Source organism: Georgenia satyanarayanai (assembly GCF_009193135.1).
GTDB lineage: Bacteria > Actinomycetota > Actinomycetes > Actinomycetales > Actinomycetaceae > Oceanitalea > Oceanitalea satyanarayanai.
Genome location: NZ_VUKC01000001.1, coordinates 54,320 through 109,936, shown reverse-complemented (window position 1 = coordinate 109,936; position 55,617 = coordinate 54,320). Strand labels below are relative to the sequence as shown.

At 74.0% G+C, this 55,617-nt stretch carries 53 protein-coding genes and 4 tRNA genes (2 of these 57 only partly in view); 15 read left to right on the top strand and 42 right to left on the bottom strand.

Going from position 1 to position 55,617, the window contains the following annotated elements:
- Positions 1 to 1,166, top strand: partial view of a sensor histidine kinase gene (locus GD632_RS00570; RefSeq protein ID WP_226924378.1) — the 3' portion only. 337 nt of this gene lie to the left of the window's left edge; 1,166 of the gene's 1,503 nt are visible here — the last part of the coding sequence; its start codon lies off the left edge, out of view; its stop codon occupies positions 1,164 to 1,166.
- Positions 1,167 to 1,841, top strand: a complete 675-nt coding sequence (locus tag GD632_RS00565; RefSeq protein ID WP_152187580.1) for a response regulator transcription factor — start codon at positions 1,167 to 1,169, stop codon at positions 1,839 to 1,841.
- Between the two features lie 95 nt (positions 1,842 to 1,936).
- Here GD632_RS00565 and GD632_RS00560 read toward each other — a convergent pair whose 3' ends face one another.
- From GD632_RS00560 to GD632_RS00550, 3 genes are all read right to left on the bottom strand, one after another.
- Entirely contained in the window at positions 1,937 to 2,383 is a 447-nt protein-coding gene (locus GD632_RS00560; RefSeq protein WP_152187577.1) for a hypothetical protein, read from the bottom strand.
- Between the two features lie 98 nt (positions 2,384 to 2,481).
- A complete protein-coding gene (locus tag GD632_RS00555) occupies positions 2,482 to 2,925 on the bottom strand; it encodes a hypothetical protein (protein WP_152187575.1) in 444 nt (147 codons plus the stop codon).
- A 93-nt stretch (positions 2,926 to 3,018) separates the two neighbouring features.
- A complete protein-coding gene (locus tag GD632_RS00550; protein WP_152187573.1) occupies positions 3,019 to 4,233 on the bottom strand; it encodes an aminoglycoside phosphotransferase family protein in 1,215 nt (404 codons plus the stop codon).
- Positions 4,234 to 4,307: 74 nt separating this feature from the next.
- On the opposite strand from GD632_RS00550, the gene GD632_RS00545 reads away from it, so the two are divergent.
- The gene (locus GD632_RS00545; RefSeq protein ID WP_152187571.1) at positions 4,308 to 5,324 is read left to right on the top strand and encodes an adenosine deaminase; all 1,017 of its coding nucleotides are present in this window, start codon (positions 4,308 to 4,310) and stop codon (positions 5,322 to 5,324) included.
- Here GD632_RS00545 and GD632_RS00540 read toward each other — a convergent pair.
- From GD632_RS00540 to GD632_RS00505, 8 genes are all read right to left on the bottom strand, one after another.
- Positions 5,321 to 6,463, bottom strand: a complete 1,143-nt coding sequence (locus GD632_RS00540; protein ID WP_226924377.1) for a UDP-N-acetylmuramate dehydrogenase — start codon at positions 6,461 to 6,463, stop codon at positions 5,321 to 5,323. The two genes, GD632_RS00545 and GD632_RS00540, sit on opposite strands and share 4 nt — an antisense overlap.
- Before the next feature lie 9 nt (positions 6,464 to 6,472).
- Positions 6,473 to 7,693 (bottom strand): MFS transporter, encoded by a 1,221-nt coding sequence (locus tag GD632_RS00535; RefSeq protein WP_152187566.1) that lies wholly within the window; start codon positions 7,691 to 7,693, stop codon positions 6,473 to 6,475.
- A complete protein-coding gene (locus GD632_RS00530) occupies positions 7,690 to 8,106 on the bottom strand; it encodes a MaoC/PaaZ C-terminal domain-containing protein (protein ID WP_152187564.1) in 417 nt (138 codons plus the stop codon). Before GD632_RS00530 ends, GD632_RS00535 begins: the two co-directional genes overlap by 4 nt.
- On the bottom strand, positions 8,106 to 8,579 hold the full coding sequence (locus GD632_RS00525; protein WP_193311270.1) for an FAS1-like dehydratase domain-containing protein: 474 nt from the start codon (positions 8,577 to 8,579) through the stop codon (positions 8,106 to 8,108). The genes GD632_RS00530 and GD632_RS00525 overlap by 1 nt, the downstream gene beginning before the upstream one ends.
- Before the next feature lie 4 nt (positions 8,580 to 8,583).
- On the bottom strand, positions 8,584 to 8,772 hold the full coding sequence (gene rpmG, locus GD632_RS00520) for a 50S ribosomal protein L33 (protein ID WP_110852505.1): 189 nt from the start codon (positions 8,770 to 8,772) through the stop codon (positions 8,584 to 8,586).
- Positions 8,773 to 8,806: 34 nt separating this feature from the next.
- Positions 8,807 to 8,880, bottom strand: a tRNA-Met gene (locus tag GD632_RS00515).
- A 61-nt stretch (positions 8,881 to 8,941) separates the two neighbouring features.
- Positions 8,942 to 9,014, bottom strand: a tRNA-Thr gene (locus tag GD632_RS00510).
- A 126-nt stretch (positions 9,015 to 9,140) separates the two neighbouring features.
- A tRNA-Tyr gene (locus GD632_RS00505) sits at positions 9,141 to 9,222 on the bottom strand.
- Between the two features lie 98 nt (positions 9,223 to 9,320).
- Between GD632_RS00505 and GD632_RS00500 the strand changes: the two genes are divergently transcribed.
- A complete protein-coding gene (locus GD632_RS00500; RefSeq protein WP_152187561.1) occupies positions 9,321 to 9,824 on the top strand; it encodes a YajQ family cyclic di-GMP-binding protein in 504 nt (167 codons plus the stop codon).
- A gap of 63 nt (positions 9,825 to 9,887) precedes the next feature.
- On the opposite strand, the gene htpX is transcribed toward GD632_RS00500, so the two are convergent.
- The 18 genes from htpX to GD632_RS00410 all read right to left on the bottom strand — a co-directional run bounded on the left by htpX (position 9,888) and on the right by GD632_RS00410 (position 30,982).
- Positions 9,888 to 10,760 (bottom strand): zinc metalloprotease HtpX, encoded by an 873-nt coding sequence (gene htpX / locus GD632_RS00495; RefSeq protein WP_152187559.1) that lies wholly within the window; start codon positions 10,758 to 10,760, stop codon positions 9,888 to 9,890.
- Between the two features lie 2 nt (positions 10,761 to 10,762).
- Positions 10,763 to 12,130, bottom strand: a complete 1,368-nt coding sequence (locus tag GD632_RS00490; protein WP_226924376.1) for an FAD-dependent oxidoreductase — start codon at positions 12,128 to 12,130, stop codon at positions 10,763 to 10,765.
- A gap of 150 nt (positions 12,131 to 12,280) precedes the next feature.
- Positions 12,281 to 13,285: a polyprenyl synthetase family protein gene (locus GD632_RS00485; RefSeq protein WP_405002510.1), complete on the bottom strand. Its 1,005-nt coding sequence runs from the start codon at positions 13,283 to 13,285 to the stop codon at positions 12,281 to 12,283.
- Positions 13,282 to 14,844 (bottom strand): NADH-quinone oxidoreductase subunit NuoN, encoded by a 1,563-nt coding sequence (nuoN, locus tag GD632_RS00480; RefSeq protein ID WP_152187557.1) that lies wholly within the window; start codon positions 14,842 to 14,844, stop codon positions 13,282 to 13,284. Before nuoN ends, GD632_RS00485 begins: the two co-directional genes overlap by 4 nt.
- Positions 14,841 to 16,430 (bottom strand): NADH-quinone oxidoreductase subunit M, encoded by a 1,590-nt coding sequence (locus tag GD632_RS00475; protein ID WP_152187554.1) that lies wholly within the window; start codon positions 16,428 to 16,430, stop codon positions 14,841 to 14,843. Before GD632_RS00475 ends, nuoN begins: the two co-directional genes overlap by 4 nt.
- A 17-nt stretch (positions 16,431 to 16,447) precedes the next feature.
- Positions 16,448 to 18,406 (bottom strand): NADH-quinone oxidoreductase subunit L, encoded by a 1,959-nt coding sequence (gene nuoL / locus GD632_RS00470; RefSeq protein WP_152188327.1) that lies wholly within the window; start codon positions 18,404 to 18,406, stop codon positions 16,448 to 16,450.
- 17 nt (positions 18,407 to 18,423) lie between these two features.
- Positions 18,424 to 18,723, bottom strand: a complete 300-nt coding sequence (gene nuoK / locus GD632_RS00465) for an NADH-quinone oxidoreductase subunit NuoK (RefSeq protein WP_152187552.1) — start codon at positions 18,721 to 18,723, stop codon at positions 18,424 to 18,426.
- Positions 18,720 to 19,685: an NADH-quinone oxidoreductase subunit J gene (locus GD632_RS00460; RefSeq protein WP_226924375.1), complete on the bottom strand. Its 966-nt coding sequence runs from the start codon at positions 19,683 to 19,685 to the stop codon at positions 18,720 to 18,722. Before GD632_RS00460 ends, nuoK begins: the two co-directional genes overlap by 4 nt.
- A gap of 8 nt (positions 19,686 to 19,693) precedes the next feature.
- Positions 19,694 to 20,320, bottom strand: a complete 627-nt coding sequence (gene nuoI / locus GD632_RS00455; protein WP_226924434.1) for an NADH-quinone oxidoreductase subunit NuoI — start codon at positions 20,318 to 20,320, stop codon at positions 19,694 to 19,696.
- Between the two features lie 91 nt (positions 20,321 to 20,411).
- A complete protein-coding gene (gene nuoH, locus GD632_RS00450) occupies positions 20,412 to 21,782 on the bottom strand; it encodes an NADH-quinone oxidoreductase subunit NuoH (RefSeq protein ID WP_452176635.1) in 1,371 nt (456 codons plus the stop codon).
- The gene (locus tag GD632_RS00445; RefSeq protein WP_152187545.1) at positions 21,782 to 24,418 is read right to left on the bottom strand and encodes an NADH-quinone oxidoreductase subunit G; all 2,637 of its coding nucleotides are present in this window, start codon (positions 24,416 to 24,418) and stop codon (positions 21,782 to 21,784) included. The genes nuoH and GD632_RS00445 overlap by 1 nt, the downstream gene beginning before the upstream one ends.
- On the bottom strand, positions 24,415 to 25,731 hold the full coding sequence (gene nuoF, locus GD632_RS00440) for an NADH-quinone oxidoreductase subunit NuoF (protein ID WP_152187542.1): 1,317 nt from the start codon (positions 25,729 to 25,731) through the stop codon (positions 24,415 to 24,417). The genes GD632_RS00445 and nuoF overlap by 4 nt, the downstream gene beginning before the upstream one ends.
- Positions 25,728 to 26,549, bottom strand: coding sequence for an NADH-quinone oxidoreductase subunit NuoE (nuoE, locus tag GD632_RS00435; protein WP_152187540.1), 822 nt, complete (start codon positions 26,547 to 26,549; stop codon positions 25,728 to 25,730). Before nuoE ends, nuoF begins: the two co-directional genes overlap by 4 nt.
- A complete protein-coding gene (locus GD632_RS00430) occupies positions 26,549 to 27,892 on the bottom strand; it encodes an NADH-quinone oxidoreductase subunit D (protein ID WP_152187538.1) in 1,344 nt (447 codons plus the stop codon). Before GD632_RS00430 ends, nuoE begins: the two co-directional genes overlap by 1 nt.
- Positions 27,892 to 28,698, bottom strand: coding sequence for an NADH-quinone oxidoreductase subunit C (locus GD632_RS00425; protein WP_152187536.1), 807 nt, complete (start codon positions 28,696 to 28,698; stop codon positions 27,892 to 27,894). Before GD632_RS00425 ends, GD632_RS00430 begins: the two co-directional genes overlap by 1 nt.
- Positions 28,695 to 29,249: a NuoB/complex I 20 kDa subunit family protein gene (locus tag GD632_RS00420; RefSeq protein ID WP_110852491.1), complete on the bottom strand. Its 555-nt coding sequence runs from the start codon at positions 29,247 to 29,249 to the stop codon at positions 28,695 to 28,697. Before GD632_RS00420 ends, GD632_RS00425 begins: the two co-directional genes overlap by 4 nt.
- 10 nt (positions 29,250 to 29,259) lie before the next feature.
- Positions 29,260 to 29,619 (bottom strand): NADH-quinone oxidoreductase subunit A, encoded by a 360-nt coding sequence (locus GD632_RS00415; RefSeq protein ID WP_152187534.1) that lies wholly within the window; start codon positions 29,617 to 29,619, stop codon positions 29,260 to 29,262.
- Between the two features lie 70 nt (positions 29,620 to 29,689).
- The gene (locus tag GD632_RS00410; protein ID WP_152187532.1) at positions 29,690 to 30,982 is read right to left on the bottom strand and encodes a geranylgeranyl reductase family protein; all 1,293 of its coding nucleotides are present in this window, start codon (positions 30,980 to 30,982) and stop codon (positions 29,690 to 29,692) included.
- Positions 30,983 to 31,125: 143 nt separating this feature from the next.
- On the opposite strand from GD632_RS00410, the gene GD632_RS00405 reads away from it, so the two are divergent.
- Both GD632_RS00405 and GD632_RS00400 read left to right on the top strand, forming a co-directional pair.
- Positions 31,126 to 31,815 carry a demethylmenaquinone methyltransferase gene (locus tag GD632_RS00405; RefSeq protein ID WP_152187530.1) on the top strand — a complete coding sequence of 230 codons (690 nt, stop codon included), beginning with the start codon at positions 31,126 to 31,128 and terminating at the stop codon, positions 31,813 to 31,815.
- Between the two features lie 11 nt (positions 31,816 to 31,826).
- A complete protein-coding gene (locus tag GD632_RS00400; protein ID WP_152187528.1) occupies positions 31,827 to 33,113 on the top strand; it encodes an isochorismate synthase in 1,287 nt (428 codons plus the stop codon).
- Positions 33,114 to 33,263: 150 nt separating this feature from the next.
- On the opposite strand, the gene GD632_RS00395 is transcribed toward GD632_RS00400, so the two are convergent.
- Positions 33,264 to 34,544, bottom strand: coding sequence for a S1C family serine protease (locus tag GD632_RS00395; RefSeq protein WP_152187526.1), 1,281 nt, complete (start codon positions 34,542 to 34,544; stop codon positions 33,264 to 33,266).
- Positions 34,545 to 34,688: 144 nt separating this feature from the next.
- On the opposite strand from GD632_RS00395, the gene fdhD reads away from it, so the two are divergent.
- Positions 34,689 to 35,522: a formate dehydrogenase accessory sulfurtransferase FdhD gene (gene fdhD, locus GD632_RS00390; protein ID WP_226924374.1), complete on the top strand. Its 834-nt coding sequence runs from the start codon at positions 34,689 to 34,691 to the stop codon at positions 35,520 to 35,522.
- Here fdhD and GD632_RS00385 read toward each other — a convergent pair.
- From GD632_RS00385 to selD, 5 genes are all read right to left on the bottom strand, one after another.
- Positions 35,519 to 36,364, bottom strand: coding sequence for a formate/nitrite transporter family protein (locus GD632_RS00385; RefSeq protein WP_152187522.1), 846 nt, complete (start codon positions 36,362 to 36,364; stop codon positions 35,519 to 35,521). The genes fdhD and GD632_RS00385 overlap by 4 nt on opposite strands.
- Complete coding sequence (gene nrfD, locus GD632_RS00380) at positions 36,361 to 37,380, bottom strand: NrfD/PsrC family molybdoenzyme membrane anchor subunit (protein ID WP_152187519.1); 1,020 nt, start codon at positions 37,378 to 37,380, stop codon at positions 36,361 to 36,363. The genes GD632_RS00385 and nrfD overlap by 4 nt, the downstream gene beginning before the upstream one ends.
- Positions 37,377 to 38,363: a 4Fe-4S dicluster domain-containing protein gene (locus GD632_RS00375; RefSeq protein ID WP_152187517.1), complete on the bottom strand. Its 987-nt coding sequence runs from the start codon at positions 38,361 to 38,363 to the stop codon at positions 37,377 to 37,379. The genes nrfD and GD632_RS00375 overlap by 4 nt, the downstream gene beginning before the upstream one ends.
- The gene (gene fdh, locus GD632_RS00370) at positions 38,363 to 41,662 is read right to left on the bottom strand and encodes a formate dehydrogenase (protein ID WP_226924373.1); all 3,300 of its coding nucleotides are present in this window, start codon (positions 41,660 to 41,662) and stop codon (positions 38,363 to 38,365) included. Before fdh ends, GD632_RS00375 begins: the two co-directional genes overlap by 1 nt.
- A gap of 64 nt (positions 41,663 to 41,726) precedes the next feature.
- Positions 41,727 to 42,722, bottom strand: coding sequence for a selenide, water dikinase SelD (gene selD, locus GD632_RS00360; RefSeq protein ID WP_152187509.1), 996 nt, complete (start codon positions 42,720 to 42,722; stop codon positions 41,727 to 41,729).
- A 71-nt stretch (positions 42,723 to 42,793) separates the two neighbouring features.
- On the opposite strand from selD, the gene GD632_RS00355 reads away from it, so the two are divergent.
- From GD632_RS00355 to GD632_RS00340, 4 genes are all read left to right on the top strand, one after another.
- Positions 42,794 to 42,888 (top strand) — tRNA-Sec (locus GD632_RS00355).
- A 22-nt stretch (positions 42,889 to 42,910) separates the two neighbouring features.
- Positions 42,911 to 44,212, top strand: a complete 1,302-nt coding sequence (gene selA / locus GD632_RS00350; protein WP_152187507.1) for an L-seryl-tRNA(Sec) selenium transferase — start codon at positions 42,911 to 42,913, stop codon at positions 44,210 to 44,212.
- Positions 44,212 to 45,966 (top strand): SelB domain-containing protein, encoded by a 1,755-nt coding sequence (locus tag GD632_RS00345; protein WP_152188325.1) that lies wholly within the window; start codon positions 44,212 to 44,214, stop codon positions 45,964 to 45,966. Before selA ends, GD632_RS00345 begins: the two co-directional genes overlap by 1 nt.
- A gap of 75 nt (positions 45,967 to 46,041) precedes the next feature.
- Positions 46,042 to 46,503, top strand: a complete 462-nt coding sequence (locus GD632_RS00340; protein ID WP_152187504.1) for an ATP-binding protein — start codon at positions 46,042 to 46,044, stop codon at positions 46,501 to 46,503.
- Here the strand turns inward: GD632_RS00340 and menD are convergent.
- The 4 genes from menD to GD632_RS00320 are packed head-to-tail and all read right to left on the bottom strand — an operon-like array spanning position 46,487 to position 50,106.
- Positions 46,487 to 48,190, bottom strand: coding sequence for a 2-succinyl-5-enolpyruvyl-6-hydroxy-3-cyclohexene-1-carboxylic-acid synthase (gene menD / locus GD632_RS00335; RefSeq protein ID WP_226924371.1), 1,704 nt, complete (start codon positions 48,188 to 48,190; stop codon positions 46,487 to 46,489). The two genes, GD632_RS00340 and menD, sit on opposite strands and share 17 nt — an antisense overlap.
- A complete protein-coding gene (locus GD632_RS00330; RefSeq protein WP_226924370.1) occupies positions 48,187 to 49,173 on the bottom strand; it encodes an o-succinylbenzoate synthase in 987 nt (328 codons plus the stop codon). The genes menD and GD632_RS00330 overlap by 4 nt, the downstream gene beginning before the upstream one ends.
- 38 nt (positions 49,174 to 49,211) lie before the next feature.
- Complete coding sequence (locus GD632_RS00325) at positions 49,212 to 49,763, bottom strand: TetR/AcrR family transcriptional regulator (RefSeq protein ID WP_152187500.1); 552 nt, start codon at positions 49,761 to 49,763, stop codon at positions 49,212 to 49,214.
- Positions 49,756 to 50,106, bottom strand: a complete 351-nt coding sequence (locus GD632_RS00320) for a DMT family transporter (protein WP_152187497.1) — start codon at positions 50,104 to 50,106, stop codon at positions 49,756 to 49,758. The genes GD632_RS00325 and GD632_RS00320 overlap by 8 nt, the downstream gene beginning before the upstream one ends.
- Positions 50,107 to 50,192: 86 nt before the next feature.
- On the opposite strand from GD632_RS00320, the gene GD632_RS00315 reads away from it, so the two are divergent.
- Positions 50,193 to 51,146 carry a 1,4-dihydroxy-2-naphthoyl-CoA synthase gene (locus GD632_RS00315; protein WP_152187495.1) on the top strand — a complete coding sequence of 318 codons (954 nt, stop codon included), beginning with the start codon at positions 50,193 to 50,195 and terminating at the stop codon, positions 51,144 to 51,146.
- Positions 51,147 to 51,444: 298 nt separating this feature from the next.
- Here the strand turns inward: GD632_RS00315 and GD632_RS00310 are convergent, their stop codons facing one another.
- Positions 51,445 to 52,473: a DUF3048 domain-containing protein gene (locus GD632_RS00310; protein WP_152187492.1), complete on the bottom strand. Its 1,029-nt coding sequence runs from the start codon at positions 52,471 to 52,473 to the stop codon at positions 51,445 to 51,447.
- Between the two features lie 61 nt (positions 52,474 to 52,534).
- Between GD632_RS00310 and GD632_RS00305 the strand changes: the two genes are divergently transcribed.
- Together GD632_RS00305 and GD632_RS00300 are read left to right on the top strand one after the other, a co-directional pair.
- A complete protein-coding gene (locus GD632_RS00305) occupies positions 52,535 to 53,725 on the top strand; it encodes an AMP-binding protein (protein WP_152187490.1) in 1,191 nt (396 codons plus the stop codon).
- A gap of 40 nt (positions 53,726 to 53,765) precedes the next feature.
- On the top strand, positions 53,766 to 54,635 hold the full coding sequence (locus GD632_RS00300) for a 1,4-dihydroxy-2-naphthoate polyprenyltransferase (RefSeq protein ID WP_152187488.1): 870 nt from the start codon (positions 53,766 to 53,768) through the stop codon (positions 54,633 to 54,635).
- On the opposite strand, the gene GD632_RS00295 is transcribed toward GD632_RS00300, so the two are convergent.
- Positions 54,632 to 54,910 carry a DUF4229 domain-containing protein gene (locus GD632_RS00295; protein ID WP_152187486.1) on the bottom strand — a complete coding sequence of 93 codons (279 nt, stop codon included), beginning with the start codon at positions 54,908 to 54,910 and terminating at the stop codon, positions 54,632 to 54,634. The genes GD632_RS00300 and GD632_RS00295 overlap by 4 nt on opposite strands.
- A 68-nt stretch (positions 54,911 to 54,978) precedes the next feature.
- On the opposite strand from GD632_RS00295, the gene GD632_RS00290 reads away from it, so the two are divergent.
- Positions 54,979 to 55,377, top strand: a complete 399-nt coding sequence (locus GD632_RS00290; protein ID WP_152187483.1) for a PLD nuclease N-terminal domain-containing protein — start codon at positions 54,979 to 54,981, stop codon at positions 55,375 to 55,377.
- A 142-nt stretch (positions 55,378 to 55,519) separates the two neighbouring features.
- Here the strand turns inward: GD632_RS00290 and ccsB are convergent, their stop codons facing one another.
- A protein-coding gene (gene ccsB, locus GD632_RS00285; protein ID WP_226924369.1) for a c-type cytochrome biogenesis protein CcsB crosses the window boundary here: on the bottom strand, positions 55,520 to 55,617 show its 3' portion. 859 nt of this gene lie beyond the right edge of the window; only the last 98 of its 957 coding nucleotides appear in the window; its start codon lies beyond the right edge, outside the window; the stop codon is at positions 55,520 to 55,522.

Below are 55,617 nucleotides of genomic sequence, written 5' to 3'. Positions count from 1 at the left end.
TCGCGCTGGACCCCGAGCTCGTCCACGCCCTCTCGGACGCCTGGCAGCTCGACCGCGTCGTCATCGACACGCTGCGGACCTCGCAGCGGGAGTACCGCTACGCCGCCGTGCCGGTCCAGGTCGGGGACTCGACACCGGGCGCGATGATCCTCGCCTTCGACCGTGACGCGGAGCAGGCGGAGGTCGGTGCGACCTTCCGGACCTACGGCATCGTCGCCGCCGGCTCGCTCCTCGTGCTCGCCGTCGTCGGGTGGGTCCTCTCCGGGCGCCTGCTGCGGCCGCTGCGGACGCTGCGGGAGACGGCGGAGCAGATCAGCGTCACCGACCTGTCCCGCCGCATCCCGGTCGACGGCACCGACGACCTGTCCGAGGTCGCCCGAACCTTCAACGACATGCTCGGACGGCTGGAGACGGCCTTCCGCTCCCAGCGCCGGCTCCTCGACGACGCCGGGCACGAGCTGCGCACGCCGATCACCATCGTCCGGGGCCACCTCGAGCTCATGGACCCGTCCGACGAGCAGGACGCGACCGAGACGCGGGCGCTCGCGCTGCGCGAGCTGGACCGCATGCACCGGCTGGCCGACGACCTCGTCCTGCTCGCCCGGTCCGAGGCCCCGGACTTCGTGCGGACCGAGCCGACGGACGTCGGCACGCTCCTCGACAACGTCCTCGACCAGGCCCGCCAGCTGGGCGACCGGCGGTGGCGGGTGACGAACCGCGCCGAGGCGGTCGTCGACGTCGACCCCGAGCGCGTGACGCAGGCGCTCCTCCAGCTCGCCGCCAACGCGGTGAAGTTCTCCGACGACGGCAGCACCGTCCGTCTCGGCTCCCGCCTCGAGGGCGACGAGCTGGCCCTGTGGGTCGAGGACGAGGGCATCGGCATCCCGCCCGAGCAGCAGGACCGGATCTTCGAGCGCTTCGCCCAGGTGACCGGCCCGCGGGGGCGCCCGGCGGCGGGGTCCGGTCTGGGGCTGTCGATCGTCGCGGCGATCGCGGCCGCCCACCACGGGCGGGTCGCGGTGACCTCCGCCCCTGGCCGGGGGGCGCGCTTCACGCTGCTCCTGCCCGCGCCCGGTGTCGAGCCGGTCCCCATCCCCGACGACGAGATCGTCGTCGACCCCGACGAGGTGGCCGCCGGGGGCGGCGGCCAGGACGGAGCCAGGTAGATGTCCCAGATCCTGATCGCCGAGGACGAGCCCGGCATCTCCTCCTTCATCACCAAGGGCCTGCGAGCCGCCGGGTACGCCTCGACGGCCGTGACGACGGGGCAGGAGGCGCTCGTCCTCGCGCTCGCCGGGGACGTCCAGCTGCTCGTCCTCGACATCGGACTGCCGGACATGGACGGCTTCGCCGTGCTGCGCCGGCTGCGCGAGGCCGGCTCGGCCCTGCCCGTCATCATCCTCACGGCCCGGACCTCGGTGGACGACACCGTCGCCGGCCTCGAGGGCGGGGCCGACGACTACATGCCCAAGCCATTCCGCTTCGAGGAGCTGCTCGCACGGATCCGGCTGCGCCTGCGCGCGCCGGACCAGGGCACCCAGGCGACGAGCGTCCTCTCCGTCGGTGACCTCTCCCTGGACCTGCGCACCCGGCACGCGACGGTCGCCGGGCGGGAGGTCGAGCTGTCCGCCCGGGAGTTCTCGTTGGCCGAGACCTTCCTGTCCCACCCGGGTCAGGTGCTCAGCCGCGAGCAGCTGCTCGACCGCGTGTGGGGCTACGACTTCGACCCGGGCTCCAACGTCGTGGACGTCTACGTCCGCTACCTGCGCAAGAAGGTCGGTGCCGAGCGGATCGTCACCGTGCGCGGCATGGGCTACCGCCTCGTCGACACCACCCGCTGAGCGCCGCCCCCGTCGGTGCACGCGGGCGAGAGGCGCCGGGCGACGTGAGAGCCGACCCCCTCGTGGGGGCCGGCTCTCGTGCGCGGGTCGGGCGGTCAGTCTGCGGAGTCGGCCGACGCCGGGCTGGCCGGGCTCGGCGGGCTGGCCGGGCTCGGCGGGCTGGCCGGGCTGGCCGGGCTCGGGGGCGTGGCCGGGCTCGGCGGGCTGGCCGGGCTCGGCGGCGTGGCCGGGCTCGGGGCACTGGCCGGGCTCGGGGGCGTGGCCGGGCTCGGCGGGGTCGTCGGCGTCTGGGCGGTCTGCGCACTGACCGCGGTGTGGGCCGTGACCGCCGAGCCGGCGGAGGGCGAGGCGGGGTCCGTCGCGCGGGCGTCCGCCTCCGGCCGGGTGGTGGTCCCGACCGTCGGTGCGTCGGTCGCCGCGACGTCGATGCGCGCGCCCGCGGTGGTGGCGGAGTCGTCCGCGGTGGCACTGACGACGCTACCGCCGATGACGGCGACGGCACCGAGTGCTCCGGTGGCGATCCAGCTCCTGCGTGTCCTCATCCTTCATCTCCTGTCGTCGGCCGCCGTGGCGGGGCTGTGTCTCCTACCCAACCGGGCACGGGTGAGACCAGGAGGAGGTGGTGATGAGGGGGCTCTCATCAGTCACCGGAGTCGGCCGACGGCGCGCTCTGCGGCGACTGGGGCGTCACCGGGGAGGGCGCGGTCACCGGGCTCGGGGCACTGACGTCGGTGGGCGCGCTCACCCGGGCGGGCGCCTGCGTGCGCTGCGGCGCCTGGGCGCGCTCGGGTGCCTGGGTCCGCGCAGGCTCGCCGGCGGGCGCGGCGTCCTTCCGGGGGGCGTCCGCGGCAGTCTCCGCGGTGGGTGGCGTGGCCGCCGTCGTCGCCGTCCCGGGGTCCGGGGACGCGGGGTCGGTGGCCCGCGTGTCCGGGGTGGCCGGTGCGGATGCCTGCTCGCCGGCCACCCGCACCGCGGGCAGCGTCTGGCCGGCGGGCGGCTCGGTGATGGCCGCGGCGGCCAGCCCGGCCCCGCCGATGCCCAGCGCCCCCAGGACCCCCGTCGTGACCCAGCGTCGTGCGCTCATCGCCTGTCCCTCCTCCCCGGGTGCGCCTACCGCACCCGGGACCAGCCCAGCCCCCCTTCATGAGACGGCGAGGAAGGCCGGATGAGAGGACTCTCATCTGGCGCGGGCGAGCCAGCTCTCGGCCTCCGCCAGCCGGCCCTCGGCGTCGGTGCGCCAGCCCGCCGCCCCCGTACGGCGTGCACCGGCGACGAGCGAGAGCACCACACCCGCCGTCCGGGCCCGTAGCGCGCCGGGGTCCACGTGACGCTCGCACTGCTGCGTCCACGTCTCGAGGACCTTGGGCACGCCCGGGTAGGTCCGCGGGGCGAGGTGCGGCAGCACGCTCACGTGCGCGAGGAGGCAGGCGAGGTCGTCGACCCGGTGCCCGGGCCCCAGGGAGTCGACGTCGAGCAGCGTGCTGACCCGCCCGTCGGTCGTGAGGAGGTTCGCCTCGTAGAGGTCACCGTGCGTGGGCACCACCGGGCCGGCGTCGGTCGTCGCCAGCGCGGCGGCCACACCGTCCGCGAGGGCCTCGATGCGCGCGCGGTGCTCGGGAAGGACCACGCTCGCCGCGTGGGCGTAGTGCCCGGCCCGCTCGGCCCAGGCGGCGCGCCGCGGCAGCTCGAGGGCGGCCGCGGGCAGGCGGTCGAGGACGGCGACGACGTCGTCGAGCACGGCGCGTGCCTGCGCCGGCTCCACCCCCCGCGCGAGCGCGTGCGCCAGGGACGTGCCGCGCCCCGCGCGGATGACGAGGAGCCCGTCGCCGTCCGCGTGGATCACCTCCGGTGCGGGGACCCCGGCCGCGGTGAGCATCCGGTGGCGGGTGGCGAGCTGGTCCAGCACCCGCGGGCGCACGACCTTCGCGTAGACCTCCCCGTCCCGGAGGCCCGCCCCGCGCGCCCGCACGACGGCGCGGCGCAGGGGCCGGTAGGCGAGGAGCTCGACCGCGGGCTGCCGGTCCACCCCCAGGCGCCGGGCCAGCCCCGTCGGCGAGCACGCCGCCGCGAGCGCCGGGAGCTCGGGGTCGGCCGGGTGGCGCCACACGTGGACGACACTGCCACCGCTCTCCAGGCGCACGAGCCCCGCACCCGCCGGCGCGGTGACCCGGCCCGTCGTCGCGCACAGGTAGTCGTCCGGAGCGTCGCCACCGGTGCGGACGGTGTACCCGACGGTGACACCGGCCCCGGGCCGGTGGTGCACCGTGTGGACCCGCCACGGGCCGAGCGTGCCGCCCTCGGCAGCGAGCGCCGCGCCGAGCACCTCCGCCGCCCCCGGGCCGGTGAGCAGGGCGACGTCGTCCCGCTCGGTCTGCGACACCGCCTCGTCCATGGGGACAGTCCACCACGTCCGGGTGCCGCGCCGCCGCCCGTCGTCGTGGCCGGGTCCGTGACAGACTCAGGCCCGTGCGGGACCTGACGACGCTGCCCAAGACCCACCTGCATCTCCACTTCACCGGTTCGATGCGCCCCAGCACCCTCGCCGAGCTCGCCACCGAGGCCGGGATCCGGCTCCCTCCGGCGCTGCTCGACGGGCAGGCGCTGCGCGTGCCCGCCGGGGAGCGGGGCTGGTTCCGCTTCCAACGCCTCTACGACGCCGCCCGCGCGGTCGTGCGCAGCGAGGCCGCGATGCGGCGGATCGTGCGCGAGGCGGCCGAGGACGACGCCGCAGAAGGGTCGCGGCGCCTGGAGATCCAGGTCGACCCGACGTCCTACGCCCCCTTCGTCGGTGGGCTCACCCCGGCACTGGAGATCGTCCTGGACGAGGCGCGGGTGGCGAGCCGGACGACGGGCGTGGAGGTCGGCGTCGTCGTCGCCGCCTCCCGGACGCGCCACCCGCTCGACGCCCGTACGCTCGCGCGGCTCGCGGTCCGGCACAGCGGTGACGGCCCGGGCGAGGTCATCGGCTTCGGGCTGAGCAACGACGAGCGGCGCGGGGACACGAGCGAGTTCGCCTCCGCCTTCACCATCGCCCGCCAGGCCGGGCTCGCGAGCCTCCCCCACGGCGGCGAGCTCCTGGGCCCGGACCACGTCCGCTCCGTCCTCACCCACCTCGGCCCCACCCGCCTGGGCCACGGTGTGCGGCTCGCCGAGGACCTCGGGCTGCTCGAGAAGGTGAGCGCGGCGGGCATCGCGCTCGAGCTGGCTCCGGCCAGCAACGTCGCCCTGGGGGTCTACCCCACGGCCGCGGACGTGCCGCTGCGCACACTCCACGAGGCCGGTGCCCGCATCGCGCTGAGTGCCGACGACCCGCTCCTGTTCGTCGCCCGGCTCACCGACCAGTACCGGATCGCGCGGGAGGACCACGGCATGGACGACGCCGCGGTCGCCGGGCTGGCCCGCGGCTCGGTGCACGCGAGTCTCGCCGCGGAGTCGAGCAAGCGGCGCTGGCTGACCGAGATCGACGCCTGGCTCGCGTCCTAGAGACTGAGTCCGAGAAGGACCGGCTCGGGGACGAGCTCGACGCCGAAGCGCGCGTGCACGGCGTCGCGCACGGTGCGAGCGAGCGTGAGGACGTCGGCGGCGCTCGCCTCCCCGCGGTTGGTCAGGGCCAGGACGTGCTTGCTCGAGACCGCCGCTCGCCGGGGGTCGCCCTGGCCGCGCTCGACGCCGGAGCGGGAGATCAGCCACGCGGCGGAGGTCTTGACCAGGCCCGGGACGGTGGGCGGGGTGGCGCCGAACGCCGGGCGGGAGCGGTCCTCGACCGGGAACCGGGGGGCGTCGGGCGGCAGCAGGGCGTCGGCCTGCTCCACACGGAGCACCGGGTTGGTGAAGAACGAGCCGGCCGACCACGAGTCGGGGTCGGCGTCGTCGAGGACCATCCCCTTGCCGCGGCGCAGCCCGAGGACGGCCTGCCGGACCTCGGCGGCCGGTGCCCGGGCACCGAGCTCGACGCCGAGCACGCGTGCCAGCTCGGCGTACCGGACGGGGGCGGAGGAGGAGCCGAGCGCGAGCTGGAAGCCGACCTCCAGGACGACGTACCGGCCGGTGGGTCCCCAGGTGCGCCCGCCGCCCGCGCGGGTGTCGGTGAGGGATCGCTTGAGCACGCTCGTGCGGTAGCCCAGCCCGAGCTCGCTCACCACGAGCGTGCGCGTGCGCTGCTCGAGGCGGTCGTAGACGCGGACCGTCTCCAGGGTCTCGGCGACCTCCTGGCCGTAGGCACCGACGTTCTGGACCGGGGTGGCGCCGGTGGAGCCGGGGATGCCGGACAGGGCCTCCACGCCGCGCCAGCCCTCGGCGACAGCGGTGGCGACGACGTCGTCCCAGGGATGGCCGGCGGGCACGGTGATCGAGACCCCCGCGCACGCGTACTGCGACCCGGTCCTGATGCCGCGCCGGGCGTCGCGCACGACGACGCCGTCGAAGCCGTCGTCGGAGGCGAGGAGGTTGGAGCCGCCGCCGAGGACGAGGAGCGCGGTGCCCCGCTCGTCGGCCTCGCGCACGGCGTCGACGAGCTCGGCCTCCGTCGTCGCGTCGACGAGGCGGGCCACCGGCCCACCGACGCGGAAGGTCGTCAGCTCGCCCAGGGTGGGCGGCGCGGCCGCGGACTGCTCGGTGCTCACCGCACCAATCTAGACGTGGCCGGGCGCCGGCGCGTCCAGCGGCCGCTCCTCGCCGGTGAGCGGACGTGCCGCGCGGCTCACGAGGAAGGCGACGGCGAGCGGCACCGCGATCGCCAGCATCGCCCGGCGGTAGCCGACGTGCTCGGCGAGCAGGCCGAGGAGCGGCGGGCCGCACAGGAAGGCCGTGTAGCCGATCGAGGCGACGACCGAGACGCGGGTGGCCGCGCGCAGCGGCTCGTCGCCCGCGGCGCTCATGCCCGCGGGGAAGCCGAGCGCCGCGCCCAGGCCCCACAGCGCCCCGCCGACGAGCGCCAACCACAGCACCGGGGACAGGGCGAAGAGGAGGAGACCGGCGAGCGCGAGGACGGTCGTGCCCCGCAGCACCGCGACGCGTCCGAAGCGGGCGAGCAGCCGCTCGCCCGCCAGCCGCATGACGGTCATCGCGGTGACGAAGACGCCGAACCCGAGGGCACCGGCGGCGTCGGACGTGCCGAAGCCGTCGACGACGCCGAGCGCGAGCCAGTCGTTGGCGGCGCCCTCGGTGAGCGCGAAGGCGAGGACCATGACGCCGACGAGGAGGGTGCGCGGCTCGCGCCACCCGCCGAGCGCGGCGGCGAGCCGACGTCGTCGTCCCGCCTCGGGGGGCGCGGGCGTGAAGGGGAGGAAGCCGCGGCTGGCGGCCAGGCCGCCGAGGGCGACGGCGACGGCCACGGCCGCGAGGTGCGCGACCACCGGGACCCCGAGGAGGGCGGCGCCCGCCCCGACGCCTGCCCCGACCACGGTGCCCAGCGAGAACCCCGCATGGAAGCGGGGCATGATCTCGCGGTCGATCTCGTGCTCGACCAGCCCGCCCTCGAGGTTCATCGCGACGTCCCAGGCGGCGATCCCCATCTGCGCGACGAGCAGGCCGACGGCCAGCAGCGGGACGGTACCGGCGAGCAGCCCCGCCGCGACGACCGCGAAGCCCACCACCGCGACGAGGACCCCGCCGCGCACGGTCAGGGCCGCGCCGACGCGCTGGGCGACGGCGCCGCCGACGGGCAGTGCGAGGAGGGAGCCGACGGAGCCCACGAGGAGGAGCGCGCCCATCTCACCGGGGCTCAGCCCGAGGGTGTCGCGGACGGCGGGCAGCCGGGAGACCCAGCTGGCGAAGAGGAAGCCGTTGAGGGCGAAGACGCCGAGCACCGCGTTGGTCGCCCGCCTGCCGGCGGGCGAAGCGGTGGCGCTCACCTGCGCCGGACCACGGCCTGGGCCTTGGCGAGCACGGTCACTCCCGCTGCGCGGGCGGTGAGGTCGACGCGCACGGTGCCGGCCTCGACGTCCAGGGCGCCGACCTTCCCGGTGACCTCGAGCTCGACCTCACCGGGGTCGGGCACGACGATCGGGCGGGTGAAGCGCACCCCGTAGTCGACGACGGCGCCCGGGTCCCCCGCCCAGTCGGCGACGGCGGCCGCGGCCAGGCCCATCGTCGCCATCCCGTGGGCGATGACGCCGTCGAGGCCGACCTCGCGGGCGACGCGCTCGCTGTAGTGGATGGGGTTGAAGTCCCCGGAGGCACCGGCGTAGCGCACGAGCAGCGCCCGGTCGACGGTGTAGGTGCGGGTGAACAGCTCGTCGCCGACGGTGAGGGTGGACAGGTCCATCAGCGTCCCTCCCCGCGCACGGCGAGCGTCGAGCGGACCGTCGCGACCGGCGCACCGGCGTCGTCGGCGATCTCGGCGCGGGTGCTCACCATCGCGATGCCCGCCCGCTCGGTGACGGCGTCGACGTGGACGGTGGTGCGCAGGAGGTCACCGGCGACGATCGGGCGGTGGTGGGTGAAGCGCTCCTCCGCGTGGACGACGCGGGAGAAGTCGATCCCCGACTCGGGGTCGGCGATGTAGGCCTGCTCGGCGCGCTGGGCCACGACGACGGCGAAGGTGGGCGGCGCGACGACGTCGTCGTAGCCGAGCTCCCGGGCGGCGTCGGCGTCCGTGTGCGCGGGGTGCGCGGCACCGGTGGCGGCGGCCATCTCGGCGATCTTCGCGGCGGACACGCGGTACGTCTCCGTCGGGGCGTACGAACGCCCCACGAGCGTCAGGTTGACGCTGGTGGGGCGGTCGGAACGCGCGTCCACGCGGTCAGCGGGTCTCGCGGTGGATGGTGTGGCGGTTGTCGCGCGGGCAGTACTTCTTCACCTCGAGGCGGTCGGGGTTGTTCCGACGGTTCTTGTTGGTGATGTAGTTCCGCTCCTTGCACTCCTCGCAGGCGAGGGTGATCTTCGGACGGACGTCGCTGGACTTGCTGGCCACGGTATTCCTCGCGTTCATCGGGGCTCCGGGGCCCCGGAGCCATGTCGTTCAGTAGCGGGGGCGGGACTCGAACCCGCGACACCACGATTATGAGCCGTGTGCTCTAACCACCTGAGCTACCCCGCCATGATCGTCGACCATGGCCGGCACGCCATGTTACGTGACGCACGACGTGGACGTCGATCGGAGCCCCGAAAGGGAATCGAACCCTTGACCTTCTCCTTACCATGGAGACGCTCTGCCGACTGAGCTATCGGGGCGGCGCTGACAACCGTACATGCTCCGGGCGCCGGGGACGAAATCGGCTGGCAGTGGCCCTCCTCACGTCCGTCGGCCCGGCCGGTGACGACGACAGCCCGGATCCATCGGATCCGGGCCGTCTCGCGTGGCGGGTGCAGGATTCGAACCTGCGAAGCATTCCGCGGCTGATTTACAGTCAGCTCCCTTTGGCCGCTCGGGCAACCCGCCTTGGTCCGTGCAGGACCGAGTGGAACAATACCAAGCCGGAGCGGGTGCTCCTAACCCGGCACCCACGTGATCCACCTCGCACCCTAGGAGACCCACCGATGGCAGCGGACTCGTCCTTCGACGTCGTGAGCAAGATCGACCGCCAGGAGGTGGACAACGCCGTCAACCAGGCCGCCAAGGAGATCGCCCAGCGCTACGACTTCAAGGGCGTGGGCGCCTCGGTCGAGTGGAGCGGTGAGGACGCGATCCTCATGAAGGCCAACTCCGAGGAGCGCGTGCTGGCCGTCCTCGACGTGCTCCAGAGCAAGCTCATCCGCCGCGGGGTCTCCCTCAAGGCGCTGGACACCGGCGAGAACGAGCCCCAGGCCTCGGGCAAGGAGTACCGTCTCGTCGGCTCCCTCAAGGAGGGGCTGAGCTCGGAGAACGCCAAGAAGGTCACCAAGCTCATCCGCGACGAGGGCCCCAAGGGCGTCAAGACGCAGATCCAGGGCGACGAGGTGCGGGTCACCTCCAAGAACCGCGACGACCTCCAGGCCGTCATCGCGCTCCTCAAGGGCGCCGACGACATCGACGCCGCCCTGCAGTTCGTCAACTACCGCTGAGGCGCACAGGAGGCGCACAGTCGCGTAGGCGGTCCGTCGGGGGCGCCTCAGGGCGCCCGCCGCTCAGCGGTAGCCGGCCATCCGCTCCAGGCGGGCGATGCGCTCGGCCATCGGCGGGTGGGTGGCGAAGAGCTTGGTCATGCCACCGCCCCGGAAGGGGTTGGCGATCATCATGTGCGAGACGTCCTCGAGCCGGGGCTCGGGCCGCAGCGGGGCGGCCGCGGTGCCGCGCTCGAGCTTGGCGAGGGCCGAGGCCAGGGCCATCGGGTCACCGGTGAGCTGGGCGCCGTCCTCGTCGGCGTCGAACTCGCGGGTGCGGGAGATCGCCAGCTGGATGAGGGACGCGGCGATCGGGGCGAGCAGCGCCGTCGCGATCATCGCCAGCGGGTTGCCGCCGCGGTCGCGCCCGCCCCCGAAGAACAGGAGGAACTGGGCCGCGGAGGTGATGAGGCCCGCGATGGCCGCGGCCACCGAGGAGGTGAGGATGTCGCGGTTGTACACGTGCATGAGCTCGTGGCCCAGCACCCCACGCAGCTCGCGCTCGTCGAGGATCTGGAGGATGCCGGCCGTGCAGCAGACCGCGGCGTTGCGCGGGTTGCGGCCGGTGGCGAAGGCGTTGGGCTGGGCGGTGGGCGAGACGTACAGGCGCGGCATGGGCTGGCGCGCCGTCGTCGAGAGCTCGCGCACGATCCGGTACATGGCCGGCGCCTCCGCCTCGGAGACGGGACGGGCGCCCATGGCGCGGATCGCCAGCTTGTCGGAGTTCCAGTAGCTGTAGAACGTCGTGCCGACGCCGATGAGGGCGAAGAGCCAGATGAAGGCACCGGAGCCGGTGCCGCTGGAGATGAGGCCGCCGATCCCGAGGAGGACGGCCCACATGACGCCGAAGAGCGCCGCGGTCTTGACTCCGTTCAGGTGCCGTCGACCGCCGTCCATCGTCAGCTCTCCTCCCCCCGCGACACGCGGGTCATCTCGTCCCTGGGCACGACCTTGACGCGCTCGCGCCCCTCGGCCTCACCCAGGGAACGCTCGTACGCGTCGAGCAGTTCCCAGCCGGACCAGCTCGTCGTCGGCACGCCACGCTCCGCGAGGGCGCTGATGAGGGCGTCGGGGTCCGCCGGGGCGCTGCCCGGGGTCACGCGTCCGGCGCCGACGTCGGCGACGAGGTGGCCGATCGTCTGCTGGGCGTCGGACTTCGTCGAGCCGATGAGGCCGACCGGTCCGCGCTTGATCCAGCCCGTCGCGTAGAGGCCGGTGACGATCTCGCCGTCCTCGTCCAGGACGCGGCCCTCGTCGTTGGGGACGACGCCCGCGACGCCGTCGAAGGCGACGCCGTCGAGCGGGGAGCTGAAGTAGCCGACCGCCCGGTAGACGGCCTGGACGGGCGTGTCGACGAAGACGCCGGTGCCCCGCACGGTGCCGTCCCCGACGAGCTCGGTGCGCTCGGTGCGGATGCCCTCGACACGGTCGGTGCCGAGGATCTCCACGGGCCGGTGGAGGAAGTGGAGGTGGATGCGCCGGGAGGCGGTGAGCTCCTCCGGGTCGCGCAGCGTCCAGTCGGTGAGCGTCTTGACGACCTGCTTGGTCTGGTTGGTCGAACGGATCGCGGCCTCGGAGCCCTCGTCGAACTCGAAGTCCTCCTCGTAGACGATGACGTCGACGTCGGGGACCTTGCCGAGCTCACGCAGCTCGAGGGGGGTGAACTTCACCTGGGCGGGTCCGCGGCGGCCGAAGACGTGGACGTCGGTGACCGGGCTCTGGCGCAGGCCCTCGACGACGTTCTCCGGGACCTCGGTGGGCATGAGGTCCTCGACGTGCTTGGCGAGGATGCGCGCGACGTCGAGCGCGACGTTCCCGACGCCGAGGACGGCGACGCTCTGCGCCTCCAGCGGCCAGGTGCGCGGGACGTCGGGGTGCCCGTCGTACCAGGAGACGAAGTCCGCGGCACCGTAGCTGCCGGGCAGGTCGATACCGGGGATGGGCAGCGGGGCGTCCTTGTCGGCGCCGGTGGAGATGATGACGGCGTCGTAGTGGCGCCGCAGCTCCGCCATGGTGACGTCCGTGCCGACGTCGACGTTGCCGACCAGCCGGATGTCCCCGCGGGCGAGGATCTTCTGCAGCGCCACGATGATCTGCTTGATGCGCGGGTGGTCGGGGGCCACGCCGTACCGGACCAGGCCGAAGGGGGCGGGGAGGCGCTCGTAGAGGTCGATGGAGACCTCGAGGCCGGCCTTGGACAGGATGTCGGCGGCGTAGATGCCGGCCGGGCCGGCGCCGATGAGGGCAACGCGCAGGGGCTTGGTCACAGAGCCTCGTCAGGTGGGAGTGGGCAGGGAAATCCGCCGTCCAGTCTAAGCGCTCCACCGCCCCTCCCCAGAACCGCGCACTTGGCGGGTTCGGCGACGGGGAAAGCGCTTGCCACCGTCGGTCAACCCACCAATTGCGAAGGTGGGGGGTTAGGCGAGGCGGTCGACCATGAGGCGGGCGAAGGCTTCCAACGCCTCCTTCACCGGGCCCGTCGGGAGCGGGGCGAGCTCGGCGACGGCGTCGCGCGCCCACTGGCGGGCGAGCTCGCGGGCCTCGTCGAGGACGTCGTGGCCGCGCAGCTGCTCGACGGCGGCGCGCAGCGCGGAGTCCGAGCCGAGGTCGCTGGCGAGCCGCTCGAGCACGGCGGCACCCGCGGCGTCGATCCGCCCCTGCGCGGCGCGGCGCTGGAGGAGCAGCACCGGCATGGTCGCCACGCCTTCCCGCAGGTCCGTGCCGGGCGTCTTGCCGGTGGTCGCGGAGTCCGAGGCGAGGTCGATGACGTCGTCGGCGAGCTGGAAGGCGACGCCGACCTTCTCGCCGTACTTCTCGAGGACCCCCGCCAGCTCCTCCCCCGCGCCGCTGAAGACGGCGCCGTACCGCGCCGAGGCGGCGATGAGGGACCCGGTCTTGTCGGCCAGCACCTGGATGTAGTGCGCGATCGGGTCCTCGCCCTCGCGGGGACCGAGGGTCTCGTGCAGCTGGCCCAGGCACAACCGCTCGAAGGTCTCGGCGTGCACCCGCACGGCGTCGGCACCCAGGGACGCCACGAGCTGGGAGGCCCGGGCGAAGAGGAGGTCCCCGGTGAGGATCGCGACGGAGTTGTCCCACACGGCGTGTGCGCTCGGTGCCCCGCGCCGCAGGGAGGCGGAGTCCATGACGTCGTCGTGGTACAGCGTGGCGAGGTGGGTGAGCTCGACGGCGACGGCCGCCCGTACGACCTCCTCGCGCCCCGCGGTGCCGAGCTCCGCGGTGAGGAGGGTGAGGGCCGGCCGCAGCCGCTTGCCGCCCGCCGCGGCCAGGTGCTGCAAGGGGGCGTCGACGAGCTCGTCGGCGCCCGTGACGGCCTGGCGCAGACGGTCCTCCACGTCCTCCATCCGGAGGAGGAGGCGGTCGCTGAGCTCGTCGTCGCCGAGCTGGAACATGGATGCGGTCACGGCAGGAACGTCGCCGCCTGCTGGGCGAGGTCGAGCACTGGGCCGGGCACGACGCCGAGGAGGACCGTGCCGAGCGCGCAGACCGCGATCGCCACCGAGGTGAGGCCCTCGGAACGGACGACGGCGGTGCGCTCGCCGTCGGGCTCGGTGAAGAACATGAGCACGACGAGGCGGACGTAGAAGAACGCGGCCGCCGCGCTGGCGAGGACGGCGAGGACGACGAGCACGGTGGCCCCGCCCTCCACCCCCGCGGCGAAGACCGTGAACTTCCCGATGAACCCGCCGGTGAGCGGGATTCCGGCGAAGGACAGGAGGAACAGGGTCATCGCCAGGGCCAGGGCCGGGCTGCGGCGGCCGAGGCCCGCCCACTGGGACAGGTGCAGGGCCTCGCCGGTGACGTTGCCCTCCGTGTCCCGCTCCCGGACGAGCGTGACGACGGCGAAGGCACCGACCGTGGCCAGGCCGTAGGCGAGCAGGTAGAACAGGACGGAGCTGATGCCGTCCTGCACCAGGGCGACGACGCCGACGAGCACGAACCCGGCGTGCGCGATCGAGGAGTAGGCGAGCATCCGCTTGACGTCCGTCTGGACGAGCGCGATGACGGTGCCCACGCCCATCGTGAGGATCGCGATCCCCCACAGGAGCGGCTCGAGGTCCCAGCCCAGGCCCGGCACGACGACGTAGACGAAGCGCAGCAGGGCGCCGAAGGCCGCGATCTTCGTGGCGGCCGCCATGAAGCCGGTGATCGGCGTCGGGGCGCCCTGGTAGACGTCCGGGGTCCACATGTGGAAGGGCACCGCGCCGACCTTGAAGAGCAGGCCGACGATGAGGAGGACCGATCCCGCGAGGAGCAGGCCGTCCATGCCGCCCGTGCTCGGCACGGCGGTCGCGAGCTCGGAGAGCCGCAGGCTGCCGGAGAAGCCGTAGAGGAGGGCGGCGCCCATGAGGAAGAACGCCGAGGAGAAGGCGCCGAGCACGAAGTACTTGAGCGCGGCCTCCTGGGAGAGCAGGCGGCGGCGACGGGCCATGGCGGTGAGGAGGTAGAGCGGCAGCGAGAGGACCTCGAGCGCGACGAACATCATGAGGAGGTCACCCGCGGCGGGGAAGAGCAGCATGCCGCCGGTCGCGAAGAGGACGAGCGGGAAGACCTCGGTCTGGCTCAGGCCGGCCCGCTGCGCCTCGGCCTCCTCCGGGCTGCCCGGACGCGTGCCGACCTGGGCCGCGAACGCGTCCTCGCCCCACTCGGAGCGGTCGGCGATGACGAGCAGGCCGATGAGCGCGACGATCGCGATGATCCCCTGGGCGAGGAGGGCGGGGCCGTCCTCGATGAGGGCGCCGCCGGCGATCTCCTGCGGGCCGTCGACGGTCACGACGGTCCAGCGCCACACGACGGCGACGAGCGCACCCGCGAGCGCCAGCGCCGAGAGCGCGACCTGCGCTCCTCGGCGCGCCCCGCGGGGCACGAAGGCGGCGACGAGGATGCCGAGGAGGCCCGCGCCGAGCACGATGAGGACGGGCGTCAGGGCCGCCCAGTCGATGTGCGGTGGGACGAAGTTCACTGCTCGCTCCCCTCGGCGCCCGCGGCTGCGGCGTCGTTCGATCCGTCAGGTCCTGCCACAGCGGCGGAGTCCAGCACGCTGGGCTGCTCGATCGCGGCCTCCTCGGCCACCGGCCGCACGACGTCCATGACCGGCCCGGGCACCAGGCCCAGGGCGAGCATGCCGGCGACCAGCGGGGCCACGACCCACTTCTCCCGGGCGCCGAGGTCCGGCAGTGCCGCGAGGGTCTCGTTGCGCGGCCCGGTGAACATCCGCTGGTAGGGCAGCAGGATGTACAGGGCGGCGATGATGACGGCCACCACGGCGAACACCGCCGCGACGACGTTCACCCGGAAGGTGCCGAGCAGGACGAGGTACTCGGGCACGAAGCCCGACAGCCCCGGGAGCGCGATGGTCGCGAGGCCGGCGACGAGCCAGCTGCCCGCGAGGACCGGGGTCACCCGCTGCATGCCGCCGTACGCGGCGATCTCCTGCGTGCCACCGCGCTGGGTGAGGAAGCCGGAGACGAGGAACAGCGCGGCGGTCGAGACGCCGTGGGCCACCATGTAGAGCATCGCACCGGTGAGGGCGACCTCCTCGCGCACGAAGATGCCCAGGACGATGAAGCCGAAGTGGGACACCGAGGTGAAGGCGATGAGCCGCATGACGTCGCGCTGCCCGACGGCGACGAGCGCGCCGTAGAGGATCGAGACGACCGCCAGCACGATGATGACCGGCGCCGCCCAGCGGGACGCCTCCGGGAAGAGCGGGAGGCACAGCGCGAGCATCCCGAAGGTGCCGACCTTGTCGAGGACGCCGACGAGGAGCGCCGAGGTGCCGGGCGAGGCCTGCTGCGCGGCGTCGGGCAGCCACGTGTGGACCGGCCACATCGGCGCCTTGACCGCGAAGGCGATGAAGAAGGAGATGAAGATCCACCGCTCGGCCCACACGCCGAGCTCGGTGCCGGCGAGCGTGTCGATGAGGAAGGCCTGCTCCCCGCCGGGGCCGAGGACCCCGAGGGCGATGACGCCGACGAGCATGACGAGCCCGCTCGCCAGGGAGTAGACCAGGAACTTGATCGCGGCGTGGCGGCGCTTGGGCCCGCCGTAGTTCCCGATGAGGAAGTACACCGGGACGAGCATCGCCTCGAAGACGACGTAGAAGAGGAAGACGTCGCGGGCGGAGAACACCGCCACCATCGTCGCCTCGAGGAGGAGGACGAGGGCCACGAAGCCGGCCTGCCGGCGCGCGACGACCGCGCCCTCGGGGACGATCTCCTGCTCCCGCCAGGCGGCGAGCAGCGCGAGCGGGACGAGGAGGACCGACAGGCCCACCATCGTCAGGCCCAGACCGTTGATCCCGACGGCGTAGGAGACGCCCAGCTGCGGGATCCACGACAGCTGCTCGGCGAACTGGTGCTCCGCGGCGGCGCCGTAGTCGAAGCCGGTCGCCATGACGACGAACCCGGCGAGCACGACGAGCGAGACGACGAGGCCGACGGTGCGGGCCACCCGGTGGAGGGCGGGCACGAGCCAGACCACCGCGGCCGCGACGAGCGGCACGACGATGAGCAGGCTCAGCCAGGGAAGGTCACTGATGTTCTGCATTGGTCACTTCCTCCGGCTCAGCCGCGCGAGGCCAGGACGACGGCAAGGGCGGCCACGACACCGACGAGCATGATCGCGGCGTAGGAGCGGATGTAACCGGTCTGCAGGCGGCGCAGCCACCCGCCGGTCCCGGCGGTGCCACGGGCCAGGCCCATGACCGCGCCGTCGACCACGGCGGAGTCCCCGTAGACGAGTGCGCGGGTGAGGTACTGCCCCGGGCGCATGAACACTCCTTCGTTGACGGCGTCCTGGTAGAGGTCGCGACGGGCGGCGCGGGTGAGCACCGAGCCGCGGGGGGCCTCGACCGGGACGGTGGACGCGGCGTACTGGCGCCACGCGAGGAAGACACCGACCGCCATGAGGGCGACCGTCGAGCCCATGATGACCGGGATGGGAAGCACGGGGTCGTGGTGCTCGGCGTGCCCGGTGACCGGCTCGAGCCAGGTGACGAAGCCGTCACCGACCGCGAGCAGGGCGCCCAGGGCGACCGACCCGACGGCGAGGACCACCATCGGGACCGTCATGAGCAGCGGGGACTCGTGCGGGTGCTGCTTCGCACCCTCCCGGGTGGGCGCCCAGCGCTCCTTGCCGTGGAAGGTCATGAAGAACAGGCGCGACATGTAGAACGCGGTGAGCCCGGCGGCGAGGAGGGTGACCGTGCCGAAGACCCACGGGCGCCAGCCCTCGCCGACGAAGGCGGCCTCGATGATGAGGTCCTTGCTCCAGAAGCCCGACAATCCCGGGAAGCCGATGATCGCGAGCCACCCGGCGGCGAAAGTCAGCCAGGTGATCCTCATGTGCTTGGACAGGCCACCGAAGCGGCGCATGTCGACCTGGTCGTCCATGCCGTGCATGACCGACCCGGCACCGAGGAACATCCCGGCCTTGAAGAAGCCGTGGGTGACGAGGTGGAAGATCGCGAAGGCGTACCCCACCGGGCCGAGGCCCGCGGCGAGCATCATGTAGCCGATCTGGGACATCGTCGAGGCGGCGAGCACCTTCTTGATGTCGTCCTTGGCCGCACCGACGATCGCCCCGAAGACGAGCGTGATCGCGCCGACGACCACGACGACGAGCTGCGCGGTGGGCGCACCGTCGAAGACCGGGGCCGAGCGGACGATGAGGTAGACGCCGGCGGTGACCATGGTCGCGGCGTGGATGAGCGCGGAGACCGGTGTGGGGCCGGCCATCGCGTCGCCCAGCCAGGCCTGCAGCGGGAACTGGGCCGACTTGCCGCAGGCCGCGAGGAGGAGGAACAGGCCGGTGATGGTGAGGATCGTCGTGCTGGCACCCTGGGCGCCCGCGAAGACGCCGTCGAACTCGACGGTGCCGAAGGCGGCGAACATCATCATCATCGCGAGGAGCAGCCCGACGTCACCGACGCGGTTCATGACGAAGGCCTTCTTCGCCGCCACCGCGTACTCCGTGCGGAAGTTCCAGAAGCCGATGAGGAGGTAGGACGCCAGGCCCACGCCCTCCCAGCCGACGAAGAGGAGCACGTAGGAGTCGGCGAGGACGAGGAGGAGCATCGCCGCGACGAAGAGGTTGAGGTAGGCGAAGAACCGGCGGCGGTCGACGTCGTGCTCCATGTAGGCCACCGAGTACACGTGGATGAGCGTGCCCACGAAGGTGACGAGCATGACGAAGGACATCGACAGCGGGTCGATGCGCAGCCCGGCGTCCACCGTGAGGTCACCGGCGGGCAGCCAGGTGAACAGGTGCAGCCCCATGACCCGCTGCTCGGGGTCGAGCCCGAGCAGCTGGAGGACGACGAGGAGTCCGACGACGAAGGAGCCGGCCGAGGCGAGCACGCCCAGCCAGTGCCCCCAGCCGTTGGAGCGGCGGCCGGCGAGCAGCAGCACGGCGGCACCGACGAGCGGCAGCGCGACCATGAGCCACGCGTAGGAGGCCGCCCCGCCTGCCGCGGCGGCATCCACCACGTCAGTGGGCACGGTCAGTGCCGGAGTTCCCAGCATTAGCACGTTGCTCCCCGTCAGTTCTTGAGCAGGTTGACGTCGTCGATGGACGCCGACCGGCGGGTTCGGAAGATGGAGACGACGATCGCCAGGCCGATGACGACCTCGGCGGCGGCGACGAGCATGACGAAGAAGGCGAGCACCTGACCGTGCAGGTTGCCGTGCCACCGCGCGAAGGTGATGAGCGTGAGGTTCGCGGCGTTGAGCATGAGCTCGACCCCCATGAGGGCGATGATGCTGTTGCGCCGCAGCAGCACCGCGGCCGCCCCGATGGAGAAGAGGACCCCGGACAGGACGAGGTAGTTGACCAGGCTCATCGCTGCTCCTCCTGCTGGTCCGTCACGCGGGCGCGCTTCGTGTCGGTGTCCTCGGTGCTCTGGCTCGTGGGCACCTCGCCGTCGACGGTCTCGGTCCCGGGCGCCGGCGTCGTGCCGGGCATCCCGGGCATGCCGGACTGGGTGACGCTGCGCGCCCCCAGGTCGCCGGGGTGGGAGCTGGTGGACGCCTCGAGCTGCGCGGCGAGCTCGGGGCTGACCGAGGCGATGCTCCGCTGCTGGCCTCGGATGCGCAGCACCCGGGGCACCGACTCGTCGATCGGCTGGCCGTCCGCGCCGAGCGCGGGCACGTCGGCGGCGTTGTGCCGCGCGTAGACGCCGGGCGCCGGCAGGCTGCGGATGCGCCCGCCGCCGGCGGCGTAGGCGGCCATCTTCGCCTCGGCGACGTCGCGCTGGGTGGTCTTCTTGCGCAGCCGCTCGGCGCGCGTGAGGACGACGGCACCGACGGCGGCGGTGACGAGCAGCACCCCCGAGACCTCCATCGCGACGACGTAGTCGGAGAAGAGGAGCCGGGCCACGCCCACCGGGTTGGTGTCGGCGTTGGCGGCCTCCAGCCCCCGCGGCGCGGGCAGCGCGGCGCGCAGGCTCACGGCGGCGACGAGCGCGATGAGGCCGGCCCCGCCGAGGAAGCCGATCCAGCGCTGTCCCTTGAGCGTCTCGACGATCGAGTCGGACGCGTCGACGCCGACGAGCATGAGGACGAAGAGGAAGAGCATCATGATCGCGCCGGTGTAGACGACGATCTGCGCGACGCCGAGGAAGATCGCCTCCTGGACGATGTAGAAGCCGGCCAGGGCGATCATGACGAAGACGACGCACATGGCGGCGTACATCGCCTTGCGGGCGAAGAGGAGGCCCAGGGCCGCGAGCACCGCGAGCGGCGCGACGACCCAGAAGAAGATCTCCTCCCCCGTGCTCGTGACGCCGGTCTCGGCCAGAGTCATCGGGAGCATCATGCGGAGGCCCCCTCGACGGGACGCGCGGTCTGCAGGCTCTCGTCCTCGGGTCGGTTCTCCCGCACCCACTCGACCTGCCCCGCGGTGGGGCCGGTGACCTCGCCGCGGTAGTAGGTGTCGTCGTCGGCGCCCTCGACCATCGGGTGCGGCGGGGCGAGCATGCCCGGCATGAGCGGGGCGAGGAGGTCCTGCTTCTCGTAGATGAGGCCCTCGCGGCTGGGGCCGGTGAGCTCGTAGTCGTTGCCCATCGTCAGCGCACGGGTGGGGCAGGCCTCGATGCAGTACCCGCAGAAGATGCAGCGCAGGTAGTTGATCTGGTAGACGCGGCCGTAGCGCTCCCCCGGGGAGTACTGGGCGTCGGGGCTGTTGTTGGCCCCCTCGACGAGGATCGCGTCCGCCGGGCAGGCCCAGGCGCACAGCTCGCAGCCGATGCACTTCTCCAGCCCGTCCGCGTACCGGTTGAGCTGGTGGCGGCCGTGGTAGCGCGGCTGCGTGGGCACCTTCTCGAAGGGGTACTGCTCGGTGACCGTGGGACGGAACATCGAGGAGAAGGTGACACCGAACCCGGCGACGGGTGCGAGGAGCTCCCCGACCGGGCCCTTCTTGTCGGGCTGGTAGTCCATGGGGAGGCGCTTGCCGACCTCCCCCCGGCGCTTGGAGGGCTTGGCGAGCTGCTTGCGCAGGTTCTCCTTGCCGGGCTCGTGATCCTGCCGCTTACTCATCGGTGGCCTCCTGGGCGGGTGCCGACTTGGTCTGGGTCGCGGTGCCGGCCTGCTGGAGGCGGCGCCGCGGAGAGGGCGGGAGCTGCTGGCCGGGCATCGGGGGCACGGGGAAGCCACCGGCGAAGGCGTCGAACTCGGAGTCGACGACGACGCCGTCGGTGCCCGTGGGCGCCGACGTCTCCGTCTCGGGCTCCTTCTTCTTCTCCGGCCACACGAGGGTGAGGACGAGGACGACGACGAAGAAGCCGGCGAGCACGAAGAGCATCGTCCGCAGGTCGACGTCGGAGAACTGGAGCAGGCCCTGGACGACGGCGACGGCGACGAGCCAGACGAGGGCGGCCGGGATGAGGATCTTCCAGCCGAGGTTCATGAACTGGTCGTAGCGGAAGCGCAGGAGCGTGCCGCGCAGCCAGAACATGAAGAACATGACGAGCCAGATCTTGGCGACCATCCACAGGATCGGCCACCAGCCCTCGTTGAACATGCCGTCGTTGATGAGCTCGATGCCCCAGGGCGCGCGCCAGCCGCCGAGGAAGAGGGTGGCGGCGATCGCGGAGACGTTGAACATGTTGATGTACTCGGCGAGGAAGAACCACGCGAACTTCATCGACGAGTACTCGACCATGTGGCCCGCCACGAGCTCGCCCTCGGCCTCGGGGAGGTCGAAGGGCAGGCGGTTGACCTCACCGACCATCGACACGAGGTAGATGAGGAAGGCGGGCAGCAGGACGATGCCCCACCACAGCCGGTCCTGCGACGCGACGATCTGCGAGGTCGACGCGGAGCCGGACACGAGGAAGACGGACACGAGGGCCAGGGCCATGGCGAGCTCGTAGGAGATGACCTGCGCGGAGGAGCGCACGGCACCGAGCAGCGGGAAGGTCGAGTTCGAGGACCACCCGCCCAGGACGATGCCGTACACCCCGAGCGCGGTGATGCCGAGGATGTAGAGGACCGAGACGGAGGAGTCGGCCAGCTGGAGCGGGGTCTCGACCCCGAAGATCGACACCTCGGGCCCGAAGGGGATGACCGCGTAGATGAGGAAGGCGCACAGCGCGGCGATGAACGGCGCCAGCAGGTAGACGAAGCGGTCGGCGCCCTTGAGGTTGATGTCCTCCTTGAGGAGCAGCTTCATCGCGTCGGCCGTCGACTGGAGCAGACCCATGGGGCCGTGGACGTTGGGGCCGGGGCGCGTCTGCATCCGGGCCAGCACCTTGCGCTCGGCCCAGATGGCGACGAGCACGAAGACCAGCAGCATGACGACGATCGCCAGCGCCTTGATCACCCAGATCCACCAGGTGTCGTTGCTGAAGTCGGCGGCCGGGGCGGCCGTGGGGTCGCTGACCACCATGGGCGCGAACATCATCGCGTCACCTCCAGGTCGACGAGGGAGCCGGCGCCCGCGCCGAGCATCTCGTGCACGTGGGACCCCGGGGAGTTCTCCGGGACCCAGACGACGTCGTCGGACATCGTCGTGACGGCCAGCGGCAGGGTGATGCTACCGGCCGGGCCGCGGACGGTGACCGCCGTCCCGTCGACGGCGCCGAGTCGGGCCGCCCGGGCGGCCGACAGACGCAGCACAGGGCGGTGGGCGGTGCCCGCGAGGTGCGGCTCGCCGTCCTGGCCGCGCCCGGCGTCGAGCTGGAGCTTCCAGGTGGCCAGGACCGCCTGGTGCTCACCGACCGCGGGGACCGGCACAGCGCCGACCGGCGCGGGGACGGGCGCCTGCGCGGGTTGCCAGCCGGCGAGCTCGGTGAGCTGGGCGTGGACGTCGGCGAGGGTGTCGCAGCCCAGGCTCGTGCCCATCTCGGCCGCGAGGGCGTCCAGGACGCGCTGGTCGGCCATGTGGTGGGAGACGAGCACCTGCCCGAAGGGCCGGCGTCGGCCCTCCCAGTTGACGAAGGTGCCCCCCTTCTCGACGGGCGGGGCGACCGGCAGGACGACGTCGGCGTGCTCGGTGACCTCGCTGCGGCGCACCTCGAGCTGGACGACGACGCCGGCCGCGGCCAGCGCGCGGCGCGCGAGGGCCGGGTCGGGAAGGTCGCGCAGGTCGACGCCGCCGACGAGGAGCCCGCCGAGACGTCCGGCCGCGGCGTCCTCGAGGATGGCGGGCAGGTCGCGGCCGGCGGCGGAGGGCAGCCGGTCGACGCCCCAGGCGGCCGCGACGTCGACGCGGGCCTCGGCGTCGGACACGTGGCGCCCGCCGGGCAGCAGGCCGGGCAGCAGCCCGGCCTCGACGGCACCGCGCTCGCCGGCCCGGCGCGGCACCCAGGCAAGGCGCGCGCCGGTGCGGTCGACGAGTCGCTCGACGGCGGTGAGCACGCCGGGCAGGGCACCGGCACGCTCGCCGACGAGGACGACGGCGCCGGGCTGGGTGAGTGCGGTGGCCACCGCGGCGGCGGCGACCTCGGTGGCGTCGGGCGTGATGCTGTCGAGCACGGCCGCCTCGGCGCCGGGGACGGCGGGCAGCAGCGACGCGCGCAGCTTGGTCGTGCCGCGGGTGGCGAGGGGCGCGATCGTGCTGACCGCGACCGTCCCGGCGAGGACCCCCTTGCGCAGGCGCAGGAACATCGTCCCGCTCTCCTCCTCGGGCTCCAGGCCGACGAGCAGGACGTGCCCGGCGTGCTCGAGGGCGGTGAAGGTGACGTCCATCGGGGCGCCGGCGACCCGGCGGGCGAGGAAGTCGGCCTCCTCCGCGGAGGAGGGGCGGGCGCGGTGGTCGACGTCGTTGGTACCGAGCGCGGTCCGCGCGAAACGGGACCAGGCGTAGGAGTCCTCGAGGGTGAGGCGGCCGCCGGGCAGGACGCCGACGCCGCCGTTCTCGCGGGCGCGCTCGAGGCCGCGGGCGGCCAGGTGCAGCGCCTCGGACCAGCTCGTCTCGACGAGCTCGCCGGTCTCCTCGTCCCGCACGAGCGGGTACTCCAGGCGGTCGGGGGCCGACTGCCAGGTGAACGCGAAGCGGTCCTTGTCGGTGATCCACTCCTCGTTGACCTCGGCGTCGTCGCCGGCGAGGCGGCGCACGACAACCCCGCGGCGGTGGTCGACGCGGATCGCCGAGCCGCCGGCGTCGTGCTCGGCGACGGACTCGGTCGAGATGAGGTCGAAGGGACGCGCGCGGAAGCGGTAGGTCGCGGACGTGAGCGCACCGACCGGGCAGATCTGGATGGTGTTGCCCGAGAAGTAGGAGGAGAACGGGCGTCCGGTCGTGTCGGTCTCGGCGACGCCGACCGGGCCGGCGGACAGGCCGACGAGGACGCCGGGCTCCCCCTCGGCGGGACCGCTGAGGCCGCGGTCGGAGACGCGCGGCGCCTCCCCGCCCTCGTAGGCGAAGTCGAGGACGTCCGCGTCGAACGTGCCGATCTGCGAGCCGTGCGTCGCGTGGACGTCACGGCCCGGCGTGCCACCGCCACGGCCCTGGAGCGCGATGAACGGGTCACCGGCGATCTGGTCGGAGAACCGGGTGCAGCGCTGGCACAGGATGCAGCGGTCGCGGTCGAGGAGGATCTCGCTGGAGATCTTCAGCGGCTTGGGGAACGTCCGCTTGATGTCGACGAAGCGCGTGGTGGCCCGGCCGTTCGACATCGCCTGGTTCTGCAGCGGGCACTCCCCGCCCTTGTCGCAGACGGGGCAGTCGAGCGGGTGGTTGATGAGGAGGAACTCGATCATCCCGTGCTGCGCCTTGTCGGCGACGGCGGAGGTGTGCTGGGTGGCGACGACCATGCCGGGGGTGGCCTCGAGCGTGCACGAGGTCTGCGGCTTGGGCATCGCGCGGAGGTTGCCCTCACGGTCCGGGGTGGACACCTCGACGAGGCACTGGCGGCAGGCGCCGGCGGGCTTGAGGAGGGGGTGGTCGCAGAAGCGCGGGATCTGGATGCCGACCTGCTCGGCCGCCCGGATGACGAGCGTGCCCTTGGGGACGTCGACCTCGACGCCGTCGATGGTGACGGTGAGGAGGTCGCGCTGCTCCGTCGTCGCGGGAGTGGAAGCCGTCGTCGTCATCGGGCACCTACTTCGGAGAACACGGCCGAGGCCTCGTACGGGAAGAGCTCGCGGGCGGGGGTGTGGGTGCCGGCCTCGAACTCCGAGCGGAAGTGCTTGATGCCGCTCTGGATCGGTACGGCGGACGCGTCGCCGAGCGCGCAGAAGGAGCGCCCGGCGATGTTCGCCGAGACGTCCAGGAGGAGGTCGATGTCCGTGGGCAGGCCCTTGCCCGCCTCGAGCCGGTGCATGACCTGCTTCATCCAGTACGTGCCCTCGCGGCAGGGGGTGCACTTGCCGCAGGACTCGTGCTGGTAGAAGTCCGTCCAGCGGGACACGACGCGGACCACCGAGACGGTCTCGTCGAAGACCATGAGCGAGCGGGTGCCGAGCATCGAGCCGGCCGCCCCCACGGACTCGTAGTCGAGCGGGACGTCGAGGTGCTCCTCGGTGAGGATCGGGCTCGACGAGCCACCCGGAGTCCAGAACTTCAGCCGGTGACCGGCGCGGATCCCGCCGGCCATGTCGATGAGCTCACGCATCGTGATGCCGAGCGGTGCCTCGTACTGGCCGGGCCGGGCGACGTGCCCGGACAGGGAGAACAGGCCGTGGCCGGCCGACTTCTCGGTGCCCATCGAGGAGAACCAGTCGGTGCCGCCGCGCAGGATGCCGGGGACCGAGGCGATGGACTCGACGTTGTTGACGACCGTGGGCCGGGCGTAGAGGCCGGCGACGGCCGGGAACGGCGGCTTGAGCCGCGGCTGTCCGCGGCGTCCCTCGAGGGAGTCGAGCAGCGCCGTCTCCTCGCCGCAGATGTAGGCGCCGGCGCCGGCGTGCACGGTGATCTCGAGGCTGTAGTCGCCGTTCGGGCCCAGGTTGGTCCCGACGAGCCCCGCCTCGCGGGCCTCGCGCACCGCGGCCAGGAGCCGGCGGTAGACGTGGACGACCTCGCCGCGGAGGTAGATGAAGGCGTGGTTGCCGCCGATGGCGTAGGACGTGATCGCCACGCCCTCGATGAGGGCGTGCGGGTTGGCCATCATGAGCGGGACGTCCTTGCAGGCGCCCGGCTCGGACTCGTCGGCGTTGACGACGAGGTAGCGGGGTCCACCGTCCGGAGCCGGCAGGAAGGACCACTTGAGCCCGGTCGGGAAGCCGGCGCCGCCGCGGCCGCGCAGGCCGGAGCCCTTGACGGTCTCGACGACGTCGCCCGGGGCCATGTCCATCGCCGTGGCCAGGGCCTGGTAGCCGCCGCGGGAGCGGTAGGTGTCCAGGCTCCAGGACCGCTCGGCGTCCCAGATGTCCGACAGGATCGGAGTCAGCTGCGTCTGGCTCACTGCTTGCCCTCCTCGGCCGTGGCGCCCTCGCCGGCCGGGCCGCGCTTGCCCGCCGGGTCGGTGTCGTCAGGAGTGGACGGCGGGCGCTCGGCGCTGCCGTAGGGGTTGGGGACGGTCCCGCCCTCGACGGCGGAGCCGTCCTGGGGCTCGTCGGTCGCGGGGGCGGTCCAGCCGCGCTCGCGGGCCAGGTGCAGGCCGGCGAGGGTCGCCGGCCCGGCGCCCACGCCCTCGTCCGCGCGACCGTCCTCGAAGCCGGCGAGGACGTGGGAGATCTCCTTGAAGGTGCCGACGGTGGCGGCCCCGCGGGTGGGGCTGACCGGCCGGCCGGCCCGCAGCTCGTCGACGAGCTCGACGGCCGACGCCGGGGTCTGGTTGTCGAAGAACTCCCAGTTGACGACGACGACGGGCGCGTAGTCGCAGGCTGCGTTGCACTCGACCTGCTCGAGGGTGACCTGACCATCCTCGGTGGTCTCGTCGTGGCCGATGCCCAGGTGCGCGGAGAGCGTGTCGTAGATGATGTCGCCGCCCATGACGGCGCACAGCGCGTTGGTGCACACCCCGACCGTGTACTGGCCGTTGGGGTGGCGCTTGTACTGCGTGTAGAAGGTCGCGACGGCGGAGACCTCGGCGCGGGTGAGGCCGAGGATCTCCGCGCACAGCGCGATGCCGCGGGCGCTGACGTAGCCGTCCTCGGACTGGACGAGGTGCAGCATCGGCAGCAGGGCCGAGCGTGCCTGCGGGTAGCGGGAGACGATCTGCCCGGCCTCGCCGCGCAGCCGCTCCTCCACCTCCGGTGCGTACGTGGTGACGACGCTCATCAGCGGTCCACCCCTCCCAGGACAGGGTCGATCGAGGCCAGCGTGACGACGACGTCGGCGAGCTGGCCGCCCTCGCTCATGATCGACGTCGACTGCAGGTTGGAGAAGGACGGGTCGCGGAAGTGCGCCCGGTAGGGCCGCGTCCCGCCGTCGGAGACGAGGTGGACGCCCAGGACGCCGCGCGGGTGCTCGACGTTCTGGTACACCTGCCCGGCCGGGACCCGGAAGCCCTCGGTGACGAGCTTGAAGTGGTGGATGAGCGACTCCATCGAGGTGCCCATGATCTCGCGGATGTGGTCCAGGGAGTTGCCCTGGCCGTCGCTGCCGATCGACAGCTGGGCCGGCCAGGCGACCTTCTTGTCCGCGACCATGACGGGGCCGGGGGTGGCCTCGAGGCGCTCGAGGACCTGGTCGATGATCTTCATCGACTCGTAGCACTCGGCCCACCGGACCCGCACGCGCCCGAAGGCGTCGCAGCTGTCGTCGGTGATGACGTCGAAGTCGTAGGTCTCGTACCCGCAGTAGGGGGCGATGCGGCGCATGTCGAGCGGGTAGCCCGAGGCGCGCAGCGAGGGGCCGGTGAGCCCGAGGGCCAGGCCGGCGGCGAGCGAGATGTGGCCGACGTCCTCGTGACGCAGCCGGTAGATGGGGTTGGCCATCGTGAGGTCCTGCAGCTCACCGATGTCGCGGCGCACCTTGGGGAGCAGCTCGCGGACCATCTCGACGGTGTCGGCCGGGATGTCCTGCGCGACGCCGCCGGGGCGGATGTAGGCGTGGTTCATCCGCAGGCCGGTGATGTGCTCGAGGATCCGCAGGATCTCCTCACGGCCGCGGAAGCCGATCGTCATCATCGTCGTGGCGCCGAGCTCGTTACCGGCCGTGGCGATCGCGACGATGTGCGAGGCGATGCGGTTGAGCTCCATGACGAGCACACGGATGAGCGTGGCCCGCACCGGGATCTCGTCGGTGATGCCGAGGAGCTTCTCCACGCCGAGGCAGTAGGCGGCCTCCTGGAACAGCGGGGCGACGTAGTCCATGCGGGTGCAGAACGTCACGCCCTGGGTCCAGTTGCGGTACTCCATGTTCTTCTCGATACCGGTGTGCAGGTACCCGGTACCGACGCGCAGCTCGTTGACGGTCTCGCCCTCGATGTCGAGGATGAGCCGGAGCACGCCGTGGGTCGAGGGGTGCACCGGGCCCATGTTGACGACGATGCGCTCCTCGCCCAGACGCTCGGCCTCGGCGGCGATGGCCGCCCAGTCCCCGCCGTCGGCGGTGAACTCGGGGCCGGTCTGCGAGTCGAGCGCGGGCCCGGTGGCGTGCAGGTTCGTGTGCTCGGCCATCAGCTGTAAGACCTCCGGGTGTCGGGCGGCGGGATCGTCCCGCCCTTGTACTCGACCGGGATCCCGCCCAGCGGGTAGTCCTTGCGCTGCGGGTGACCGACCCAGTCGTCGGGCATCGCGGTGCGGGCGAGGGAGGGGTGACCGTCGAAGACGATGCCCATGAGGTCCCAGGTCTCCCGCTCGTGCCAGTCGTTGCCCGGGTAGATGTCGACGATCGTCGGCACGTGCGGGTCGGCGTCGGCGACGGCGACCTCCACACGCAGCTGACGGCCGTGGGTGAGCGAGATGAGGTGGTAGACGGCGTGGAGCTCACGGTCGACGTCGGCCGGGAAGTGGACGCCGGAGACGCCCATGCACAGCTCGAAACGCAGGTCCTGGTCGTCACGCAGCCACTGCGCCACGCGGCGCAGGTGCTCGCGGGCGAGGAAGATCGTCAGCTCGCCCCGGTCGACGACGACCTTCTCGATCGCGCTGTCAGGGTCGATGCCGTCGGCCTCGAGGAGCTCGACGAGGATGTCGACGACCTCGTCGAACCAGCTGCCGTAGGGCCGCTCGGCGGCCGGCGGCATCGCGACGGTGGCGACGAGGCCACCGAAGCCGGAGGTGTCCCCGCTGCCGTGGACGCCGAACATGCCCCGCCGGACGTCGACGACCTCGAGCTCGCGGCGCCCGCCGACGGGGCCGGCGGGGATGTTCTGGCCGGCCGCCTCGAGGGCGGCCTCCGTCGTCGACTGCGCGCCCGTCTCGCCGACGCCTGGCTTGACGACGTCGGCGGCGGACGTCTTCTCGTCCTCGCGCTCGCTCACGCCAGCAGCCCCTTCATCTGGTGGGTCGGGGTGGCGGCGAGGGCCGCCTCCTCCGCCGCACGGGCCACGGCCTCACGGTTGGCCCCGAGGGGCTCGTGTTTGACCTGGTCGTGCAGCGCCATGATCGCGTTGATGAGCATCTCCGGGCGCGGCGGGCAGCCGGGCAGGTAGATGTCCACGGGCACGAGGTGGTCGACGCCCTGGATGATCGCGTAGTTGTTGAACATGCCGCCGCTGGAGGCGCACACGCCCATCGAGATGACCCACTTGGGGTCCGACATCTGGTCGTAGATCTGCCGGACGACGGGCGCCATCTTCTGGCTCACGCGCCCGGACACGATCATGAGGTCGGCGTGGCGCGGGGACGCCCGGAAGACCTCCATGCCGAAGCGGGAGATGTCGAAGCGCGGGGTGCCCGCGGCCATCATCTCGATGGCGCAGCACGCCAGGCCCATGGTGACCGGCCACATCGAGCCCTTGCGGGCCAGCCCGACGGCCTTCTCCACGGTCGTGAGCATGAACCCCGCTGGGAGCTTCTCTTCCAGACCCATGTTGTCCTCCTCAGTCCCACTCCAGGGCGCCGCGCCGCCACTCGTAGGCGAAAGGCACGGTGATGATGGCGATGAACGCGAGCGCGGCGATGAGGCCGAAGGCAGCCAGCTCGCTGAAGGCGATGGCCCACGGCACGAGGAAGATGACCTCGACGTCGAAGACGATGAAGGTCATGGCCACGAGGTAGTACTTGATGGGGAAGCGGCCGGCGCCGGTCGCGCGCGGGGTGGCCTCCACACCGCACTCGTAGTTCGCGACCTTGACCCGGTTGTAGCGCTTGGGGCCGATGACCGCGCTCGCCGCGAGGCCGCCGATCGCCAGCGCGGCGGCTGCCGCCGCCATGATGAGGATGGGGACGAAGGGGTTCATCGTGCCTCCGTGGTTGCTCGGTGCGCGGGGGGCGTGGCCCTCCGGCTGCTCGGGTGTCCGTGTCGCTGCCTCACGATGCGGGCACCGCCCTGCTGAGTGCCGCGATGAGCCTATCCATCCAGTCCCCGTCCCGACGGTCGAAGCCGTCCGACAGGAGCTTCATGACGAAGCGCATGAGGACGGGCCGTGGCAGACCGTACTTCACGCAGGCCCGCATGACCTCCGGCCGCTCGATGAGGCGGGCGAAGACCTGGCCCATCGTGAAGTACCCGCCGAGCTCGTCGGCGAGGATCGCGGGGTAGGTCCGCAGCGCCTTCTCCATCGCGTAGGGCGTGGTCCGGGCCAGCGCCTGGGACACGACGTCGGCGGCGATGCGCCCCGACTGCATCGCGTAGGCGATGCCCTCACCGTTGAAGGGGGAGACCATGCCGCCGGAGTCACCGACGAGAAGCATGCCCTGGGAGTAGTGGGGCTTGCGGTTGAAGGCCATGGGCAGGGCGGCGCTGCGCAGCTCGCCCACCTGGTTCTCGGGCGTGAACTCCCACTCGGCGGGCGCGTTGCGCATCCACGTCGCGAACAGGCCCTTGTAGTCGAGCTTCGTGGGCGTGGCGGTGGAGCTGAGCGAGCCGAGCCCGACGTTGACCGTGCCGTCGCCCAGGGCGAAGATCCAGCCGTAGCCGGGCATGAGGTTCGAGCGGCCCGGCTCCCCGTCCCACAGCTCCAGGTGCGACTCCATCATCGGGTCGTCGTGGCGGGGGCTCCTGAAGTAGGTGCGGATCGCGACGCCCATGGGGCGGTTGTCGTTCTTCTCGATGCCCATCGTCGTGGCCAGGCGGGCCGAGACCCCACCGGCGTCGACGACGATGCGGGCGCGGTAGGAGCGCTCCTCCCCCGTGCGCCGGCCCGTCGCGTCGACCGAGCGGGTGGTGACGCCGAGGATGCGGCCCGAACGCTCGTGGCGCACGGGTCCGGTGACGGCCACGCCCTCGAGGAGCCGCGCCCCGCTGGCGACGGCGTGCCGGGCGAGGGTCTCGTCGAGGTTCATCCGGGAGCGGGCCAGGCCGTAGGACGGCATCTCGGCGAGCTCGGGCCACGGGATCTCGATCCGGTGGCCGGCACCGTAGGTGCGCAGCCCCCAGTTGCGGATCCAGCCGTCGGACTCGGGGGTGGGGACGCCCATGCGGATGAGCTCGGCGACCGCACGCGGGGTGAGCCCGTCACCGCAGATCTTGTCGCGGGGGAAGGTCGCCTTCTCGAGGAGGAGGACGTCCATCCCGGTCTGGGCGAGGTAGTGGGCGGTGGCGGAGCCCGCGGGACCTGCACCGACAACGATGACGTCTGCGTCATCGTGAGCTGCGCGCACGTCACCTCTCCTGGTTCGTCCCGGTGCCCACCGACGTCCGGAACGGCGCCGTGATGCATCAGCAGTCTACAAAGTTCGCGACCCGCGAACCGCTTAGGGTGACCTAACCACGCGCCGGGGGCGGGCCCTGGGACAATGCCGCCATGAGCCGAGCCGACCTGGACAAGCAGCCGCGTGAGGTGGCGAGGATGTTCGACGCCGTGGCCCAGCGCTACGACGTCACCAACGACGTCCTCTCCCTGTGGCAGGACCGGCTGTGGCGCGTGGCCACCCGGCGGGCCGTCGCGGCCGAGCCGGGCATGCGGGTCCTCGACCTCGCGGCCGGCACCGGCACCTCGAGCGAGGCGTACGCCGACGCCGGCGTCGCCGTCGTCCCCTGCGACTTCTCCACCGGCATGGTCGGGGTGGGCAAGCGCCGGCGCCCGGACCTCAGCTTCGTCGCCGGCGACGCGACGAAGCTGCCCTTCGCCGACGAGTCCTTCGACGTCGTGACGATCTCCTTCGGGCTGCGCAACGTCGTCGACACCGACCTCGCGCTGCGTGAGATGCGGCGCGTGACGCGGCCCGGTGGGCGGCTGGTCATCTGCGAGTTCTCCCGGCCCACCTTCGGGCCCTTCCGCGTGCTGTACAGCCTCTACCTCACCCAGGTGCTGCCCCGGGTGGCCCGGCTGGTGTCGTCCAACACCGACGCCTACGGCTACCTCGCCGAGTCGATCACCGACTGGCCCGACCAGCGCGGGCTGGCGCAGCTCGTGGCCGGCGCGGGCTGGCGCTCGGTGGGCTACCGCAACCTCTCCGGCGGCATCGTCGCGCTCCACCGCGCGACCCGCTGAGGCCCGCCGCGATGTCGTCCGCACCCGCCGGGGACCCGGCGAGCGTCCCGCTGCTCGCCCGCACGGTCCCCATCGCCGACCCCGGCGACCTCCTCGAGCTCCTCCCGAGCCCCGACGTCGCGACGACGACGAGCTGGGTACGCCGCGGTGACGGGCTCGTCGGGTGGGGGGTCGCCGCCCGCGTCGACACCTCCGGCGCCACCCGGATGATCGACGCCGACGCGTGGTGGCGGCGGACGGCTGCCGAGATGGTCGTGCGCGACGCCGTCGGGGTCCCGGGTACCGGGCCGGTCGCCTTCGGCTCCTTCGCCTTCTCGCGCCGCTCGCAGGCGGGTGGCACGCTCGTCGTCCCTCGCGTCGTCGTCGGGCGCCGCGAGGGCCGCAGCTGGCTCACCGTCGTCGGCCCCGCGGGACTGGGCCCCTCCCCCTCGCTCGCCCACAGCCGCGGCGACGTCGTGCCCGTCACCACCCCCGGTGACGTCACGTTCACCGACGGCGCCCTGACGACCGAGCAGTGGCAGGAGGCGGTCGGCGAGGTCGTCGCCGCCATCCGGTCCGGCACGGTGGAGAAGGTCGTCATGGCGCGCGACGTCGTCGCCCGCACGAGCGCCGACGTCGACGTCCGGCACCTCCTGCGCAACCTCGCCGACCAGTACCCCACGTGCTGGACCTTCGCCGTCGACGCGCTCGTCGGCGCGACGCCCGAGCTGCTCGTGCGGCGCGACCAGGGCCTGGTCGCCTGCCGGGTCCTCGCCGGCACCATCCAGCGCACGGGCGACGACGCCGCGGACCTGCGGCACGCCGCCGAGCTCGCCCGCTCCTCCAAGGACCTCGGCGAGCACGAGCTCGCGGTGCAGTCCGTCGCCGAGGCGCTGGGGCCGTACTGCTCGAGCTTCAACGTGCCCGACTCGCCCTTCGTCCTCCACCTGCCCAACGTCATGCACCTGGCCAGCGACGTCACCGGCGTCGTCGACCGGCACACGTCCCCGAGCTCCCTCGCGCTCGCGGCGGCGCTGCACCCGACGGCCGCCGTCGGCGGGACACCCACGCCCCGGGCCGTCGAGGTGCTCGCCGAGACGGAGCGGATGGACCGCGGCCGCTACGCCGGCCCGGTCGGCTGGATGGGCGCCGACGGCGACGGCGAGTGGGGCATCGCGCTGCGGTCCGGCGAGGTGACCGGCCCGCGCTCGGTGCGCCTGTTCGCCGGCTGCGGCATCGTCGCCGCCTCCGACCCCGCGGCCGAGGTCCGCGAGTCCGAGGCCAAGCTCCGCCCCATGCGCAGCGCCCTGACCACCTGACGGCCCGCCCCACCCCCAACACCCACAACACCCACAACAACGTCGCAGTTGGTGGGTTCGGCGACGCCTGGAGTGGCATAAGCGTCAGTCAACCCACCAACTGCGACGGTGGGGTGGGGGGGTGGGGGGTGTTGGGGTGGGGGGTGAGGGTCAGGGGGCGGGCCTGGTGGCCAGGGTGACGTCGACCTCGATCCGCTCTCCGTCGCGGGCGACGTCGAGGGTGGCGGTGTCACCCGAGGAGTACTGGCGGACGTACCCGGTGAGGGCCGCGGAGCCGTCGACGGCGCGGTCGTCGATCGCGGTGACGACGTCGCCGCGCTGCAGGCCCCCCTCGGCGGCGGGCGAGCCCTGCTCGACCTGCTCGATGCGGGCGCCGGCGCGGGTGACGCCGTCGACCTCGGCCGTCGCGTCGGTGAGCCCGACCCCGAGGAAGGCGTGCTCGACGCTGCCGTCCTCGACGAGCTGCTCGGCGACGTCGGCCGCCTGGTCCACCGGGATCGCGAAGCCCAGGCCGATGCTGCCGGACTGGCCACCGCCGCCGGAGAGGGTGGCGATCGAGCTGTTGATGCCGATGACCTGCCCCCTCGCGTCGAAGAGCGGGCCGCCGGAGTTGCCGGGGTTGACCGCGGCGTCGATCTGGATCGCGTTCGTCACGACCGACTGCGTGCGGCTCTGGGTGACGACCGGGCGGTCGAGGGCGGAGATGATGCCGGTGGTCGCGGTCGAGTCCAGCCCGAGCGGGTTGCCGATCGCGAGAACGGCCTGGCCGACGGCGAGGTCGGCGGAGCTGCCGAGGGTGGCCGGGGCGAGGTCGGCGGGCGGGTCGAGGAGTCGGACGACGGCCAGGTCGGTCGTCTCGTCCTGGCCCACGAGCTCAGCCTTGTAGAGGCGGCCGTCGGCGAGCGAGACGGTGAGCTCGCGCGCGCCGTCGACGACGTGGCTGTTGGTGAGGACGTGCCCCTCGTCGTCGATGACGACGCCGGAGCCCTGGCCCTGCCCGGACGCGGTCGTGACGTCGATGGCGACGACGGACTCGTGCACGGCGGCGGTGACCGCCTGCCAGTCCGGGGTGGCCGACGTCGAGCTGGCGGGGACGACCTGCGTGGGCGCCGCCGTCGTCGGGGTGTCCAGGGCCGGTGCGTCGAGCGCGCCGGTGACGGCGGCCGTGCCGAGGCTGGCGAGGAGGGCGGCGGTCGCCGCGGTGCCGCCGATGGCGGCCCAGCCGCGACGGCGGCCGTGCGGGAGCACCCGGACCTCGCGCCGCTCGGCGAGCTCGTCGACGGACGGCACGCGGGTCGCGGGGTCGGGGGCGGGAAGGGGGGCGGTGCCCAGGAGCATGGCGTCGACCTCCGCCTGCTCGCGGGCGGCCCGCTCGTCGCGGGCGATGTAGGCGTCGCGTCGCGCGTCGCCGGTGCTGCCGGTGTCGGTCATGGTGGTCCTCCTGGGTCGTGGTCCACACGTAGGGAACACCCGCGACCTTGTCCGGCTCTGGGTGCCGCCTGGGAGCTTCCTGGGTGACGCGCCGGTGGCCGCGCGCGGATACGATCAGGGCCCCACGAGCGGCGAGGAGGACGGGTGCGACGGACCAGGCGGCACCGCGTCGAGCGGCTCAGCGCCGACGGCACCAGCCGCCCGCGCAGCGACGTCCTCGCCGGTGAGGAGCCGATGGAGCTGCGCGTGGACGGCGGCGCGTGGACCGTCACGATGCGCACACCGGGCGACGACTTCGACCTCGCGCTCGGCTTCCTCGTGTCCGAGGGGGTCCTCTGGGACGCGCAGCAGGTGGCCGGGATCGGTTACGGGCCCGGCGTCAACCCCGACGGCACCCACAGCTACAACGTCGTGGACGTGCGCCTCGCCCCGGGTGTCGCCCCCTCCGACACCTCCCACGTCCGGCACGTCTACACCTCCAGCGCGTGCGGCATCTGCGGCACGGCGTCCGCCGACGCCGTCACCCGCCCCTCCCGCTTCCCCGTCGCCGACGACGTCCGCGTCCCGCTCACCGAGCTGCTCGCGATGACCGACCGTCTGCGCACGGAGCAGCGCCTCTTCGCCGAGACCGGTGGCGTCCACGCGGCCGGCCTCTTCGCCGTCGACGACGACGGGCGGGCCGAGCTGCTGTGCCTGCGTGAGGACGTCGGGCGGCACAACGCCGTCGACAAGGTCGTGGGCTGGGCGCTGCGCGAGCGAGGGCTGCCGCTGCGCCGGTGCGTCCTCCAGGTCTCCGGCCGGGCGTCCTTCGAGCTCGTACAGAAGGCGCACATGGCGGGGATCGCCGTGCTGTCGGCCGTCAGCGCGCCGTCGGCCATGTCGGTGGAGCTGGCGGCGGGGGTGGGGATGACCCTGGTCGGCTTCAGCCGCGGCAACTCCGCCAACGTCTACGCCGGCCGCGAGCGCATCGTCGTCTAGGCCGTCTGCGGGTCGCGGTCCTCCGCCTCGACGTCCTCCTCGGGACGGCGCGGCCGGCTGCGGTGGGAGAAGTAGAGACCGAGGGCCGCCAGGGTGATGCCGCCGATGAAGTTGCCCACGAGCACGGGGACCTGGTTCCACAGCCACCAGTCCCCGACGCCGATCGGGGCGCCGAGCATCATCCCGGCGGGGATGACGAAGAAGTTGACGACGGCGTGCTCGTAGCCGAGCGCGAAGAAAGCGAGGATCGGCATCCAGATCGCGAGGACCTTCCCGGCGAGGCTCGTGGAGGAGAAGCCCATGACGACGCCGAGCACGACGAGCCAGTTGCACAGCACGGCGCTGAGCGTGGCCCAGGTGAGCCCGGTGGCCGGGCCCGCCTCCGCGTAGCGCAGCGTCTTGTCGACCGCGAGGTCGACGAGGGCCTGGGCGGTGGGCTCGTCGCTGATCGTGCCCATGCCGGTGAGGACCGCGCTGATCATCCAGGCGGCGGCGAGGCCGCCGACGAGGTGGCCGACGATGAGCCAGAGGAACACGCGCAGGCACGCCGCGACGCTGACGCGCCGCTCCAGCACGGCCACCGGCACGACACCGAAGGCCCCGGTGACGAGCTCGAGCCCGAGGAGGACGACGAGGACGAGCCCGATGGGGAACAGGAGCGAGCCGAGGACGGGGATGCCGGTCTCCACCTGGACCATCACCGCGAGGGTCGTGGCGGCGCCGAGCAGGTAGGTGGCGAGGACGGCGCGCAGCACGAGCTGCCACGCGGGCACCTCCGCCTTCTTCTCGCCGGCCGGCCCGACGGCGTCGACGATGCCGAGCGGCGCGACGGCGTCGCTCACCGAGGGCCGTCCCCGCGCGGCGTGAACCGCACCTCCTCACCGCGGTCCACGCGCTCGCGCTGGGGCACCACCGTGTACTTCGGGTCCCGCGCCGAGGCCTGGCCCGCCTCGAAGACGCCCATGCGGGTGCAGAAGGACCCGGCCGCGAGCGCCGCGCCGCTGAGGACCGCTGCCCACCGGCGGCGCCCGCCGAGCACCGTACCCAGGGCGCCGGCGACGGTGAACGCCTTGGCGGCCCGCATGTAGCGCCCGCCGGTGCCGGTGTGCAGCGGCTCGGCCATGAGCCCCATCGAGCGCTCCATCGCCTGCTCGCTGACGAGCTCGACGACGGCGCCCGCCGCGGCCAGCCGCCGAGCTGGGGCCGCCTGGGCCACCGGCGTCGTCATCATCGCGACCCCGCCGGACGCGGCGGCCGCCGAGGCGCAGAAGACCAGGGGAAGCTCCCGGTACCCGGCCCTCCACGTGGGCGTGGAGGTGTCGGAGAGGAGCACCGCCGTGTAGGCGGCCACCGGTGGCGCGGTGAGCGCCGCGAGCACGCCCGTGGGCCCGCTGACGGAGCCCAGCAGGCGCACCGGGCGGGAGTCCAGCCCGGCGATCCTGGCGACCTCGTCGAGGGCGACGACGCCGGCCGGGGCGCCGTAGATGCTCAGCAGCCAGGTCCCGACGGACATCGGCGAGGTGAGCTTGACCGTCCGCAGCATGTTGAGGAAGCGCTCGGGACGGCCGAGGTCGCTCACCAGCGCCCCGAGGCTCACGCCCAGCGCGCCCAGGGCGGTGAGCCGCCCCGCCCTGCGCAGCGCCGGGCGACCGGTGAGCTGGGCGCCCGCGGCGAGCAGCGACGACCCGGCGGCGACCCCGCCGGCGAACATGTACAGCGGGATGCGCACGTCCCACGGCGCGGGCTTGACGACCTGGCGCCCGTAGTAGGAGCTGAACTCCGCCTCCGGCACCGGCTGCTCGTCGGAGCGGTCCCGGCGGGTGCGGGGGCGCCGCCCGCCGACGTGCGTCGTCGTCATCGCTTCCCCAGGAAGGCCAGCGCCGCACCGGCCAGCAGCGCCGCGGCGGCGGCGGTGGCGCGGTTGAACATCTGCGGCAGGTCGCGGGTCGGGACGACGGGGTCGGGCGGCAGGCCGTAGACCTCCGGCTCGTCGAGGAGGAGGAAGAAGGCGCCGGTGCCACCGACGCCGTCGTTCGGGTCGTGGCCGTAGAGACGGGCCTCGGCCACCCCCTGCTCGTGGAGCTCCGCGCGGCGCTGCTCGGCGCGCTCGCGCAGCTCGTCGACGTCGCCGTACTGGATGGACTGCGTGGGGCACGCCTGCGCGCAGGCGGGCTGGAGGCCGTCGCCGATGCGGTCGTAGCACAGCGTGCACTTCTGGGCGATGCCGACGTTGAGCGCCCCGGCCGGGCCGCGGCGCCGCTCGATGACCCCGTACGGGCAGGCGGGCACGCAGTAGCCGCAGCCGTTGCACACGTCGTCCTGGACGACGACGGTGCCGAACTCGGTGCGGAACAGGGCCCCGGTGGGGCACACGTCCAGGCACCCGGCGTGGGTGCAGTGCTTGCACACGTTCGAGGACATCAGCCAGCGGAAGTCGGCCTGCGCGCCGTCCTCGTCGGCCATCTGGGGGCCGGCGCCGTCCGGGCCGCCCAGGTCGGTCTGCGGCGCGGCGGTCCCCGGCGGCATGCTCGTGCCCTGTCCGCCGGTGGGGGCGGGTGGGCCGCTGCCGGGCATGCCGAGGCTGACGGTGGGGCGCTGCTGCTCGATGAAGGCGACGTGACGCCACGTGTTCGCGCCCAGCGCCCCGGTGTTGTCGAAGGACTGGCCCAGGAGGTCGAGGTCCTCACCGCCCGGGACGAGGTTCCACTCCTTGCAGGCCACCTCGCATGCCTTGCAGCCGATGCACACGCTCGTGTCGGTGAAGAAGCCCTTGCGCGGGGGCGGGTCCTCGTAGCCGGCGTCGAGCGCCGGGTTGACGGGCCCGAACAGGCTGTTCGCCATCATGGGCTCCCTTCGGGTGGTCCGGTCGGGGTGTCCCTGTGGGTGTCGGAGCGGACGACGGCCCGCGGGTCGGCCGTGACGATCGGACGTTCGACGTCCGTGCCTGCGCGGGACCGGTAGCCCGCGATCAACTCGAGGAGGGCCGGGCCGCGCGGCCGGCGCCCGGGCAGCACGTCGCAGGTGCCGGCCTTGGTCTCCTGGATGAGGACGTTGGGGTCCAGGCTGATGCCGAACAGGTCGTTGGCGGCGTCACCCGTCACCAGGCCCCGGCTGCCCCAGTGGTAGGGCAGCCACACCTGGTGGACGGTGCGGCCCGACACCCGCAGCGGCCGCAGGCGGTCGGTGACGACGACGCGCCCCTCGACGGCGGCGCGGGCGGTGACGACGTGGCACCAGCCCAGGTGCTCCAGTCCCCGCTCCTGGGCCAGGGCCGGGGACACCTCGACGAACATCTCGGGCTGGAGCTCGGCGAGGTACGCCAGCGTGCGGCTCATGCCGCCGGCGGTGTGGTGCTCGGTGAGCCGGCTCGTCGTGAAGACGATCGGGAACACCTCGCTGCCACCGCCCGGGGGGCTCGGGTTCATCGGGTTGACGGGCTCGCGGTACTCGATGCGGGTGGGGTTGGCCTGCTGGCCGTACAGCGCGTTGCGGAAGGGCGACTCGACGGGCTCGTAGTGCGTGGGCAGGGGCCCGTCGACGAGCCCGGAGGGGACGAACAGCGCGCCCCGGCCGTCCCCCTGCATGATGAAGGCGTCGGTGCCGTCGATCGCCGCGACGCCGGTGGCCCCGGGCTCGTGGCGGTAGGACGGCGGCTTGGTCCTCTCGAAGTCGGGGATGTCGTGGCCGGTCCACTCCCCCCTCTCCTCGTCCCACCACACGTAGGCCTTGCGCTCGCTCCACGGGCGGCCCTCGGGGTCGGCCGACGCGCGGTTGTAGAGGATGCGGCGGTTGGCCGGCCACACCCAGCCCCACTCGAGGGCCACCCAGTCCTGCTCCCGGCCGGGCTTGCGCCGCGCGGCCTGGTTGACGCCGTCGGCGTAGACACCGGTGTAGATCCAGCAACCACCCACCGTGGTGCCGTCGGCGCGCAGCTCGGTGAAGCTCGACAGCGGCCGGCGAGTGGCGACCTCGTAGCCGTTGATCTCCATGAGGACGGCCTCGGCGCTGGGCTCGTCGTGCTCGCCGTGCACCGGGTAGTCCCACGCGAGGTCGAGGAGCGGGCGGTCCCGCTCGAGGTTCCCCTCCGCCAGACGCTCGCGCATGATCCGGCCCAGGTGGTAGAAGAACCACAGCTCCGAGCGACGGTCCCCGGTGGGCTCGACCGCCTTCTCCCGCCACTGGAGCATGCGCTGGGTCTGGGTGAAGGTGCCCTCCTTCTCCACGTGGGAGGCGGCGGGCAGGAGGAAGACCTCGGTGGGGCACTCCTCGGTGACGATCTCCCCGGTCTCGATCTCCGGGGCGTCCTTCCAGAAGCTCGCGCTCTCGATCTCGTACAGGTCGCGGACGACGAGCCAGTCGAGCTTGGCCATGCCCAGCCGCTGCGCCTTGCCGTGCGCGGACCCGACCGCGGGGTTCTGGCCGAGGAGGAAGTAGCCCTTGACCTTCCCCTCGATCATGTCGAGGACGGTGCGGTAGGTGCCGTGGTCACCGCTGATGCGCGGCATGTAGTCGTAGGCGAAGTCGTTCTCGGGTGTCGCGTGCTCACCCCAGTAGGCCTTGAGGAGGCTGGCCGCGTAGCCCGAGGCGTTGCCCCAGAAGCCCTTGGCGCCGGGCATCGACATGCTCTCCACCCAGCTGGCGTAGTCCGGGTGCGACGAGGCGTTGGGCATCTCGAGGTAGCCGGGCAGCAGGTTGAACAGGGTGGGGATGTCGGTGGAGCCCTGGATGCTCGCGTGGCCGCGCAGCGCCATGATCCCGCCGCCCGGGCGGCCCATGTTCCCCAGCAGCAGCTGGAGGATGGAACCGGTACGGATGTACTGGGCGCCGACGCTGTGCTGCGTCCACCCCACGCTGTAGACGAGCGCGGTCGTCCGCTCCCGCCCGGACGCGGCGACCCACGCCTCGGCCACCTCGTGGAACTGCTCGGGGGTGATGCCGCACGTCTCGGCGACGAGCTCGGGGGTGTACCGGGCGAAGTGCCGCTTGAGCACCTGGTAGACCGTCCGGGGGTGGCGCAGGGTCTCGTCGCGCTCGGGCTCCTCGCCCACCGGCATGCCGTGCGACTCGTGCTGCAGACCGGAGGCGGTGGCCCTGTCCTCGGCGACCTCGTCCTGGTCCTCCCCCGCACCCTCGGACCCGGCGTACTGCCACGTGGTCGTGTCGTAGGTGCGGGTCTCGGGGTCGAAGCCGGAGAACAGGCCGTCGAGGTCCTCGGTGTCGAGGTAGTCCTCGGAGACGATCGACGCCGCGTTCGTGTACGCGAGGACGTACTCGCGGAAGTCGAGCTCGTTTTGCAGGACGTGGTTGATGATCGCGCCGAGGAACACGATGTCGGTGCCCACCCGGATCGGCACGAAGGTGTCCGCGAGCGCGCTGGTCCGCGTGAACCGGGGGTCGACGTGGATGACCTTGGCGCCGCGCCGCTTGGCCTCCATCACCCACTGGAAGCCCACCGGGTGGGCCTCGGCCATGTTCGAGCCCTGGATGATGATGCAGTCCGCGTTCGCGAGGTCCTGCTGGAAACCGGTCGCACCGCCCCGGCCGAAGCTGGTCCCCAGACCGGGGACCGTGGCGGAGTGTCAAATACGGGCCTGGTTCTCGATCTGCACCGCACCCATCGCGGTGAAGAGCTTCTTGATGAGGTAGTTCTCCTCGTTGTCCAGCGTGGCCCCGCCGAGGGCGGCGATGCCCATGGTGCGGCGCAGGTGGCGCCCCTCGGTGTCGGTCTGCTGCCAGGTCTCGGCGCGGGTGGTGAGGACGCGGTCGGCGATCATCTCCATCGCCGTGCCGAGGTCGAGGTCCTCCCACTCGGTGCCGTGGGGGCGCCGGTAGCGGACCGTCGAGAGGCGGTCCGGGCTGGTGACCAGGCTCTTGCTCGCCGAGCCCTTGGGGCACAGCCTTCCGCGGGAGATCGGGCTGTCGGGGTCACCCTCGATCTGGACGACCTTCTCGTCCTTGACGAACACCCGCTGCCCGCAGCCCACGGCGCAGTAGGGGCAGACGCTGCGGGCCACGCGGTCGGCGGTGGCGGTGCGGGGGGTGATCCGGTCGGTCTTGCGGGAGCGCGCGGCCTTGCCCCGGCCCAGCACGTCCGTGCCGGTCAGCTGCCGGAGGACCGGCCAGCCGAGGAATGCTGTCATCGTCGCCCCCTTCGTGATCCCGGTCACCGTAGCGCGCCCCTCCGACACGCGCACGGGATCGGGCTCAGCGCACCCGCACGGTCCACTCCTCGGCGGGCACGAGCTCCCCGACGACGGGGTGGCCGGGGATCTCGCCGACGACGAGCAGACCCCCGGAGGTCTGGGCGTCCGCGAGGAGGACGAGCTCGTCGTCGGCGACGTCGGAGCGCAGGTGCGGCCGCACCCAGTCGAGGTTGCGGCGGCTGCCGCCGGGCACGTAGCCGGCGGCGAAGGACGCGCGCGCCCCGCCGACGTAGGGGACCGCGACGGAGTCGACGACGGCGCTGACGCCGCTCGCCCGCGCGAGCTTGTACAGGTGGCCGAGCAGCCCGAAGCCGGTGACGTCGGTGGCGGCCCGCACGCCGGCCGCGAGCGCCGCGAGCGACGCCTCCCGGTTGAGCGTCGTCATGACGGCGATGGCCTCCTCGAAGCGCTCGCCGGTGGCCTTGTGCCGGTTGTTGAGCACCCCCAGCCCGAGCGGCTTGGTGAGCGTGAGGGGCAGGCCGGCCCGCCCGGCGTCGTTGCGCAGGAGACGGTCGGCGTCGGCGATGCCGGTGACCGCCTGCCCGTACTTGGGCTCGGGGTCGTCGACGCTGTGCCCGCCGCCGAGCACGGTCCCGGCCTCCGCGCACACGGCCGCACCGCCGCGCAGCACCTCCGCGGCGACGTCGAAGGGGATGCGGTCGCGCGGCCAGGCGAGCAGGTTGACCGCGACGAGCGGGGTGCCGCCCATGGCGTAGACGTCCGAGAGCGCGTTGGTCGCGGCGATGCGGCCGAAGTCGTAGGGGTCGTCGACGACCGGCGTGAAGAAGTCCGCCGTCGCGATGACGGCGCGGGTGCCGTCGATGCGGACGGCCGCGGCGTCGTCGCCGTTCTCCATGCCGACGAGGAGGTCGGGGTGCGTGCTCGTCGGCAGGCCGCCGAGGACCCGCTCGAGCTCCCCGGGCGGGACCTTGCAGGCGCAGCCTCCGCCGGAGGCGTGCTGGGTGAGGCGCAGCTCGGGGTACGTGGCGGTGGTCACAGGCGTCAGCGTAGGTCGCCGCGGTGACGGAGTCGATGCGGGCCGGTGCGCCGCCCGGTTAGGCTGCACGCGGAGGCGTACCTCGTCTGGTGACGGGCGCGGTCTTCAAAGCCGTTGTGGTCGAGGACCTCGGCCAGGCGGGTTCGATTCCCGTCCGCCTCCGCCAACCCGACCCAGGGAGCTCCGTGGTGCCCGACCCCCGGCGCGCGACGCCGCGCACCGACGCCGTCCTCGCCGACCCCGCCCTCGTCGCTGCCGCCGACCGGCTGGGCCCCGCCCTCGTCAAGGACGCGGCCCGCCGCGCCATCGACGAGTGCCGCCAGGGGCGGGCCGAGGCCGGGAACGTCGTCGCGGTCGCCCTCGGCATGCTCCCGACGACGGCGACGACGGTGCGCCCGGTCGTCAACGCGACCGGGGTGCTCGTCCACACGAACCTCGGCCGCGCGCCGCTGTCCGCGGCGGCCGTCGCGGCGCTCTCCGTCGCGGCCGGCGCGACCGACGTCGAGCTCGACCTCGCGACCGGACGGCGCGGCCGGCGCGGGCGCGGGGCCCTGGAAGCGCTGGCGCGGGCGGTTCCGGAGGCCGGGGCGGTCCACGTCGTCAACAACGGCGCCGCGGCGCTCGCGCTCGTCACCCTCGCCCTGGCCGCGGGACGCGAGGTCGTCGTCGCGCGGGGGGAGCTCGTCGAGATCGGGGACGGCTTCCGGATCCCCGAGCTCCTCGAGTCGGTGGGCGCGCGGCTGCGCGAGGTCGGAACGACCAACCGGGTGCGCCTGGAGGACTACGCGGCCGCCGTCGACGGCGGGGAGGTCGCGTTCGTCCTCAAGGTGCACCCCTCGAACTTCGAGGTCACCGGGTTCACGTCGAGCGTCCCGGTCGAGCAGCTGGCGACCCTGCCGGTGCCGGTCGTCGCGGACATCGGCTCCGGGCTGCTCGCGCCGCACCCGCGGCTGCCCCGGGAGCCGTCGGCCTCCGCCACGCTGCGGGCCGGGGCGACGGTCGTCACGGCCTCGGGCGACAAGCTCCTCGGGGGACCGCAGTGCGGGCTGCTGCTCGGGGACGCGGACGTCGTCGAGGGCCTGCGCCGCCACCCCTTCGCCCGCGCGCTGCGCGTCGACAAGCTCACCCTCGCCGCCCTCGAGGCCACCCTCACCGGCCCGGTCCCGCCCGTCCCGGCCGGCCTCGGGGCCGACCCCGCGACGCTGCTCGAGCGCGCCCGGCGGATCGTGGCGGCGCTGGGGCCCCACACCGGCGCGGAGGCCGTGCCGAGCGTCGCCGCGGTGGGCGGGGGCGGCGGGCCCGGGGTCGAGCTGCCCAGCGCGGCCGTCGCCGTCGACGCCGCCTGGGCCCCCGCGCTGCGCACCGGCCCCACGCCCGTCCTCGGCCGCGCCCACCGCGGCCGGCTGCTCCTCGACCTCCTCGCGGTCCCGCCGTCCCAGGACGACGCCGTCGTGGCGGCGGTCCGTGCGGTCGCCGCGGGAGGGGCGTGATGCACGTCGTCGCGACGGCGGGGCACGTCGACCACGGCAAGTCCGCCCTCGTCACCGCGCTCACCGGCGCGCAGCCGGACCGGCTGGAGGAGGAGCAGCGGCGCGGCCTGTCCATCGAGCTCGGCTACGCGTGGACGACGCTGCCCGGCGCCGGCGAGGTCGCCTTCGTCGACGTCCCGGGACACGAGCGCTTCATCAGCACGACGCTCGCGGGGCTCGGGCCGGTGCCCGCCGTCCTCCTCGTCGTCGCGGCGGACGACCCGTGGATGCCGCAGGCCGCCGAGCACCTCGCCGCCCTCGACGCGCTCGGGGTGGAGCACGGCGTCCTCGCCGTCACGCGCGCCGACCTCGCCGACCCGGCCCCCGCCCGCGAGCGCGCCCTCGCCGAGCTCGCCGTCACGTCCCTGCGCGGGGCGCCCGCCGTGACCGTCTCCGCCCGCACCGGCGAGGGGGTCGCGGAGCTGCGGGCCGCGCTCGCCGCCATGCTCACCGGGCTGCCCCGGCCGCCGGCGCACGAGCCGGTGCGGCTGTGGGTGGACCGCAGCTTCTCGATGCCGGGCGCCGGGACCGTCGTCACCGGCACGCTGCCCGCCGGGCGGGTGCGTCCGGGGGACGGGCTGGCCTCCTCCCGCGGGGGGCACCGGGTCCGGGCGGTGCAGTCCCTGGGCCGCCCGGTCGAGGAGGCGCAGGGGCCGGCGCGGGTGGCCCTCAACGTCTCCGGCCGGGTCGAGCGCGGCGAGGTCCTCGTCGGCCCCGGCGCCTGGCACCACACCGAGGTCCTCGACGTGCGCCTGGGCGAGGTGCGGCTGGGGTCCGGCGAGCCGCCGCAGCGCCCGCTGCTCCATCTCGGCTCGACCGTGCTCAGCGTCCACCACCGCCCGCTCGCGCCCGGGCTGGCCCGGCTCACCACCGAGCGGTCGCTGCCGCTGCGGGTCGGGGACCGGGCGCTGCTGCGCGACCCGGGCACCCGGCGGCTGTGGGCCGTCACCGTGCTCGACCCCGCGCCCCCGCCGCTGCGGCGCCGCCTCGCCGCGCGGCTGCGCGGCGAGGCACTGACGACGGCCCACGGGGAGGCGGACGTCGCGGCCGAGGTCGCGCGGCGCGGCGTCGTCGCCGTCGAGCTGCTCGCCCGGATCGGGGTGCCCGTGGCCCCGGTGCCGCACGGTGTCGTGGCCGCCGGCGGGTGGCTCCTGTCCGCCGACCGGGCCGCCGCGGCGGCCCGGGAAGCGGTGGAGGTGGTCAGCGAGCACGCGGCGAGCGCGCCCCTCGAGCCGGCGCTCACCCTGGCGGCCCTCGCCGAGCGCCTGGGGCTGCCGGCACCGGAGCTCGCGGCCGCCGTCGTCGGGGAGCCGCTACGCGTCGCGGCCGGCCGGGTCCGGCTCGCCGGCACCGACGACGTGCCCGCCGACGTCCGTGCCGCGGTGGCGGCGCTCGGCGAGCGGCTGGCCGGCGCGCCCTTCGCGGCACCGGCGGCCGACGAGCTGACCGCGCTCGGCCTCACCCCGAAGGTCCAGGGCGCCGCGGTGCGCGCCGGGCTCCTGCTGTGCCCGGTCCCGGGCGTCGTGCTGCTCGCGGGCGCCGACGAGGCCGCCGCCGAGCGCCTCGCCGAGCTCCCCCAGCCCTTCACCGTGAGCGACGCGCGCCGCCACCTGGCCACCAGCCGCCGGGTGGTGCTCCCGCTCCTCGCCCACCTCGACCGCACCGGCCGCACCCGCCGCCTGCCCGACGACCGCCGGCGGCTCACCGGGCGCTGACCGCCTCCCTCCGGTCGCCCGGGGCACCGGGATGCCGCATGCTCGGTGCTGCACGGGACCGAGACGAAGGACAACATGCCGGACTACATCCACCGCGAGGAGTCGGACGAGGGGCTGACCTCCTCCACCCCGCCCGCGAGCTACCGGACGGTCGGCCGGTGGACCCTGTCGACGGCCGAGGAGATCCGCACGGTCCGCCAGGGGCTGAGGGAGACGTTCGGGCTGGAGGACTCGACGTCGTCCGGCGGCCTGGGGGACGTGCCCGAGCGGATGATCCTCGTCGCCTCCGAGCTCGCCGCGAACGCCCTGGAGCACGGCCGGCCGCCGACCATCGTCACGCTGGGATCCGACGGCAGCCGCTACCTCCTCGAGGTCGCCGACCACGACCCGGACTCGGTCCCGGTCCTCGCCGGGCACCGCGCGCCGGGGGCCGGCGGTTTCGGGCTGCAGATCGCCCGGCGGGTCGGCCAGGAGGTCGGCTGGTACACCACGGGAACGACCAAGCACATCTGGGTGACCTTCACCCTCGACGGCTAGTGCGCGCGCCCGTGCGTCGCTGGCCTGCCGGCCCGGGACGGACGGCGCGGCTCACGCTCGCCGCGAGGCGCGCCCGCTGGTCGCGCAGGTCCGTGCGGTCGAGCGTCACCTCGACGACGGACCGGCCCACGACCGGCTCGGCCAGCACGGCCGCCAGCTCCGCCCGGCTCCCCACCGCCGTGTGCCGGACGCCGTACCCCGCGCAGAGCGCGGCGACGTCAACCTCCTGCGGCGTGCCGAAGACCCGCTCGAAGGACGCCGCCCGCTCGGGGGCGCCGTGCTCGAGGGTCGCGAAGATCGCCCCGCCCCGGTCGTTGAGGAGGACCACCTGGAGGTCGACCTCCTCCTCGAGCGTCCCGCGCAGCAGCGCACCGGCGTCGTGGAGGAAGGTGAGGTCGCCGAGGACCACCCTGGCGGGGGCGCCGGTGGCGAGCGCGAGGCCGATCGCGGTGGCGACCGTGCCGTCGATGCCGGCCAGCCCCCGGTTCGCGACCACCCGCAGCCCCTGGGGCAGCGCCGGGACCGCGAGGTCCCAGTCCCGCACCGTCATCGAGGACCCGAGGACGAGCGTCTCGCGGCGGCCCTCCCGGTGTGCGGCGGTCGCGGCCGCCGCCACCGTGCGGGCCACGCCCAGCCCGTCGAGCTCCTCGTGGTCCGCGAGGACCCGCTCGGCGGCGGCCCCGGCCCGCTGCCACCTGGCCAGCCACGCGCCGTCGTCGTCGCCGGGGACGACACGCACGCCGCCCACGACACGTGTGGCGGTACCGGCGACGTCGGGCCACACCGCGCCGGTGGGCGCCACGACGACGACGTCGACGCCCGGGCGGGCGAGCAGCGCGCTGACGGGGCGGGAGAGCGTGGGGTGGCCGAGCACGAGGACGCGCTCGACCTCCTCACCGAGCTCGGCGAGGAGCAGCCGGTAGGCGGGGACCGCGTGGGGACCGGTCCGGGCCCCGGACGTCGGCTCGGCGAGGAGCGGCCAGCCCCCCGCCTCGGCGACGCGTGCGGCCTCCGGGCCGGCGCCGTCCCCGGCGACGACGACGGCGCGCCCACCCGCGGGCACGTCGACCGTGCCACCGCTCCCGCGAACCGCGACGACCTCGCGGGGCGCGGGCCGGTCCCCCGGCTGCCAGTCGGCGTCCGGGACGAGCGGGTCGCGGAAGGCGACGTTGAGGTGGACCGGACCGGGGTCGCTGGAGCGGGCACCGGTGGCCGCGGCGAGGGACCGGACGACGACCTGACGGGTGGCGGCCGGGGGCGTGTCGGCAGGCAGGTCGGCAGCCCAACGCGGGGCGGCGGCGAAGATGCCGACCTGCTCGGTGGTCTGGCTCGCGCCGGTGCGGCGCAGCTCGTGAGGGCGGTCGGCGGTGAGGACGACGAGCGGGACCCCGCTGTGCGCGGCCTCGAGGACGGCGGGATGGAGGTTGGCGACGGCCGTGCCGGACGTCGTGACGACGGCGGCGGGCACGCCGTCGGCGCGGGCCAGCCCGAGCGCGACGAAGCCGGCCACCCGCTCGTCCACGCGCACGTGCAGGCGCAACCACCCGGCGTCGTGCGCGGCGAGCATCGCGTAGGCGAGCGGCGCGCTGCGCGAGCCCGGGGACAGGACGACGTGCCGCACGCCGCCACGGACGAGCTCGGTGACGAGCCCGCGGGCGAGGAGCGCGGCGGGCGCCTCGCCGCTCACCGGCTCGCCCCCGCCAGGGCGGCGACGTCGGCGAGACGGGCGCCCCACCGGCGGCTGACGTCCGGCGGCGCGGCGACGGCGGCGAGGCTCGCCTGCGTCGGGACGGCGGCGGTCACCGGCAGGTAGCCGCCGTGCGGGACGAGGGGATCGGGGACGGTGTCGCGCTCGAGGAGCCGGACCGTGCCGAGCCCGCACGCGTGGTGGAGCTCGGGCAGGGCCGCGGCGAGCGCGACGCCGGCGGCGATCCCGACCGAGGACTCGAGCGCGGAGGAGACGACGACCGGCAGCCCGACCTCCTCCGCCAGCCGCAGACAGGCGCGTACGCCCCCGAGGGGCTGCACCTTGAGGACGACGACGTCGGCCGCCTCCGCCCGACGCACGGCGAGGGGGTCGGCGGCGCGCCGGATCGACTCGTCGGCGGCGATGGGGACGTCGGTGCGGCGGCGCAGGGCGGCGAGGTCCTCGACGGCGGCACAGGGCTGCTCCGCGTACTCCAGCCCGCCGGCCGCGTGGTCGAGGAGGCGGAGCCGCTCGAGGGCGGTGTCGAGGTCCCACGCGCCGTTGGCGTCGACACGGATCCTCCCGCCCGGCCCGAGGGCGTCGCGGACGGCCTCGAGCCGGGCCTGCTCGTGGGCCACGTCCTGGCCCGGCTCGGCGACCTTGACCTTGGCCGTGCGGCAGCCGTCGCTCGCCGCGACGATGGCCGCGGCCGCCTCGGGCCCGACCGCGGGGACGGTGACGTTGACGGGGACCCGGTCGCGGACGGGGGCCGGCCAGCCGAGCTCGGCGGCCTCGACGGCGGCCGCCAGCCACGGGCGGGACTCGGCGTCGTCGTAGTCCCAGAACGGGGAGAACTCCCCCCAGCCGGCGTCGCCGCGCAGCAGGACCCCGTCCCGGGTCGTGAGGCCGCGGAAACGGGTGGTCATCGGGCTGGACCAGACGGCGACGGGCGGGACGGCGGGGCGCCCGGGCGAGGAGGTCACCTCCCGAGGATAGGACGGGCCCACCCCGGCAGCGCGGATCAGAGCACCTCACCGAGGAGCCGACCAGCCTCCGCGCGAGGGTCGCCGCCGACGCTGAGCGCGGCGAGCGCGGCGCCGTCGACGACGGCGAGGGCCACCTCGGCGGGACAGGTGCTCCCCGCAGCGGCGAGGGCACGGGCAACGGCGGCCGCGAGCCGCTCCCGCCCCGCCCGGTAGGCGGCGGCGACGGCGGGGCTGCGGCCGGCGCGGGCGAGCTGCTCGTAGTGGCCCCGCACGCCGGCTGCCGGCGGCAGCAGTGCCTCGCTGAGCAGCTCGACCGTCTCCTCCCGGGTGAGCGGCCCCTCCTCCGCGCGCTCGGCGACCCACTCGGCCTGCTCGGCCCACAGCTCGGCGATGAGCTCGGCGCCGGAGCCGCGGAGCTCCTCGAGGTCGCGGAAGTAGTACGTCGTCGCCGAGAGGGAGGCACCGGCCCGCTCGGCCACGCGCCGGTGGGTCACCTCTGCGGGGCCGAGCTCGAGGATGAGGGAGGCGGCGGCCTCGACGAGCCCGGCGCGGCGGCGGGCGCCCCGGCCCGCGGGCTCCTCACTCACCGGTCGTCACCACCGCGGCAGCGGGCTCCGCCGTCGAGATCTGGAGCCCGGCGATCCCCGCGATCACGAGGAGGATCGAGACGATCTTCAGCGTCGAGACGCCCTCACCGAGCCACGCCATGCCGATCGTCGCCGTGACGGCTGCCCCGATCCCGGTCCACACCGCGTACGCGACACCGACCGGCAGCGAGCGCAGTGCGTACGCGAGCCCGAGGAAGCTCAGGCCCGCGAGGAGGACGAACCACACGCTCGGCCACAGCCGGGTGAACCCCTCGGAGGCCTTGAGGGCCAGCGCCCACCCGGCCTCGAGGAGCCCCGACGCCATCAGCACCACCCACGCCATCCCACACCTCCAGTACGCGCGTACCACGAACGGCACGAGCGTACCGGCAGCAGTGTGCCCCGCGGGACGACGCCTAGGCTGGCGGCATGAGCGAGCCCGTGCCGTCCGACCAGCCCTTCGACCCGAGCGCCTGGCGCCCGGTGGAGGGCTTCGACCTCAGCGACATCACCTACCACCGGGCGGTCCGCGAGGGCCGCGACCTGCCGGCGGTCCGGATCGCCTTCGACCGCCCCGAGGTCCGCAACGCCTTCCGGCCGCGGACCGTCGACGAGCTGTACCGCGCCCTGGACCACGCGCGGATGACCTCCGACGTCGCCGCCGTCATCCTCACCGGCAACGGTCCCAGCCCCAAGGACGGCGGCTGGGCGTTCTGCTCCGGCGGGGACCAGCGCATCCGCGGCCGCGACGGCTACCGCTACGAGACGGAGGACGCCGACCCGCTGGCGGACACCGCCCGGCGCCGGGAGCAGATCGACCCGGCCCGCGCCGGCAGGCTGCACATCCTCGAGGTCCAGCGCCTCATCCGGACCATGCCGAAGGTCGTCATCGCCGCGGTGAGCGGCTGGGCCGCCGGCGGCGGGCACTCCCTCAACGTCGTGTGCGACCTGTCGGTGGCCTCCCGTCAGCACGCCCGCTTCAAGCAGACCGACGCGAACGTCGGGTCCTTCGACGCCGGCTACGGCTCGGGCCTCCTGGCCCGGCAGGCCGGCGACAAGCGCGCCCGGGAGATCTTCTTCCTCGCCCGCGAGTACTCCGCCGAGGACGCCGAGCGCTGGGGCGTGGTCAACGAGGCCGTCGACCACGCCGACCTCGAGTCGACGGCGCTGGAGTGGGCGCTCACCGTGGCGGGCAAGTCCCCGCAGGCGGTCCGGATGCTCAAGCTCGCCTTCAACATGGTGGATGACGGCCTGGCCGGGCAGCAGGTCTTCGCCGGGGAGGCCACCCGCCTGGCGTACATGACCGACGAGGCGGCCGAGGGGCGCGACGCCTTCCTCGAGCGCCGCGACCCCGACTGGTCACGTTTCCCGTACTACTACTGAGTCACGAGAAAGCGGCTGTACCCGCAGCGCCCGGGCCCTCCATCCCTGTCAGCCGCTGCGGGTACAGCCTCGTACGTGCCGCGTCGCGCAGGCCTCCACTCCTGCGTGAAGCGGGCACGCCCCCCGTTACCGTGCCTGCCACACCCCCTGCGACATCGGAAGAAGCTCGTGGAGCGCGGTCACGAGTACCAGCATGCCGTTCCTCACAACGGCGAGCCATCGGCCACCAGCACCGATTCGGGCGGTTCCCCGTCCTGCCCGGGCATGACGCAGGTCTCCCCCTTTCGGACGACCGTGCTCAGTGCTCGATCTCGACGCCGCCCCGGTCGACCGGGACGAGCTCGACCCACGTCGTCCCGGGGGCGAGCAGGACGCCGTCGCCTGCGGCCGTTCCGAGGGCGACGGGCTCCCCGAGGGCCGCCTTGGACCAGGTTGCCGGCACGACGTGCCCGCCCGAGGCCACGAGGGCCTCGCCGGTGCCCGTCATGACCGTCTCGGGGACGGCGTCGCCGGACTGGTCGTGGCCCTCGGAGGCGACGACCTCCACCCGCAGGACGACGACGTTGTCCGCGCCGAGCACGTCCCCGTCCGCCGACGTCGCCGGTTCCCCGGCCTCGTCGCGCAGCCAGTGCCCCGCGTCCGCGTCCCAGGTCCACCCGGGCGAGGTCTGCGGGAAGCTGAGCCGCAGCGCGGTGGCCGGCTCCCCCGTGGTGGCCGCCGTGGCCTCCTCGCCGTCGGCCGCAAAGCTGAACTGCCCGGGCGGCGGCTCGGTCGCCTCCGCCTGGGACAGCAGCTCGGGCAGGCGGCCGTACAGGTTGTGGGGCGCGCGGCGGTCGGGGCTGCGGAAGAAGCCGGCGTCCCCGGCGTCGTGGGAGACGAGCTGGACGCCCGCGTCCCGCACCGAGTCGAGGAAGAGCGGTTGGCCGCCGGAGATCACCTGCGGGCCGCCGAGCGGCGCGACGATCCCGGCGTCCATCGGCCGCACCGAGCGGACCGGGCCGACGACCTCGGGGAGCCGGGAGTGGAAGACGGCGTTGAAACGGGTGATGCCGCCCTCGACCATCTCCTCCCACACGACGTCGGCCTCCCCGAGCCCCGTCTGCGGGCGGGCCATGGCGGTGTTGTCGATCTTGACCGCCACGGCCGGGCGCTCCTCGGCGTCCTCGACGGGCACGCCGGTGAGCGGCCACGTGGCCCCGGGCGCGGGCGCGGTCGCGGTCGCGGTCGCCGTCGGGGTCGCCACCCCGCGCGGCACCGACGAGGTGCAGCCCACCAGCGCGAGTGCCGCGAGGGTCAGGGCCGCGAGCCGGCGGCGTCGCCCAGCCATGTCGTCCTCCCCGGTCCGCTCGAGAACCACGGTACTCGCGCCGGGGCCTAGCCTGGCGGGCATGAGGTCCCAGGACGGCCACCCCGCCACCGTGCTCCCCGGCGGCACCGGCGCGCGCGCCGTCGCGGCCGTGCTCACCGCGCTGCCCCGGGCGCTGGAGGGCAGCGGGCCCGCGCTGCGGGTGACCGACCCGCAGGTCGCGACGCCCCCTGCCCCCGTCGCACCGGAGGGCGTCGCGGCTCTCGTCGCGACCTCCGGCTCGACCTCGGGCACCGGGCACCTCGTCGCGCTCGACGGCGCCGGGCTCGTCGCCTCGGCCCGTGCCACCTCCGCGCGCCTGTCCGGCCCCGGGCAGTGGGTGGCCTGCCTGCCGGTCCACCACGTGGCCGGGCTCCAGGTGCTGGTGCGCTCGGTCGTCGCGGGCACCGACCCGGTCGTCCTCGACACCTCCGCCGGGTTCCGGCCCGGCGACCTCGCGGCCGCGGTGCGCCGCCTGCGCCCGGACGTGCCGGGCTACCTCTCCCTCGTCCCGACCCAGCTGGCCCGGGTCATGGCCGACGACGACGCCGTCGCCGCCCTCCGCGGCCTCGCTGCGGTCCTCGTCGGCGGCGCCCGCACCTCCGGAGCCCTCCTCGGCGCCGCCCGGGACGCCGGCGTACCCGTGGTGACGACGTACGGGATGACGGAGACCGGCGGGGGCTGCGTCTACGACGGCGTGCCCCTCGACGGCGTGGACGTCGACGTCGACGCCGACGGCCGCATCTGGCTCGCCGGCCCCGTGCTCGCCCGTGGCTACCTCGACGACTCCGCCGACCGCGACACCTTCCAGGAGCGCGACGGCCGCCGCTGGCTGCGGACCAACGACCGCGGCTCCCTCGACGGCGGCACCCTCACGGTCCTCGGCCGCCTGGACGACGTCGTCGTCACCGGCGGCCTCAACGTGTCCGCCGCCGCGGTGGAGCAGGCGCTGGGTGAGCTGCCGGGCGCCGGGGAGGCCGTCGTCGTCGGTGTCCCGGACGAGCACTGGGGAGCGCTCGTGACGGTGGTCGTCGCGGGTGACGACCTCCCTGCCCTGGGTCCCGTGCGCGCGCACGTCGCCGCGCGGCTGGGACGCCACCACGCCCCCCGGGCGCTCGTCCGGCTGCCCGAGCTGCCGCTGCGCGGTCCGGGCAAGGTCGACCGGCTGGCCGCCGCCCGGACCGCCGCGGGGCTCCTCGCGGCCGCCGACCCGCGGGCCGAGCGCATGCCCTGACGGCCGATACCCTGGACGCCGTCCCCCAGCAAGGAGCTCCATGGCCACGTTCGCCGACTGGGTGGAGGGCGCGCGGGTCCGCACGCTCCCCGCCGCCGCCGCCCCCGTCCTCGTCGGCACCGGCGCCGCCTACGACCTCGGCTCCGGCTCCGTCGTCCGCGCCCTCCTCGCCGGCGGGGTGGCCCTCACCCTCCAGGTGGGCGTCAACTTCGCCAACGACTACTCCGACGGCGTGCGCGGCACCGACGACGTGCGCACCGGTCCCCCGCGGCTCACCGGCTCGGGCGCCGCACCGCCGGGCACCGTCCGGCTCGCCGCCTTCGCGTCCTTCGGCCTCGCCGCCGTCCTCGGCCTGGTGCTGTGCGCGCTGGCGGGCACGTGGTGGCTCGTCGCGGTCGGGGCGCTGTGCGTCGTCGCGGCCTGGTACTACACCGGCGGCCGCACCCCCTACGGCTACCGCGGGCTCGGTGAGGTGGGCGTCTTCGTCTTCTTCGGGCTCGTCGCGACACTCGGGACCACCTACACCCAGGCCCTGACCGTGTCGTGGGCGGCGGTGGCCGGCGCGGTCGGCATCGGGCTCATCGCCTGCGCCCTGCTCATGGTCAACAACGTCCGTGACATCCCGACCGACACCGTGGCGGGCAAGCGCACCCTGGCGGTGCGGCTCGGGGACCGGCGCGCGCGCCTCGGGTACGTCGCCATGGTCGCCGTGCCGCTCGTCCTCGCGGTCGCCCTGGCCCCGGCCCACCCGTGGGCGCTCCTCACCCTCCTGCTCGTGCCGGTGGTCGTGCGCCTGGCACGGGTGGTGCTCGGCGGGGCGCGGGGGCGCGAGCTCATCCTCGTGCTGCGCGACACCGGGCTGCTCGAGCTCGGTTACGGCGTGCTCCTCGGCCTGGGCCTCGTCCTCTAGTCGGTCCGGCGGTCCTCGCCGTCGATGATCGCGTCCTCCTCGGCGGCGTCCTGGGCGATGGCCTCGTCCAGGGAGTCCGCAGTCCGGCGGCGGCGCTCGGCGATGACGGCCGCCGCGGCGTCGGCCTGGCGCGGCAGGAGGAGGTAGGACAGCATCGCCCCGACGACGACGGCGACGACGGCGACGAGCCAGCCGCGCAGGCCGAGCAGCCACAGGAGCGCGAAGGCGCCGGCCACGAGGGCCAGGCGCAGGAGCGTGTAACGCAGGATGGGCACGGGGCCAGCCTACGTCGCCGCCCCGCCGGGCCCCCGACGCGGCCCGCTCGGCTTAGGCTTGAGGGAACATGAGATTCCTGCCGGTCATCCTCCTCGTCGCCCTCGTCGTCTACGCCCTCGTCGACTGCGTCCGCTCCGACGACGCCGACATGCCCGTGGGCCTGCCCAAGGCGCTGTGGGTCATCCTCATCGTCGTCTTCCCGGGTGCCGGGGCCCTCGCGTGGCTCGTCGTGAGCCGGGTGAGCCGCCAGGCCGCCGGCCAGGTCCGGGGCGGGGCTGCCGGCCGCCCCTCGCGTCCCGGCCCGCGGCGGCCCGCCCCGCGCCCGCTAGCCCCCGACGACGACCCCGAGTTCCTCGCGGGCCTCGACCGGCAGCGGCCCGCCGAGCCCCCGGCGCCCGAGCCGACCGCCGACACGGACGCCGACGACGAGACGACCGACGACGGCGAGCCCGGCACCCGCAGCTGAGCGTCCGACAGCTCGGCTGTCGACGACAGCTCGGCTGTCGACGACAACTCGGCTGTCGACGACAACTCGGCTGTCGACGACAACTCGGCTGTCGGCGGTAAGTCGGCTGTCGGCGGTAAGTCGGCTGTCGGCGGGGGGTGGGCTAGAAAGCGTAGCCGTGGACGGTGTCGGCGAAGAGGTTGACGACGTAGTAGTTGACGAGCAGCAGCCCGAAGCCGGACAGGCCGAGGTAGGCGGCCT

What these genes read in the sequence shown, in the direction of transcription:
- GD632_RS00430 (WP_152187538.1), bottom strand. Translation starts at nt 27,892, where the DNA reads ATGGCCGAGCACACGAACCTGCACGCCACCGGGCCCGCGCTCGACTCG.
- nuoE (WP_152187540.1), bottom strand. Translation starts at nt 26,549, where the DNA reads ATGAGCGTCGTCACCACGTACGCACCGGAGGTGGAGGAGCGGCTGCGC.
- GD632_RS00290 (WP_152187483.1), top strand. Translation starts at nt 54,979, where the DNA reads ATGAGATTCCTGCCGGTCATCCTCCTCGTCGCCCTCGTCGTCTACGCC.
- GD632_RS00315 (WP_152187495.1), top strand. Translation starts at nt 50,193, where the DNA reads ATGAGCGAGCCCGTGCCGTCCGACCAGCCCTTCGACCCGAGCGCCTGG.
- nuoI (WP_226924434.1), bottom strand. Translation starts at nt 20,320, where the DNA reads ATGGACTACCAGCCCGACAAGAAGGGCCCGGTCGGGGAGCTCCTCGCA.
- GD632_RS00340 (WP_152187504.1), top strand. Translation starts at nt 46,042, where the DNA reads ATGCCGGACTACATCCACCGCGAGGAGTCGGACGAGGGGCTGACCTCC.
- GD632_RS00400 (WP_152187528.1), top strand. Translation starts at nt 31,827, where the DNA reads ATGTCGTCCGCACCCGCCGGGGACCCGGCGAGCGTCCCGCTGCTCGCC.
- GD632_RS00405 (WP_152187530.1), top strand. Translation starts at nt 31,126, where the DNA reads ATGAGCCGAGCCGACCTGGACAAGCAGCCGCGTGAGGTGGCGAGGATG.
- GD632_RS00395 (WP_152187526.1), bottom strand. Translation starts at nt 34,544, where the DNA reads ATGACCGACACCGGCAGCACCGGCGACGCGCGACGCGACGCCTACATC.
- GD632_RS00530 (WP_152187564.1), bottom strand. Translation starts at nt 8,106, where the DNA reads ATGGACCTGTCCACCCTCACCGTCGGCGACGAGCTGTTCACCCGCACC.
- GD632_RS00565 (WP_152187580.1), top strand. Translation starts at nt 1,167, where the DNA reads ATGTCCCAGATCCTGATCGCCGAGGACGAGCCCGGCATCTCCTCCTTC.
- GD632_RS00560 (WP_152187577.1), bottom strand. Translation starts at nt 2,383, where the DNA reads ATGAGGACACGCAGGAGCTGGATCGCCACCGGAGCACTCGGTGCCGTC.
- nuoL (WP_152188327.1), bottom strand. Translation starts at nt 18,406, where the DNA reads ATGCTGGGAACTCCGGCACTGACCGTGCCCACTGACGTGGTGGATGCC.
- htpX (WP_152187559.1), bottom strand. Translation starts at nt 10,760, where the DNA reads ATGGACGGCGGTCGACGGCACCTGAACGGAGTCAAGACCGCGGCGCTC.
- GD632_RS00420 (WP_110852491.1), bottom strand. Translation starts at nt 29,249, where the DNA reads ATGGGTCTGGAAGAGAAGCTCCCAGCGGGGTTCATGCTCACGACCGTG.
- nuoH (WP_452176635.1), bottom strand. Translation starts at nt 21,782, where the DNA reads ATGTTCGCGCCCATGGTGGTCAGCGACCCCACGGCCGCCCCGGCCGCC.
- GD632_RS00375 (WP_152187517.1), bottom strand. Translation starts at nt 38,363, where the DNA reads ATGGCGAACAGCCTGTTCGGGCCCGTCAACCCGGCGCTCGACGCCGGC.
- nrfD (WP_152187519.1), bottom strand. Translation starts at nt 37,380, where the DNA reads ATGACGACGACGCACGTCGGCGGGCGGCGCCCCCGCACCCGCCGGGAC.
- GD632_RS00345 (WP_152188325.1), top strand. Translation starts at nt 44,212, where the DNA reads ATGCACGTCGTCGCGACGGCGGGGCACGTCGACCACGGCAAGTCCGCC.
- GD632_RS00300 (WP_152187488.1), top strand. Translation starts at nt 53,766, where the DNA reads ATGGCCACGTTCGCCGACTGGGTGGAGGGCGCGCGGGTCCGCACGCTC.
- GD632_RS00460 (WP_226924375.1), bottom strand. Translation starts at nt 19,685, where the DNA reads ATGACTCTGGCCGAGACCGGCGTCACGAGCACGGGGGAGGAGATCTTC.
- GD632_RS00305 (WP_152187490.1), top strand. Translation starts at nt 52,535, where the DNA reads ATGAGGTCCCAGGACGGCCACCCCGCCACCGTGCTCCCCGGCGGCACC.
- GD632_RS00415 (WP_152187534.1), bottom strand. Translation starts at nt 29,619, where the DNA reads ATGAACCCCTTCGTCCCCATCCTCATCATGGCGGCGGCAGCCGCCGCG.
- GD632_RS00500 (WP_152187561.1), top strand. Translation starts at nt 9,321, where the DNA reads ATGGCAGCGGACTCGTCCTTCGACGTCGTGAGCAAGATCGACCGCCAG.
- GD632_RS00475 (WP_152187554.1), bottom strand. Translation starts at nt 16,430, where the DNA reads ATGCAGAACATCAGTGACCTTCCCTGGCTGAGCCTGCTCATCGTCGTG.
- GD632_RS00550 (WP_152187573.1), bottom strand. Translation starts at nt 4,233, where the DNA reads ATGGACGAGGCGGTGTCGCAGACCGAGCGGGACGACGTCGCCCTGCTC.
- GD632_RS00555 (WP_152187575.1), bottom strand. Translation starts at nt 2,925, where the DNA reads ATGAGCGCACGACGCTGGGTCACGACGGGGGTCCTGGGGGCGCTGGGC.
- GD632_RS00320 (WP_152187497.1), bottom strand. Translation starts at nt 50,106, where the DNA reads ATGGCGTGGGTGGTGCTGATGGCGTCGGGGCTCCTCGAGGCCGGGTGG.
- nuoK (WP_152187552.1), bottom strand. Translation starts at nt 18,723, where the DNA reads ATGAGCCTGGTCAACTACCTCGTCCTGTCCGGGGTCCTCTTCTCCATC.
- GD632_RS00310 (WP_152187492.1), bottom strand. Translation starts at nt 52,473, where the DNA reads ATGGCTGGGCGACGCCGCCGGCTCGCGGCCCTGACCCTCGCGGCACTC.
- rpmG (WP_110852505.1), bottom strand. Translation starts at nt 8,772, where the DNA reads ATGAACGCGAGGAATACCGTGGCCAGCAAGTCCAGCGACGTCCGTCCG.
- GD632_RS00445 (WP_152187545.1), bottom strand. Translation starts at nt 24,418, where the DNA reads ATGACGACGACGGCTTCCACTCCCGCGACGACGGAGCAGCGCGACCTC.